Origin of the sequence: Blautia sp. NSJ-175, from assembly GCF_022867815.1 — a bacterium.
Lineage (GTDB): Bacteria > Bacillota > Clostridia > Lachnospirales > Lachnospiraceae > Blautia > Blautia celeris.
In genome coordinates this window covers 1-57,671 of record NZ_JALIFQ010000002.1, presented here as the reverse complement: position 1 = coordinate 57,671, position 57,671 = coordinate 1, and the positions used below count along the sequence as shown (strand labels likewise).

Below are 57,671 nucleotides of genomic sequence, written 5' to 3'. Positions count from 1 at the left end.
AAGAGTTCCCGGGAACCATGGTGTGGTCAGCAGAGACCATGCTGAAGCTGAGAGAGGCCACAGATCCCATCATCGGTATTAACCTGGATCCTTCCCATATGATGATCCTGGGTGCGGATCCTATTGCCGCGGCGCGTGCGCTGAAAGGCTGTATCTTCCATGTACACGGCAAAGATGCCCGTATAGAGCGCGGACTGGCAGATACAAACGGCATTCTGGAACCGAAACCCGTGACAGAGTCTGCGGACCGTGTCTGGAATTACGTTGCAGTGGGCTGCGGAAAAGACCTGCAGTGGTGGAAAGAATTCTTCTCCGTACTCAGCATGATGGGGTATCATGGAGATGTATCTCTGGAAATGGAAGACCTGACCATGTCTGTGGAAGCAGGAGTAAACACCTCCATAGATGCTCTCCGCCAGACGATCAGCCGGTAAGTAGGAGGAATAACCATGAAAATTGCATTTGACGTTGATGTCCTGGCAAAGCAGATGGACATCAACCGGATGGTGCATCAGGTGGCGGACTGGGGATATCAGTACATCGAACAGTCCCCCCACCCCCGCATCAATCCCTTCTATAAGCACCCTCTCTTTTCAAAAGAATGTGAGGCTGAATACCGGAAAGCCCTGAGAGAGACAGGTGTGGAGATATCTTCCTTCATTGTGGTATACCGCTGGTCAGGCCCCACAGAGGAGGAGCGCCAGTTTGCAGTGCGCAACTGGAAGCGTATGATCCAAATTGCAGGGGACATGGGCGTAAAAGTCATCAACACAGAGCTGTCCGGTGATCCGAACCGGCAGGAAATCTGCAATGGCATGTGGTTCAAATCCATGGAGGAGCTGCTTCCCATAATAGAAAAGGAAGACATCCGGGTGGAAATCCAGTCCCATCCCTATGATTTCTGTGAGCTGAACAATGAGACCTGTGATATGGTGAAATCCTTCCGCTCCAGACATTTGGGATATGTGTATTCTTCCCCTCATGGTTTCTTCTATGATGAGGGAAAGGGAGATGTGCGTTCCATGCTGCACTACGCAGGAGATGAGCTGACCCATGTACTCTTTGCGGATACCTTTAACCAGACCCTGGACTGCCGCTATATTGCCAATCCCCCGTGGCTGAACGGACGTGGGAAAGCGGATGTGACCATTCACCAGCACCTGGCTATGGGTGAGGGAGATGTGGACTTTAACGGCATCTTTGAAACCCTGCGGGAGATGGATTTTGCCAATAAGCAGTTTGGTCAGAGTGCGCCGAAGGCAGGCGGTGACAACATTGCCTGTGTATCCATGTTCGGATTCCCGGAAAAAATGGACCGCCAGGCGCCTGAGGCAAGGGAGAGAATCGAGAGAGAACTTCTCTGAGAAGAGAAAGGAATGGAGAAGCGGTATGAAAAATGAAAACACTACAGGAATACAGCAGTCAGGCGGGAAACTGGGCTGGGGAACACGTGTAGCCTACGGATGCGGCGATACGGCCTGCAATGTGGTTTTCGGTATGATCAGTACGCTGCTCACACTGTTTTATACGGATTATGTCGGAATCAGCGCTGCCACGGTAGGTCTGGTCATGCTTCTGTCACGTATGTTTGACGGCGTATCAGATGCGGTAATGGGCATTATTGTGGAGAAGACAAATTCCAGATGGGGAAAATCCAGGCCCTGGCTTTTGTGGATGTGCGTTCCCTACGCAGTCTCCGCGGTGCTTCTGTTCACGGTACCCCACACAAAAGCACTGCTGCAGTTTTTATATATGTTCGTCACTTATAATTTCTGTACCACGGTATGCTATACAGCCATCAACCTTCCGTACAGCAGCCTCTCTGCCATGATGACAAGAATCTCATCGGAGAGAGACATGCTGAGCATTGTCAGGATGGGCCTGTCGCCCTTCGGCCGTATTTTGGCAGTGACCTGCACCATGCCGGTAGTAAAATTATTCGGGGATGACCAGGCAGCGTGGGCCAAGACCATGGCCTTATGGGCAGCCATTGCCCTGGTGCTTCTGCTCATATGCTTTAAGAACTGTGAAGAGACGGTTGAGATCGAGGCTAAGAAAAGACAGGCAAAGGTGCCGGCAAAACAGGCATTTAAGGCGCTGGTATGCAACCAGTATTTCTGGGCGGTTGTGGTTTTGTGGACCATGCAGAACGCCATTTACTGCATCACCGGGACCATACTGCCCTATTACTGCAAGTATGTTTTTGAAAATGACACCTGGATGTACAGCACTCTTTACCTGACAGAGACACTTTTGATCGTGGCAGTGACCTTCTGCTGTCCTGTCCTGCTTAAGAAATTCGGGAAAAGAAATATGTCCCTGGCCGGTATCTGGCTGGCCCTGATCGGACAGCTGATCTTCTTCATTAATCCGACAAGCTTTCCCTGGATGGTTATGAGCTGTGTCATCCGGGCACTGGGGCTTGCACCGCTCAATGCTGTGGTATTCGGATTCCTGGGGGATGTGGTGGAGTTCGGACAGTGGAAGACGCATCTGCGGCAGGAAAGCCTGATCTTTGCGGGGAGTTCTGTGGGCATGAAGGTGGGAGCCGGCCTGTCCTCAGCGATCATCACCGGACTTTTATCAGCGGCCGGATATATCAGCTCCTCTGCAGGCGCTGCTGTACAGCCTCAGTCCGCGGTGGATATGATTATCAACATTTATAAATTCGGCCCTCTGGTGGTGTGGGTTACGGTACTGATCACACTGACACTCTATAAGCTGGATAAAAAATATCCTGCCATCATGCAGGAACTTATTGAACGAGAGTCCCGGGGTGAGTTATAATAATACTGTAAACATATGGGAACCATAGATAATGGAATAACTGGAAAACCATAGCATCCGGCAGGATTATATGTCTGATATGCCTATGGGATCATCAGTCAGGAGGGATTCATATGCAGGAAAAGACCATCATCACCATCAGCCGCCAGTTCGGCAGCGGCGGCAAGGAGATTGCGGAAATACTGGCAGAGAAAATGGGTGTGCGCTGTTACGACCGCCAGATCCTCTATCTGGCAGCGGAGAAGATGGGGGACACAGAAGTGGACATTGAGTCCATTCTGGAATCTGCCTACCGGACACCCGACAGCAGCATAGGAAGTATGGGGACCTATGGTTTTGAGGCAGTTCCCTACTATAATAAAATGTTCCGGGAGCAGGCTAAAGCGATTCTGAAGATCGCGGAGAAAGGCAGCGCCGTATTTTTGGGAAGATGCGCGGACGCGGTGCTGAGGGGGCATCCGGACTGCTTTTCCTTCTTCATCTACGCCGATGAGGAATTCCGCAGGGAAAGGGCCGGGACCCACTACGGCAGCCAGTCATTAAAAGAGCTGGAAAAGGAAAATAAAACAAGAGAGCGCTATTATAATTACTACACAGGGCAGAAATGGGGAGACCCGCAGAATTATGACCTGATGATCAATACCAGCAGATTTTCTCCGGATGCAGCCGCGGAGCTGATCTTGGATTATATTGAGAAGAGACAGGAAGCCTGAGAAAATCAGGGGGATTTAAACCGGAGGACCGTGCGATGAGAAATTGCCCGGTCCTCCGGCTTTTTTCTTGTACTTCCGGGTAAGCGTGCTCTAATGATGAAATACGGTAAACGATTCAGCAGGTCTTCGCATTTACTGCGCGGAACGGTTACAGTATACAAAAAACCAAAGGGGGCGCATTTCCATGGATATCAAATTGATCATGGCTATTATTACTATCACGCTTGCACTTGTTTTCTATACGATAGGTGTTTTTTCTGAGAGAAAGGCACATATCCTGAAGAAACAGCATGTTTTCATCTTCTGGCTCGGCCTTGTCTTTGACACCACAGGTACTACCATCATGAGTTTTATCACAAAAGAAGGAGCCGGAGGACAGACCGGCATGGGGCTTCATGGCATTACAGGTGCTCTGGCAATCGTTCTTATGCTGTTTCACGCGCTGTGGGCAACCCTGGTGCTGGTGAAAAAGGATGAGAAGAAACAGGAAAGCTTTCACAAGTTCAGCATTTTTGTCTGGCTGGTTTGGCTGGTGCCCTATATTCTGGGGATGATCATAGGTATGAGCCATTGATTGTTATTATCAGCATCTGATGTCTGTTTGTTAAGCTCATAGAATATTTCATTTATGGGCGTAACAAACGGACAGACATTCTGTACACTTCTTATTTAGCAAACAGTCCTTCCAGATCAGGGAAACGGTTATACATTTCCTGCATTTTCTCTACGTTCACAATATATTTTGTCATCAGGCGTTCCAGATATGGATTGCATCCTTTGACTTCAATCTCTGTTTTCCATGTACTATGGGGCTTAAGCGCATCCTTCATCTGCCTTACAAATTTCTGAACCATTTCGCGCTCTTTGGGGCCGGTATTCTCTGTGGTCACATAGAACACCATCTGTTCAATCTCTGAAACCATTCTCCATAGAGTATTCAACAGACTTCTGTAGCATTCCATCTCTGCTGACGGATTCTTTGTCAGATATTCCATTGCCTGCCCATATGTCAGATTGAACTGCGCCAGGGCATCACTCATGATCTCATAGTCAATGGGGCGGAGACTTCCTATGTTCAGGAAATCCAAATAGCTGTACTCCATATGTATCACTTCCCGCAGATTAAACCGGAATTGCCCATACAGGCTGGTGGGAAAACAAAATCGATTCGCAAGCAGGACAAACACAACCGCGGTTATGACATAAATGAGCCGTAATTCAACCGCAGTTGTACTGTTTAAAGAAAGAGTGGTAAGCGTCAGCGCAAAGCCGGTTGAAAAGAAAACCTGCAATATGCTTCCCGGCACAAAACTGTACATAAAGGAGACCATAACTGCGGCCAGGACGAAATGTGCCGTCATCCCATTTAGATTCATCAGCACAAAAAAGACAAATGTACTGCCAAGAAAAGTACCGATCACCCTGTTTTTCAGACGTCGGGTACTCTCCTCATACATTGGCTGAACAAGGAGAAACGCATTCAGAGGGAGCCAATAGGAATGGCTGATGTCTAACAGCCTGCAGATAAGAAAACTCAGGGAAAGTACAAGGGACAGCCTGAGTGCAAACCGCATCTCAAACTGTTCCGGTCTGAGCCGTGCCTTTTTTTCTTTCCAGAAGCGTTTCCAATTAGCAGTATAATGGACGGTTTTCTGCTCCTTTGATGTGATTAGAGTCAATGCCATGACGAGCAGATGCAAAAAATTCCCCATATACGTCTGCAGCCGTTCACTGACATCATCTGTCTCATTTGAGAGTTCTCCGGCCCTTTGGATGAGAGCTTCGTTATCTTTGCTGTTCAGGCTTATTTTTATTTCTTCCATATAATCGGCCATTTTGCCAAAGAGACGGACATCCGCATTGCTGAATTTTTCTTCAAGCTGGAGATAATCCAGGATAAAATAAGCGGTTCTCTGAAATAAAAGCGCAAATATATATGGAATGCTTCCGTTTGTATCAGGGTGCTGGCTGGCTGCCGCGCCTGCATGGAAGCTGTTCTGTACAGATGCCATTTGTAAAGAGATATCCTTTATCCGTTCTCCACTGGCAAGACTTCGGAATCGTTTTGCCGCAATCCCAAACCCCTCCCGCACAGCCAGGTATTCCCTGTGTTTTCCTTTCAGGACCGTGACAATTCCAAGCGCTGCTGCCAGAAATATAAGAAGAATGGCATATACCAGAATCTGCTTTCCAAAGCCTGCAAAGCTGACCGGTCTGAGCTGGAGGAATACAAATCCCATGGCGTTTACAAAATAACCTTTTTGATTAAAACGGGTCGTTCTGAGCACCACCAGAATAAAAGGGACCATAGCATTCAGTATGATACATAAGGGCAGGTTCCGTGTGGCCAGAAATGCCAGGACGCACATTAAAAGCTGTTCTGCTATAATGATCAGGATTCCTTTTAATGTAAATCGTTTCTGATAATTCACTTTGAAAATCGTTGTACAAACAGAAACCAATAACAGGTAGGATGTTCCGAACAAAAAAATAACACAATAGAACAACACCAGAAAGAACAAGATCACCGGAAGTGCATTCCACAGATCACTGCCGAATCTTTTTAAATACTTTTTTGATTTTACAAACATTTCATCATTTCACTATCCAATCTTTTTTCATAAACCGGTCTTTTCTTTGTTTTCTGTACCGGTAAAAGTATAACATATTTCTTAATGAATTAGATATATATTCCGTTTTTTTTATTTTTTGCTGCTGGCCGGTACGGAAGCTGCTTTCATATCGCGCCGCGTCCCATGAGGAAACACCTCCCGGAACAGTAACCTGCAGATACCATAGATTCAGAAAGACAAAATTTCCGGCTTTACAAAAAACAGGAAATGTGCTAGCATGAAATTTATAGTGGAAACACGAGGACGGAGAGAGTACGTGCAGATTTTTCTTTTACAGAGAAGTTCCGTATGCTGAGAGGAACGAAGAAAACTGTGCCGAAGATGGCTCCTGAGAGGCGCACCGAACGGAACCTGACATATTGTGCAGGGGAAGCCAGGCTGCGACAGGTTCCGCCTGTTACAGCGGAAAGGTATGCAGGTACCTGTTAAGGTCTGTGCTGTGAGGCACAGATGAAAAGAAGTGGTAACACGGGTTAACGCTCGTCTTCTCAGAATGAGGGGATGGGTGTTTTTTTATTCTTCCACAGAAAAGTAAAGGAGATAAAAAATGGACAGGAAAAAATATTATATTACTACAGCGATTGCCTACACCTCAGGCAAACCGCACATTGGCAACACCTATGAGGCTGTTCTGGCTGACAGCATTGCCAGATTCAAAAGACAGCAGGGCTATGACGTGTTCTTCCAGACAGGAACAGACGAGCACGGACAGAAAATCGAGATGAAGGCAGAGGAGGCAGGCGTGACCTGCAAGGAATTTGTAGACCAGGTATCCGGAGAGATTAAGAATATCTGGGATATGATGAATACCTCTTATGATAAATTTATCCGCACCACTGACGACTATCACGAGAAACAGGTACAGAAGATCTTCAAAAAACTGTATGACCAGGGCGATATCTATAAGGGACATTACGAGGGCATGTACTGCACCCCCTGTGAGTCTTTCTTCACAGAGTCCCAGCTTGTGGACGGCAAATGTCCGGACTGCGGACGCCCGGTGACACCGGCGAAAGAGGAGGCATATTTCTTTAAAATGAGCAAATATGCCCAGCGTCTGATCGACCACATCAATGAACACCCGGAATTTATCCAGCCGGTTTCCAGAAAAAATGAGATGATGAACAACTTCCTGCTTCCGGGTCTTCAGGATCTGTGCGTGTCCAGAACCTCTTTCAAATGGGGAATCCCGGTAGATTTTGACCCGAAACACGTGGTGTATGTGTGGCTGGATGCCCTCACAAACTATATCACCGGAATCGGATATGACTGTGACGGGGAGAGCACAGAGCAGTTTAAGAAAGACTGGCCTGCTGACCTGCATCTGATCGGCAAGGACATTATCCGTTTCCATACCATTTACTGGCCCATCTTCCTGATGGCTCTCGATCTGCCCCTTCCGAAACAGGTATTCGGACATCCCTGGCTCTTACAGGGCGACGGCAAGATGAGCAAATCCAAAGGAAACGTTATCTACGCAGACCAGCTTGTAGACTTCTTCGGTGTGGATGCTGTGCGCTACTTTGTGCTCCATGAAATGCCTTTTGAAAATGACGGAGTCATCACCTGGGAGCTGATGGTGGAGCGCCTGAATTCAGAGCTTGCAAACACCCTCGGAAACCTGGTAAACCGCACCATCTCCATGTCAAATAAATATTTCGGCGGAGAAGTATCCAGCACCGGAGTGACCGAACCGGTTGATGAGGATTTAAAGGCAGTTGTACTCGGAACAAAGAAAAAAGTGGCGGACAAGATGGAGGAACTCCGTGTGGCAGACGCTATCACAGAGATCTTCGCCCTGTTCAAACGCTGCAACAAATACATTGATGAAACCATGCCGTGGGCACTTGCCAAAGACGAGAGCAAAAAAGACCGTCTGGCAGAAGTGCTTTACAATCTGGTTGAAGGCATCTGCATCGGTGCTTCCCTGCTGGAATCCTTCATGCCTGAGACAACAGAGAAGATTCTGTCCCAGTTGAATGCATCTAAGAGAACTTATGAAGAGCTGGATACTTTCGGGTCCTATCCTTCAGGCAATAAAGTGACAGAGAAGCCGGAAATTCTCTTTGCCCGCCTTGATGTAAAAGAAGTCATGGAAAAAGTAGAGGCTATGCGCGCAGCCCAGGCAGCGGCAGACGCACCGAAAGAGGAGCAAAAAGAGGAAGAACCGGTTGTGGATATTGAAGCAAAACCGGAAGTGACGTTTGATGATTTTATGAAAATGCAGTTCCAGGTGGGCGAGATCATTGCCTGTGAGGAAGTAAAAAAATCCAAAAAACTGCTCTGTTCCCAGGTGAAGATCGGAAGCCAGGTAAAACAGATCGTCTCCGGAATCAAATCCAATTATAAGCCGGAGGACATGGTAGGAAAGAAAGTAATGGTACTGGTGAACTTAAAGCCTGCAAAACTGGCCGGAATCCTGTCAGAGGGTATGATCCTGTGCGCAGAGGGACTGGACGGCGAGCTGGCACTCATGACACCGGATAAGGATATGCCTGCCGGCGCTGAGATCTGCTAAGAGACAGAATAGAAATATATACCGCGGGGATGTGCTGTGAATGGCACATTTCTGCGGTGTTTTTTTTGTTACGGACACAGCCTGATTTTCAGTAGAATTTACAGAAAATCCAGACTTATTTTTGTGCAAAAGGTAAGAATTGGTGATAATACACAAAAAATAATTGACGTGGAACGATACACATGATAGGATTGTACATGAAAAGAGGAGATACAATATGGTGACAATATATGATGTGGCAAAAAGAGCAGGCGTATCAAAGACACTGGTATCCCGTGTCCTGAACAATCAGTCAGGTGTAAGCCCGGAGTCAAGGAGCCGCATTAAGGAAGCGATGAAGGAGCTTCACTACAAGCCCAACACGCTGGCCAGGTCTCTGGTCCTGCAGAGGACAAATGTGGTTGGTGTTATTTTGGATTCACTGACAGAGCAGTATTTTTTTGATGTGATCAGAGGTGTGGAGGATACCGTAAAGGAAAATCATTTCCGGGTTATTTTCTGCAGCGGAAGAAATGACAGAGGTGAAAAGGAGAACTACATAGATTTTTTCAGCAATGGTGCTACAGACGGAGCCATTATATACGGAAGTGATCTGGATGACGCAGATTTGATCCGCAAACGGGCGGAGATGGAATTCCCCTTCGTAGTTGTGGAGAATGAGGTGGAGGATGCCAGTGTAAATAATGTTCTGGTGGACAATACCTATGGTTCCAAGCTGGCCATCGACCATCTTGTGGAAAAAGGATGCAGGCGCATCATGCATGTCACAGGTGCAAAAGGGACAAAAGCAGCCCTGCGCAGGTGGCAGGGTTATCTGGCAGCCATGGAGCAGCAGGGTCTGTCACAGTACACGTCTGTTGTGGAGTGCGAGGAGTTTGGTGTCGATGAGGGGTATCACGCCGTCAGGACCTGGCTTAGCGGGCACAGCAGGGAGGAGCTGCCGGATGCCATATACTTCGGAGCAGACAACACAGCCTTTGGAGGCATGATAGCTCTTGAGGAGGCAGGTATCCGGATTCCTGAGGATATCAAGATTGTAGGGTTTGATGATGATAAGCCCTGGGGCGTGGAGAAAAAACTGAAAAAGCTGACAACCATCCGTCAGCCTTTGTACGAAGTGGGGGCAAAGGCAGTGCAGATACTTCTGCAGCAGATACAGAATCCGGAGACGCCAAGACAAAAAGTTGTAATAAAACCGGAACTGGTGATCCGTGAGACAACAGAATGAATGATTAGGACAACAAGGAAAAATCCTTGTTTGTTCTTTCAGATAAATGTGGAACGATACACAACGAAAAAGCACATATTAGGAATGTGTTTTTTCTATCGGCAAATGTGGAACGCTACACAAAAATAAAGGAGGTCATAGTAATGGAGGGAATGAAATTTACAATCGTGGGGGCGGGAAGTTCCTACACACCGGAGCTGCTGGACGAAATGGCGATGAGAAAGGAACAGCTCCCGGTAAAAGAGGTCATGCTCTATGATATTGACGAAAAACGTCTGAATATTATGGAGGGATTCTGCAAAAGATTTGCAGAGAAACTGGGACTGGACGTGGAGATCCGGGCAACCACAAGCCTTGATAAAGCGCTGTACGGCGCGGATTTTGTGGATACGCAGATAAGAGTCGGAGGAAACAGACAGAGAGTAAAAGACGAGAAAATCCCTCTGCAGTACGATCTGGTAGGCCAGGAAACTACAGGTGCAGGCGGAATGATGAAAGCATTCCGTACAATCCCGGTCATGCTGGACGTTGCCAGAAAGATGGAGGAGCTGTCCCCGGAGGGCTGGCTCATCAACTATACCAATCCCACCGGATTAGTAACAGAGGCTGTCACCCGTTATACTAAGGCCAATATTGCGGGATTCTGTTCCGGAGGTATTTTTCCTAAGATGTGGGCAAAGCGTGCTCTGGGAATCCCCTATGAGCAGGTACAGTACGATTACATGGGACTGAACCACATGAACTTCATCAGCAATATAACAATAAACGGACGTCCTGTTACAGAGGCGGAATTTGAAAAAATAGCAGCACAGAATGATGACGTGGACCTGGAACTGATCAAACTGCTGGGTGTCATTCCGAGCCCGTATCTCCAGTGGTACTATCATACCAACGAAAAAGTGGCAAAATTCAAAGCGGCACCAAAGACTCGCGGTGAGTATGTGCAGGATTTGGAAAAAGATGTATATGCAGCATACGCGGATGAGACAAACTGCGACAAGCCGGAAGCTCTGGCAAAACGCGGCGGCGGCGGTTATTCAGAGGTGGCTATGGGATTTGTGAATGCTGTCTACAATAACGTGGATACTAAGATGGTAGTGAATGTGCCCAACAACGGGGCAATTTCCTTCCTGCCGGACAGTGCAGTGGTGGAAGTCGGGTGTCTTGTGAACAAGACAGGTATGCAGGCGCTGCATGTGACGGAGGTGCCGTCCATGTGCTGGGGACTGGTCGCAGCAGTGAAAAACTACGAACAGCTTGCCGTGGAAGCAGCCGTGGAGGGTGATGTAAGAAAAATGAAGCTGGCACTGCTGGCACATCCCCTAGTACGTCAGTGGGAGTATGTGGAGAAGCTGGTACCTGAGCTTCTGGAAGCCAACAAAGAATACCTGCCCCAATTTCATTTATAAGCCAGGAGGCACAGTATGAGATATGTATTGGGTATCGATCAGGGCGGCAGTAAGACACATGCTGTCATAGCAGACCAGGAGGGCAGGCTTCTGGGAATGGGAAAAAGTTATGGTGCATGCCATTCCAGCACCAGCCTGGACTATGCAGTGCAGGCTGTTGTCCAGGCTGCTGACCAGGCCCTGTCAGAGTGCGGTCTGCAGAAAGAGGATGTGACGGCAGTTTTGGGCGGCCTTACTGGGATTGACTGGGATTATGAGGCTGAGCTTCTGGAAAATGAGATACGGAAATATTTTCCGAGGGCAGATGTAAAAATTGTGAATGACTGTATCATTGCCATGCGCGCAGCCACTAGAAAACAGCAGTGCGGAATACTCTGTGCGGGTTCAGGACTGAACTGTGCGGTGCAGAACGGCGAGGACTGTTTTGTTTATGGATTTTATATTCCGGATGAGTACCAGGGCGGTTGGAGTTTGGGGAAAAAAGCAGTGCAGGCTGTATTTGACGCTCATATGGGACTGCTGGAAAAGACGGAACTGACCCCCCGTCTTCTGGAACATTTTCAGGCACAGTCCGTGGATGAACTACTTTATATGCAGGTAATGGGAAAAATCAAGAGCAGTGATTATCTGAATTTGCCCATCATCCTTGAGGAAGCCGCCTGCCGGGGAGACAGGACTGCAGGTAATATCTGGATTCAGTACGGAAAAAGGATAGTCGTTTATCTGGAAGCCCGCATGAGGAAAATGGGTATTTTGGAATGCGATACAGACATTGTGCTTTCCGGAAGTATCTTCAAATGTAAGTTTCAGGGATTTCAGGATGCAGTGGAAAGGGAAATATTGAAGAAAATGCCCGGAGCCAATGTCATTGCTGCCGAGTATGAACCGGTGATCGGAGCGGTGCTCATGGGGCTGAAGCGGATGAATAGGGTTCTGGCAGGTGGGATATACAGAAACATAGAGGAAGGCGCAGCCAGATTTCCGGTCAGGAGGCTGGAAAATATCTAATGGGAAAAGGAGAAAAGAAATGAAAGCAAAAAAAGTATTGGGGTTTGTATTAGCGGGAACAATGATTGCAGCATTAGCTGGGTGCGGCAGTACCGGAGGCACTGCGAAAGAAAAGACAGATACAGACAAGAAAGAGAGCAGCAAGGAATCAGGGGAAGATATCAACCTCACATTCTGGCATATCTGGCCGGACGCTGAGATGGGAGAGATTGTAGACAGCTATGTGGAGAAATTTGAGGAAGAGCATCCAAATGTGCATATTGAAGCTGTTGCTACCCAGGAGGTGGAATATCAGAATAACAAACTGAAGGTTGCGGCAGCAACAGGTTCCCAGGGGGACGTATTTGTGTGTTGGGGCGGCGGATATGCAAAGAATTATGTGGAAGCCGGCAATGTGCTGCAGTTAGATGAGCTGATGGAGAAAAACAACACAAAGGACGATTTGCTGGAGGGTACCCTTACATACGGTACATACGATAATAAGGTGTACGGACTGCCGCTGAAACAGTGGGCTGGTGCACTGTTCTGCAACGAGGAACTCTTTGAAGAATATAACGTAAAGATACCGGAAACCTTTGACGAGCTGCTGGAGGCAGTGAAAGCGTTCCGCGCCGAGGAGGTGACCCCAATGGCACTGGGCGCAAAGGACGGATGGCATATCGGTATGATCCAGAATGCCCTTGCAGTGCGCACAGAGGGTGCGGATTACATGAACCGTGCGCTGCAGGGTGAGGAGACTTTAGATACAGAAGGTATTGTAAAGTCTGCGGAGCTGTTATGCGAACTAAATGAGGCAGGGGCTTTCCCTGAGGGAACCTTGGGCCTTGGGGCTGAGGAAGCACAGGAAGAATTTTATATGGGAATGGTACCCATGTACTACGGCGGAAGCTGGGTAGCATCAGGGTGCGACAGTGATGAAAACGATATCCAGGGGAAGATTAAAGCGGTACCGATGCCCACTGTAGACGGAGGCAAAGGCGGAGTCAACAGCTTCTCAGGCGGTGCTATTGATATGATCATGCTGAATGCCAATACAAAATATCCGGATATGGCTTATGAATTTGCTGTGGGCATTACGAAATATATGTCTGAGGAGGCATACAAGATTGGTGACAGCCTTCCAGCCTGGAAAGTGGATGTGGATGAGTCAGAGGTCAGCCCTACTTTAAAACAGATTGAAAATCTGATCAAGAATGCGGACGGATATGTGCTGGCCTGGGATACTTTCCTGGAAGGAACGGCTATAGAGAAACACTATGAACTGCTTCAGGGACTGATGGCAGGAACAACGACACCGGAGGAGTTCGCGGCAGGCATGCAGGAAGCACAGCTTCAGGTGAAAAAAGGAGATACCGAGTAAGTACGGAGAGGGAAAGTGAGGCAGTAGTATGGAACGAGCATTGAGGGATAAAAAAGCAATTTGTATTTTTGTACTGCCGGCACTCATATGGTTTTGTGCAATTGCATTGTTCCCGGTTTTCCAGTCAGCAGGCTACAGCCTGCTGGACTGGGACGGGGTGACAAAAGCAAAATTTATTGGTGCGGCAAATTATATCAAGATGTTCCAGGACCCATTATTTTTCAAATCCATCTGGAATTCTATTTTGCTGGCCGCAGCCTCTGTATTTATACAGCTCCCCGTTTCCATGATTTTGGCGCTGGTACTGGCAGGTGGTGTCCGCGGCGAGAATTTTTACAGGAACGCCTTTTTTGTTCCTGTCATAATCTCCGGCACGATCATTGCGCATTTGTGGCTGAAAATCTATCATCCGTCCTATGGCCTGTTAAATATGGGACTGGGAGCTGTGGGGCTGGACGCCCTCCAGAGGGAATGGCTGGGAGACCAGGGGACCGCGCTGCTTGCCTGCTTTGTACCTATGGTCTGGCAATATATAGGATATCACATGCTGCTGTTTTATTCCGCAGCGAAATCCATTTCACCGGAAATCATTGAGGCGGCCCAGGTGGACGGCGCGAGCCGGTTTCAGACAGCGGTCAGAGTCATTATCCCCATGATAGTGCCAATGATTAAAGCCTGCGTTATATTTGCCATCATCGGTTCGCTGAAATCCTTTGATTTAATATATATTCTGACAAACGGAGGGCCGGTCCACGCCTCAGAAGTACCGTCACTTCTCATGTATAAGAAGATATTTGTGACCAATGAATACGGGTATGCCAGTGCTATAGCTATTTTCATTATATTGGAGTGCCTTGTATTTACGTTTATCGTACAAAAAATATTTAATCATATCCAGAAAGATTAGGAGGGACCGGTATGAAAAGGAGAAGTTCAAAGCTAAAGAGAACCGGCACGGTGAAAACGATTGTCCTGTTATTTATTACCGTTGTCCAGCTGTTTCCACTCTACTGGATGTTTACTTTTTCCCTGAAGAGCAACCGCGAGATTTTCGGGGGAAATATAGTGGGGCTGCCGGAGAACTGGGAATGGGCCAACTACGCAAAGGTTTTTGAAAAAGCACATCTGGGCAGATATCTGTTCAACAGTACAGTTGTCACAGGACTTACCATAGCATTCACATTGATTTTATCAGCTATGGCAACCTATGCTATTGTGCGTTTAAAATGGAAGCTGAGTAAATTTGTGTATTTTATTTTCCTGACCGGTATGATGCTGTCCATACACGCAGTGCTGCTGCCGCTGTTCGTGAATATGAAGCCGGTGCTGGATACCTACTGGGCGCTGATCATTCCCTACGTGGCCTTTGCCATGCCTACAGCCATATTGCTAATGGTGGGGACCCTGGAGGCACTTCCAAAGGAATTGGAGGAGGCTGCCTTTATTGACGGAGCCAATATTTACAGGGTTTTCTGGCAGATCATCATGCCGCTGTTAAAGCCCATCCTGTCCACAGTTGCCATCCTTACCTTCCTTTCAGCATGGAATGAGATGATGTTGGCCATTGCATTTGTGAGCGGGGAAAAATACAAGACGATCACCGTAGGAGTCAACGACATGGTGGGAAAATATTCTACAAAATGGGGACTGATCGGCGCAGGTCTGACGATTGCCACCATACCCACGCTGTTTTTGTACGTTTTCCTGAGCAAGAACATTCAGAAGAGTCTGGCAATGGGGGCGGTCAAAGGATAGTAAGAGCAGAAAAGAGGAGAAAACATGAACAAAATGTGCAGATGCCCGTACGTACCCTGTAAATACAGGAATCACTGTACGGCTTGCATAATACATAACAAGGAGGAAAAAACATTGCCGAACTGTATGGAGGAAATTGCAGAAAGTTTGGGAGCATGTCTCCCAATCAGGATTCCAGCCACAGAAGTATGCCCGGATATGGAGGGTATGTCAAGGAGATGCGCGGAGCTGGTAAAAGAGTGCCTGGAGGAAAAGAAGGATGCACTGCTGTGCTTTCCTGCCGGCAGCACTGTGGTAAGGACCTGTGAGATACTGCGGGAGATGAAAGAAAAGGGTGAAATTGATTTTTCACAGGCCGAATTTGTTGCGTTGGATGAATGGCTGGATCTGGAGGATGAAAGGGAAAACTGTACAAATTTCCTGAAGAAGCATCTGTACGGCCCGCTGGGGATTCAGCCTGAGAAAATGCATTTGTTTGATATCCACGCAGCGAATTTTAAGGAGGAATGCAGCCGGATTGACCAGATCATATTCAGCCATGGCGGAATCGACCTTATGCTGCTGGGACTGGGCATGAACGGCCATCTGGGATTAAATGAGCCGGGAGGCAGTTTTGAGGATTATGCAAAAGTGGTAGAGCTTTCAGAGACAACCATGAATGTAGGGCAGAAATACTTTTCTTCCCCAATGAAGCTGACCAGAGGAATCACCCTTGGTGTACACCACATGTTTGAGGCAAAGAAAGTGATCCTTCAGGTCTCCGGAAAAGCGAAACAGGATATTGTGAAAAAAATGTATAATACACAGCCCACGGAGGAGCTGCCGGGGACTGTCATGAAACTTCTGCCGGGAGGGCTTGTTGTCCTGGATGAAGACGCCGCGGGAGGAATAGAGGACCTGCTGGCGGAATCAGGTTTTCCTGTACCCGGCAGGTGACACCCCTGTCTGTTTCTTAAAAATCCTGCTGAAATACAGCGGATTGTCATACCCAACCAATGCCCCGATCTCACTGACCGTATAATCTGTGGTCTCCAGAAGTTCCCTGGCTCTGCGGATGCGGACGGAGGTGAGATACTGCAGGGGCGGCACGTTGGTGTACTGTTTAAAACTTCTGATAAACCAGCAGGTGCTCATATGCTGCTGTCTGGCATAGTCTTCGATTTTTATATCCCGGTAATAATTTTCATTAAAATAGTGGATGGCCTTTTCCATCTCCTTCTGAATCCTGTGCCGCTCCCCGGGGCCTTCGATCCGGTGGCGGCGTACCAGGAGCAGAAGCTGTTCCAAAAGGAGGGGGAGCAGATCCTCATAGGCCGGACGGAACACCTGAAGTTCCCGTATCATCTGGAAAAACAGGTCCCTGTATTCGGAAAAAACACCGGCATACAGAATTTGATTTTGTGCAAATCCGGCGGCATCCAGTAAGGCTTCTGCCCGGTACCCTGTAAAGTGTACCCAGAAGGCCTCCGGTTTATCTTTTCCATAGTAGACATACTCCTGTCGGACGAAGGGGCGCAGAAGGACCATGTTTCCCTCGCCCACTTCAATCTTTTCCTGGCCGAAAGTGAACCAGGCCCGCCCGGAGGCAATGTAGATAAGCTGGTAGTCAGCCCGCCCTTTGGGCCTGAGCGTTGACATGGAAGGACGGGAGATGACCCTGTATATCCCGCTGCTGTTTATGCGCAGGGGGATCTGTGGGTTTTCCAGATCTGTTTCCGCATGGTTTAAATATCCGGTATTAACGTACATAGGCAGATGCTCCTTTGTTCCTTAAACTGCTTTTATTGATTGTATCATTTTGTGCATGTTTTGTCTAATACAGGATATGGATTTTGCTGTGACGTATTTTATAATAGGCAGTATGAGGTGACTTTTTGGCAGGCCTGCGCATTTCCTGCGCGGGCGCGGAACAGTTACAGTAAAAAATACATTTTCAGGAGGGCTATGACCAATGATTGTACCCAGATATTATGAGAACCTTCACATGCTGCACGAGAACACCATGCCGAACAGGGCTTACTATATCCCTGCAGGCACACAGAGAGACGATCTGTGTGAGAACAGAGAGAATTCCGACAGATTCCAGCTTTTAAACGGCAGCTGGAAATTCAAATATTTTGACAGCATCTATGACTTGAAAGAGGAATTTTTCAGAGAGGGATACCAGACGGGAAGCTTTGATGAGATTCCTGTGCCGGGATGCTGGCAGAATTTCGGATATGACAGACACCAGTATACCAACACACGTTATCCGTTCCCCATGGACCCGCCGTATGTGCCTCAGGAAAATCCCTGCGGAGCCTATGTGCATACATTCACCTATGCAGAGGATGAAAATGCGCCCAAAGCTTACCTGAATTTTGAAGGCGTGGATTCCTGCTTTTATGTATGGATAAACGGCAGTTATGTGGGATACAGCCAGGTGTCACACTCCACAAGTGAATTTGACGTGAGCAGCTTTTTAAGAGAGGGTGAGAATACCCTGGCCGTTCTGGTTCTGAAATGGTGCGACGGCAGTTATCTGGAGGACCAGGATAAATTCCGCATGAGTGGTATTTTCAGGGATGTATATCTGCTGAAACGTCCCGCACAGGGAATCTTTGATTATTTCCTCACAACAGACATTGCGCCGGATGGAAAGAGTGCGTCAGTCGATGTGGCAGTGACTTATTTTAACGAGGCAGTTCCTGTAAAAATCTCTGTTTACAATGCAGAGGGCAGTCTGGAAGCAGAGAGCAGCCGGGTATCAGAGGACGGCAGGATCCGCATGACCCTGGAAAATCCGGTTCTCTGGAACGCGGAGGAGCCGTATCTGTACAAAGTAGTGCTGGAAGCTGCCGGAGAGGTTATCACAGACCGTATGGGTATCCGTGAAATCTGTACCAGAGACGGAGTGGTTTACATAAATGGAGTAAAGGTGAAATTCCATGGCACCAACCGCCACGACAGCGATCCTGTTACAGGGTTTGCCATCAGCCTGGAACAGATGAAAAAAGACCTGCAGTTAATGAAAGAGCACAACATCAACTGCATCCGTACCAGCCACTATCCAAATGCGCCGCAGTTCTATCAGCTCTGTGACGAATACGGATTCTTTGTTATTGACGAGGCGGACAATGAGAGCCACGGAACCGCTGATATCTATATGGAAGATGATTCCTGGGAGGAGAGGGCTTCCAGATGGAATCAGGCCATTGCGGATAACCCTGCATTTACGGAGGCGACTGTGGACAGGACACAGCGCTGTGTGCACAGAGATAAGAACCGTCCGTGTGTAGTGATCTGGTCCATGGGAAATGAATGTGCATACGGCTGTACTTTTGAGGCGGCACTGGCCTGGACAAAGGAATTTGACCATACCAGACTGACCCACTTTGAGAGTGCCCGCTACACATCCAAGGATAAAAAATACGATTATTCCAATATAGATCTGCACAGCCGTATGTATCCGGCTATTGAGGAGATCCACGACTACTTTGCAAAAAACCCGGATAAGCCTTTCGTTATGTGCGAATACTGCCATGCAATGGGCAACGGCCCCGGAGATTTTGAGGATTATTTCCAGGTCTTCCAGCAGTACGACGGCGCCTGCGGCGGTTTTGTATGGGAGTGGTGTGATCATGCCATTTACATGGGCAAGACCATTGAAGGAAAGAAAAAATACGCGTACGGCGGCGACCACATGGAGTACCCGCAGGACGGCAACTTTTGTATGGATGGTCTGGTATATCCTGACCGCACACCGCATACAGGCCTGCGTGAATTCAAAAATGTACACCGTCCGGCCAGAGTAGTTTCTTTTGACCAAGAGAAGAAAGAGGCAGTTCTGCACAATTATATGGATTATGTAAACTTAAAGGACTACCTCTATATAACTTATACGGTAAACTGTGACGGAAGCATGATCGGGGAAGGATGCATCTGCCCGGATGACATGCCTGACATCAGCGCTCATGAAGAGGGTGTGATTGCCCTGGATTATGAGGTTCCGGAAGCAGGTAAATGTTACCTGAAGCTTGAATATCATCTGAAGAATGCCACAAGATTTCTGCCGGAAGGCTTTAAACTGGGCTTTGATGAGATTCAGCTCCAGACAAAGGATATGAGAAACCAGAAGGCAGTGAAGATTCTGGAAGTGACAGAGGAATCCGGAGAGGCGGGCAAAGAGGCAGGGCAGCCGCCTGTATTCAGCGTAGCCCAGGATGACAGGAATCTGTTCGTAAGCACAGACAAATTCTCCTATACTTATGACAAGCTGACTGGTCTCTTCTCTGAACTTAGTTATGTAAACTGCAAGGTTCTGGAGCGCCCGATGGAATACAACATCTGGAGAGCACCCACAGACAATGACAGAAATATTAAGAACATCTGGAGAAAAGCGAAGTACGACAAGATCGTGACAAGGGCCTACCGCACGGATTACACGGTTCTGGAAGAGGAAGTACAGATCCACACAGTTCTTTCCGTATCAGCAGTTATCATCCAGAGAATCCTGGATATTGATGCCACATGGACGATCCGTGCCAACGGAAGGATTGACGTGAAGCTGGATGTGAAGAAAGACCCGGAATTCCCGGAACTTCCGAGATTCGGCCTGCGCCTGTTCCTGCCCCGCGATATGGCGGACATCACATACTATGGACTTGGCCCTGTGGAGAGTTATCAGGATAAACGCAGAGCCAGCTATCATGATGAGTTCCATGCCGCCGTAAAAGAGCTGCATGAGGATTATATCCGTCCGCAGGAGAACGGCAGCCACGATGACTGTGATTATGTGAAGGCTGAGGGCAGCAGGATCAGCCTGGCAGCAGTGGGTGCAGATACCTTTGCCTTCAATGCGTCTGTATACACACAGGAGGAGCTGACGGAAAAGGCACATAATTATGAGCTGAAAGCCTCCCCCTACACAGTGTTCTGCCTGGACTACCGCCAGAACGGAATCGGCTCCAACAGCTGCGGACCGAGACTTCTGGAGAAGTACCGTTTTATTGAAAATGAATTTACCTTTGCAATCAGCCTGCTTCCGGTGGTAAAATAAACAGAATAATTGAAAATATAAAATGGGGATGCGGCCGGCTCTTTCTGCGAGACAGCAGACAGGGCGGGCGGCAGCCCCATTTTCGTACGCGGGATTTTCTGATGCGGGCTGTTTGCGCACAGGAAACACAGGACAAAATGTTTATTCATGGAGGAGGATACTATGTGCAGCAGAATTGAAATGGAAGGCCCTGTTTATAATACACGGGATCTGGGAGGGTATACAGTAAAGGACGGCAGGACGATCAGACACTGCCGCCTGTTAAGAAGCGGTGCCCTTGGAAAATGTACAGAGTCTGATATCAGACAACTGACAGAGGCGTATGGATTGAAAACAGTGGTGGACTTAAGGACAAACGGTGAGAAGACAGAACTGCCGGACCCGGAGATAAAAGGGGTGGAATTCATACATAATCCTCTTTTAAGTGATGCCATGCTGGGAATCACCAGAGAGGGACAGGAGCAGGCGGACAGTCTTTCAGCCATGATCCTGGAACTGCTGAAGGAGGCGGAAAACCATCCAAAGGAAAACATGGAAAAAATTTATCTGGCTCTTGTCTCTGACGATTTTTCCGTCACCGGACTGAAGCATTTCTTTGATATCCTTTTAGCTCAAAAAGAAGGGGCTGTCCTCTGGCACTGCTCTGCGGGAAAGGACCGGGTAGGCACAGCCACAGCCCTTCTGCTGACTGCGCTTGGCGTGGAACGGGAAGTGATCATCCGGGACTATCTTCTGACAAATGGATATCTGGAACCGGAGACAGAAGCCATGGTCGCAAAAGTAGCTGCAAAAGTGCAGAATGAACGCATTCTCAATGGAATCCGCATTCTAAACGGCGCGGAGAGAAGTTATATAGAATCCATGTTCGCGGAGACGGAGAGACAGTGCGGAAGTACCGAAGCATTTTTGAGGGAGAGGCTGGGGATTACAGATGAGAAAACAGATATATTGAAGGAGATGTATCTGGAATAGAGGGCAGAAGGCAGATGTGTGGTACTTCTCACGTTTACGCCTGCCGGGAGAGGGCCAGCTTAATTAATAGGTACGGGTATTTGTCCGTTAGAGGTCAATTTGCGATAGGACGAATACCCGCTGTCACAACTCTTATGCATGGCGAGTGCAGTAAATACATAAAGTTTACTGCATGGTTATAAAAATTGAATTATGGATTCAGCTATGATATCAGGTGCTTCCCGGTGAACATAATGACCGCATGTTAAATCAATGAAATGGGCATTATCATTAGCGGAAAAATATTCCCTGTGTATTCTGCCCCATGCAGGTACTGCTTTCAAATTTGCCTTGTCATTTGACAGAAAGCACAGCAAGGGAACTTGAGGGGATTTTCCATTTTCAACTTTAACAGCATTTTCTTTTACATAATCTATTTCATCCATCATATTCTTACTCAGCAATTGTCTGGAAGTAATAACTTCCATTGCCTCCCGTTCCGTTTTATCCAATAGATTATTTTTCACGGCAGGATGGTTTTTAACCATAGCTGCTGCAAGCGGCCTGCGCAGAAGATGTCCAAACCGGGCCAGGAGAGGAAAGTATTTTGGTATCTCCATAATCCGATATACCTGAGGAACAGCCATGTCCAGTCCAAGGATGGCATAGACTTCATCCGGATATTTTTGAGCCCAGTATATAGCTTCCAAGCCGGAAAGGGAATGGGGTGCCGGAATAAATGGACCGGCTATATCTGCCTGCTTTAAAGCTTCCCTTGTTTCTTCCAGAATGGTGTCAATATCCCGCGGATGACTGGTCTGCCCGCTCCATCCATACCCCGGGCGTTCAACTACCACGATGTGGAGCCGGTCCTTCAGCAAATGCCATAACGGTTTAAAATCATATGTAGGACATTCCGTGCCGGAACCGGACAAGAATACAATTGGGTGATGCATTGCCGTGGTTGAAGGGGGTATAGAGAAGACGTGCATATATGTATCGTTAACTTTTACCATTTTGCCCGGAGCATTCATATTTTCCTCCTAATTGATTTAACAGTTTTCCCGTATCACTCTGCAGGGACTTCCCACAGCGACACTGTTGTCAGGAATGGATTTTGTCACAACACTTCCCGCGCCGATGACCACATTGCTGCCGATGGTCACACCGGGCAGAATCACAGCGCCGCCGCCGATCCACACATTATCACCGATAATGACAGGTGCCGTCCTGGTCTTGCAGAAAGAGAAACTGCCGTCCTCCTTTAAGGGGCCGAACCGGTCTGCCGCGTTGGTGGGATGAAAGGCTGTGTAAATCTGCACATTTGGGGCAATCAGCGCGTTATCGCCGATCTCAATTCTGTTGTCATCCAGAAAGGTGCAGTTCATATTCACTTCACAGTTATTTCCGAAATAAATATTGTTCCCGTAATCCACATAAAAAGGCGCGGTGATCCACAGATTGTCACCCCGGCTGCCCAGAAGACGGTTTAAGATGCGGTCCTTTTCCTCCAGATTCTCAGACAGAAGTCCATTGTACTCCCGAATTAGATTTTTAGCCAGGTGCCATTGGGCTAAAAGCTCCGGGTCACCGCAGTCGTACAGCTCTCCGGCCAGCATTTTCTCTCGCTCTGTCATTTCTCATCCTCCATAACCATCCGCCGTGGTATTTCAGCAGGGCGGTGATATTTTCCAAGTTTGTTTAATTATAAGTGTTCCGGAAACTTTATTCAAGAAGAATGCGAAAGTTTCGGTACGCGGCGGCTGACAGGAATATTTTACAAATTTATCATTGACAGTTCAAAAGCAATCGGTTATAGTATCCATTAATAAGAGGGAGTAGCTGGCGCCGTCGGCGTTTGCGATATCGTCAATCTCGATGGGAGAATATCCCGTCCGTATCGTGATGAAACAGCGAGACTTTTATTGCATGCTTGTTGTGCAGTAAAAGCCTCGCTTTTTTGCGTTGCAGGCCATGAAAAACCAATGGTTATGGCAGGGCATACGAGCAAAATGGTATGAAAGAGGTTTTTACAAAGCACACTAGAGATAAGCAGTACGTATCCACACATGGAACCATGGCAGCACGGCATGGGTTCCGCAAAAAACGTTTGGAGGAGAGCGAATGAAAGAATTTTATCAAATGTCGAGGACAGAGGCGCAGAAAACCATCAATGGAAGCACGCAGCCTCTGACAAACGAACAGATTAAGGCCAATCAGGAAAAATACGGCCCCAATGCTCTGTTGGAAGAAAAGAAAAAATCCATCCCGCAGATTTTTCTGGAGCAGTACAAAGATTTTCTTGTGATCATCCTGATCGTGGCAGCCATTGTTTCCGGTGTTCTGGGCGAAATGGAGAGTGCCATTGTCATCCTGGTGGTCATCACCATGAATGCCATTCTCGGAACAGTCCAGACCGTGAAGGCAGAGCAGTCTCTTGACAGCCTCAAAGCCATGTCAGGGCCTGAGGCGAAGGTCCTGAGAAACGGCGATGTGGCGAAGATACCCTCTGACCAGGTGACTGTGGGCGACATTGTCATGCTGGAAGCGGGCGACTATGTCCCGGCTGACGGACGGATCCTTGAAAATGCCAGCCTTAAGGTAGATGAGAGTGCCCTGACAGGTGAGAGCCTGGGCGTGGATAAGACGGAAGACCCCATCGAAGGCGAGGTACCGCTGGGTGACAGAACCAACATGGTATTCTCAGGAAGCTTTGTCTCTTACGGCCGCGGCTCCTTCCTTGTAACCTCCATAGGCATGGAGACAGAAGTGGGAAAGATCGCTAAACTGCTGAAAACCACTTCCGAGAAAAAGACACCGCTGCAGATGAACCTGGACCAGTTCGGCCAGAAGCTGTCCATCATAATTCTGGTTTTCTGCGGTATCCTGTTTGGAGTTAGTGTTTTCAGGGGAGAATCCTGGGGAGAGGCATTCTTGTTTGCCGTAGCGCTGGCTGTTGCGGCCATACCGGAGGCACTCAGCTCCATTGTCACCATTGTGCTTTCCTTCGGAACGCAGAAAATGGCAAGAGAACATGCCATTATACGAAAACTTCAGGCAGTGGAAGGTCTGGGAAGTGTATCTATTATCTGTTCAGACAAGACAGGTACCCTGACCCAGAACAAGATGACAGTAGAATACTACTATGTAGAAGGCCGTGAGATTCCCGCGGAAAATATTGACCTGGATGATCCGGCACAGAAGCAGCTTCTCCGCCACAGTATTCTCTGCAATGACTCCACCAACAAAAACGGCGAGGAGATCGGAGATCCCACCGAGACAGCCCTTATCAACCAGGGAGATAAGCTGGGACGCCCTGCGGAGGTGGTCCGCGACAAGTATCCCAGATGCAGCGAGGTGCCTTTTGACAGTGACCGTAAGATGATGTCCACCCTTCATAATTTAAGAGAGGGTGCCACCATGATCACAAAAGGCGCGGTGGATGTTCTGTTGAACCGTGTCTGTTCCATACAGAAAGATAGCGGGATAGTCCCCATCACAGAGGAAGACCGCAGAGCCATCGAAGAGCAGAACCAGAAGTTTTCCGGAAACGGACTCCGTGTTCTGGCATTTGCCTATAAACGGATGGAGGCCGGCACACAGCTCTGTGTGAACGATGAAGATGATCTGGTATTTCTGGGACTGATCGCCATGATGGACCCGCCGCGTGAAGAGTCCAAGGCCGCGGTTGAAGAGTGTATCAGTGCAGGCATTAAGCCTATCATGATAACCGGTGACCACAAGGTGACAGCAGCAGCCATTGCAAAACGTATCGGCATTCTGAAGGATGAATCCGAAGCCTGCGAGGGCGCTGTGATTGAAAATATGACGGACGAGGAGCTGCAGAATTTTGTGGAAGGTATATCCGTCTATGCACGTGTTTCACCGGAACATAAGATACGCATTGTCAGGGCATGGCAGGAGAAGGGAAATATTGTCTCCATGACAGGTGACGGCGTCAATGACGCACCCGCTCTGAAGCAGGCCAATATCGGTGTGGCCATGGGCATAACGGGAACCGAGGTGTCCAAGGATGCCGCTTCCATGGTCCTGACGGATGATAACTTTGCAACCATTGTCAAGGCAGTGGAAAACGGAAGGAACGTATACAAGAACATAAAGAGTGCCATCCAGTTCCTGCTCTCAGGCAACTTTGCGGGAATCCTGGCGGTACTGTACGCGTCCCTGGCAAACCTGCCCGTGCCGTTTGCGCCGGTACACCTGCTGTTTATCAACCTGCTGACAGACAGCCTTCCGGCTATTGCGCTGGGGCTGGAGCCTCACACCAAAGATGTCATGAAGGAAAAACCGCGTCCTATGAATGAATCCATACTGACGAAGGATTTTCTCTCCTATATCGGGACAGAAGGTCTTGTTATCGGTATCATGACCATGATAGGTTTTTACATCGGCTATCAGGAGAGCCCGCTCCTGGCCATGACAATGGCATTCGGAACCCTGTGTACCTCCAGGCTGGTGCATGGATTTAACTGTAAATCCGTAAGACCTGTTTTATTTACTAAGAAATTCTTTAATAATATTTACCTCATCGGTGCATTTGTGTTAGGATTAGTATTAATCACCTCTGTGCTGATGATTCCGGGGCTGCACAAAATTTTCAGCGTGCAGACATTGGATATGGCACAGCTTTTCACAGTGTACGGCCTGTCCATTGCAAACCTGCCGGTTATCCAGGCGCTGAAATGGGTACGTGCGAAACTGAAAAAGTAATCAAAGAGGGGAGAAGGAGAGGAGAAGTATGAACCTGAATAAAAAAGATATGAAGAATCTGATGCTTCTGATTCTGTTTGCAGTGGTTGTCTATGTGGGAATACAAAGGGCAGATGTACTGCTGGTCTTTGCACGTTTCATGGTAGGGATAGCCTATCCTTTCCTTCTGGGAGCCGCATTTGCCTTTGTACTGAATGTTCCCATGAGCTTTCTGGAAAAGAGACTTTTCGGAAGTGCCGAGAGTAAAGGAAAGATGAAAAAGCTGGGACGCCCGCTGAGTCTGATCCTCTCCCTCATTCTGGTGGTGGGCGTAGTGCTTGTAGTCATCCTTGTGGTTGTACCGGAAATGGGTCAGACCTTTATGAGTGTGAGTGCCAGCATAGAAGCCGCCATACCGAGGCTTCAGACCTGGGCTGTGGAAACCTTCCACAACAACAAACAGATTGCTGAGTGGATCCAGAACCTGGAATTTGACTGGAATTCCATAATCGGCACAGCAGTTGACTTCCTGAAAAACGGTGCCGGAAATGTGCTCAACTCCACAGTGGCAATGGCACGCACAGTGGTCAATGTACTTATGAATTTTTTCATCGCTCTTGTATTTGCCGTATATATCCTTCTGCAGAAGGAAAAGCTGACGGTGCAGGTTCAGAAAGTTTTCTACGCTTTTCTGTCTGCAAAGATGGTGAAAAAGGTTCTGGAGGTGTGTTCCCTCAGTTACAGGACATTTGCCAGCTTTGTCACCGGTCAGTGTCTGGAGGCAGTGATCCTGGGAACCATGTTTTTCGTATCCATGACCCTGTTTCGTTTCCCGTACGCTATGCTGATCGGTATACTAATTGCATTTACAGCGCTGATTCCCATATTTGGAGCGTTTATCGGCTGTGTTGTGGGTACCTTTCTGATATTGGTGGTGGATCCCATGAAGGGGCTGGCATTTATCGTGCTGTTTCTGGTGCTGCAGCAGATTGAGGGGAATCTGATCTATCCTCACGTAGTCGGGAACTCGGTGGGGCTGCCCTCTATCTGGGTGCTGGTGGCAGTGACCGTGGGCGGCAGTCTGATGGGTGTTGTGGGTATGCTGATCTTCATACCGCTTACATCTGTTGTGTACGCGCTGTTCCGCCAGACCGTTTACAAGAAATTGAAGGAGCGGAATATTCATGATATTTGAGACACATGCACATTACGATGACGAGGCGTTTGACGGGGACAGGGACAGCCTGTTAACCTCCATGGCGCAGCACGGAATCGGAACGATCATCAATGTGGGCGCCAGCCTGCGGGGTGTGGAGGATACGGTCAGGCTGACAGAAAAGTATCCTTTTGTCTACGGAGCAGTGGGCGTTCATCCCGACGAGGTGGGCAGCCTTGATGAGGAGAAAATAAAATGGCTCAGAAGCCTGTGTGATCTGGAGAAGATCGTGGCAGTGGGTGAGATTGGCCTTGACTATTATTGGGATAAGGAACATCATGAGGTCCAGAAAAAATGGTTTGTCCGCCAGATGGATCTGGCAAAAGAGACCGGGCTTCCCATTGTTGTACACAGCCGTGATGCGGCAAAGGACACACTGGATCTTATGAAAGCAGAGAGGGCAGATAACCTGAAGGGCGTGATCCACTGCTATTCCTATTCTGTGGAACAGGCAAAGGAATACATGAACATGGGGTATTATCTGGGCGTAGGCGGAGTCGTCACCTTCAAAAACGGAAAGCGGCTGAAAGATGTGGTGGAATACGCACCGCTGGATTATCTTCTGCTGGAGACAGATGCCCCGTATCTGGCACCTGAACCCTACAGAAGACACAGAAACTGTTCTGTGTATCTGACTTATGTGGCGGAGGAGATTGCCAGGATCAAGGGCGTTTCCTATGAAACTGTGGTGGATGTGACCAGGGAAAACGCCAAAAAGCTGTTTGGTATATGATAGGGAGGAAGCGTCAGCCGTGAAGTCGGGCAGAGCGGCCTTAAACAAGAGGGTATTGTAAAAACGTATTTTACAACACCCTCTTGATTTTTTGTATACCGATTGGTATAATAATAGGCAGAACAAAGGATGAAAATAAAAAACAAAAGATAGATACAATGCAGAACAGCCGGGAGGCAGTTATGGATAATAAAGAATTGATATTAAAGTCGGCGCTTGATCTGTTTTATGCCAAGGGGTATGATGCGGTGGGCGTCCAGGAGATCGTGGATAAGGCCGGAATCTCCAAGCCAACTTTATATTACTATTTTGGAAGCAAGCTGGGACTTTTGCAGAATCTGCTGGAGACAGGATATCAGGAGTTTGAAAGCAGGCTGATCGATATAGCCAGGCCGGGGGAAAGCCTTCCGGGTGTGCTTTATCAGGCAGCGCGGACATTTTTTGACTATGCTGCGTCCAATCAGAAATTCTATTTATTCATGCTGTCTCTGTTTTATTCCGGAAGAGAGAACGAGGCCTATAAGACGGTTTCGCCCCTTATAGAGCGGTATTATAAGATCATTGTGAAGATATTTGAGGATGCATCCCCCCAATTGGGGAACATGCGGGGGCGGCAGGAATTATTTGCCGTGGGGTTTACAGGTGTGCTCAACCATCATATTATGACAGTGAGCTACGGGCTATCCGAAGAGGAAAGATTTGAAATTTCTGATGAGACCACATATGAGATTGTGCATCAGTTTATGTATGGGATATATTCGTAGTCAAGGAATGGCGTTCCTGCATGGTTTGTCTGGGCCTGCCGCATCGGGCAGAGCCGGAAAAGGAGGAAACGAAACATGGCAAAATGGTATGAAGAGGCAGTATTTTACCATATGTACCCTATCGGGATGACGGGCGCCCCCAGGGTGAATAGAGAAGAAGGTGTTGTACACCGCTTCGCGGAACTGGAGAAATGGCTGCCGCACCTTGCGGACATTAAGGCAACAGCAATCTATATCGGACCTCTGTTTGAGTCCACCACCCATGGGTATGACACCAAGGATTATAAGACTGTGGACCAGCGGCTTGGTGACAATAAAGACTTTACCAGATTTGTGAAAAAGGCGCACGAGCTGGGAATCAGGGTCGTGGTGGACGGTGTGTTCAACCACACGGGAAGAGAATTCTTTGCCTTCAGGGACATCCAGCAGAACCGGGAGGGTTCCAGGTACTGCGGATGGTATAAGGGCATCAATTTCGGATGGAACAATCCCTACAATGACGGATTTTCCTATGAAGCCTGGAGAAACTGCTTTGAGCTTGTGAACTTAAACCTGCAGAACCCGGAAGTAAAAGGTTATCTTCTGGATGTGATAGATGAGTGGATCGATACCTTTGATATTGACGGCATCCGCCTGGACTGCGCGGATTGTCTTGACTTTGGCTTCATGGAGGAAATGCGCAGGCGCACAGGTGAGAAGAAAGAGGACTTCTGGCTTATGGGGGAGGTCATCCACGGAGACTACAGCCGATACATCCAGGACGGACAGAAAATGCTGCACAGTGTTACGAATTATGAACTTCACAAGGGCATCTATTCCGGACACAATGACCACAATTACTTTGAGATCGCCCATACCATAAGACGGGAATTTGAGGAGAACGGCGGTATCTACAGGGGGATGAAGCTGTATTCCTTTGTTGACAATCACGATGTGGACCGCATTTACAGTAAGATCAATGTGAAGGAGCATATTTACCCCATCTATACACTGCTGTATACGCTTCCGGGGATACCATCCATCTATTACGGATCGGAATGGGGAATTGAGGGAAGCAAGAACAACGGCGGTGATGACGCTCTAAGGCCGGCCGTGGATATCAGGGAAGCCCTGGAAGAGCATAAGGATTCCGGGATCATGCTCTGGGTCAAGACACTGGGAGAAATGCACGAGAAGTATAAGACCTGCCTTGCAGAGGGAAGATACAGGGAATTGATGCTCACCAACAGACAGTTTGCGTTTGTCAGATTTACAGAGGAGGAAGGTCTTGTCACGGCTGTGAACAATGACGAGAATCCGGCACAGGTGAGTATTCCGGTGCCGGTGGAGAATAAACGTTATGTAAACCTTTTGACACAAGAGGAAGTGGAGCCGGAGAACGGCAGGCTGAATTTTACCATAGAAGCAGCGGGAAGTGTTCTGCTGGAAATCCTGCAGCAGGGTTAAAGTGCTGTAAAATCAGAGGAAGACAAAGGGGAAGGACTTATGGCTAAAGGAAAAACAATGAGATTCTCGGAGATGGACCGCTATTTATTCGGGGAAGGAACACATTATGAAATCTATAAGCTGATGGGTGCACATCCCACAACACAGCGGGGCAAAGACGGCGTCTATTTCGCCGTCTGGGCACCTCATGCGGAATCCGTGTCCGTTGTGGGGGATTTCAACAAATGGGACCCCGATAAAAATGTGATGAAGTGTGACAATGACATGGGCATTTACCAGCTCTTTGTGCCCAAGGTGCGGGAAGGTGATCTGTACAAATTCTGCATCACCACATACAAGGGCAAGCTGCTCTTCAAGGCAGACCCCTATGCAAACTACGCGGAGCACCGCCCGGGTACAGCTTCCTGTGTATATGACATCACCAAATTCAAATGGGGAGATTCCGTCTGGATGAAAAAGCGCCTGGAATACAATGCGAAGAAGGATGCCATGTCCATTTATGAACTGCACCCAGGTTCCTGGAAGAAACACCCTTTAAAAGACGGGGATGAGGACGGATTTTACAATTACAGAGAGCTGGCCCATTCACTGGCTGACTATATCAAAGAGATGGGGTATACCCATGTGGAGCTGATGGGTATTGCGGAACATCCCTTTGACGGCTCCTGGGGATACCAGGTAACAGGTTATTATGCCCCTACATCCAGGTACGGTACGCCCGAGGATTTTCAGTATTTCGTAAATTACATGCACAAGAATAAGATCGGTGTCATTTTGGACTGGGTACCGGCCCATTTCCCGAAGGACGCCCACGGACTGGCTGATTTTGACGGAACCCCCACATATGAATATGCGGACCCAAGAAAGGGTGAGCATCCGGACTGGGGGACCAAGGTATTTGATTACGGCAAGAATGAGGTGAAAAATTTCCTCATCGCAAACGCATTGTTCTGGATACAGGAATATCACATTGACGGACTCCGTGTGGATGCTGTTGCCTCCATGCTGTATCTGGACTACGGAAGAGAGGCCGGACAGTGGATACCAAACAAATACGGGGAAAATAAGAACCTGGAGGCGATTGAGTTCTTCAAGCACCTGAACTCCGTAGTTCTGGGCAAGAACAAGGGGGCTGTCATGATCGCGGAGGAATCCACAGCATGGCCCATGGTAACCGGCAAGCCTGAGGAGGGCGGCCTGGGATTCAGCTTAAAATGGAATATGGGATGGATGCACGACTTCCTGGAGTATATGAAGCTTGACCCATATTTCCGTAAATATAATCACCATAAGATGACGTTCTCCATGAGTTACGCCTACAGCGAGAACTACGTCCTTGTATTATCTCATGATGAAGTCGTGCATCTGAAATGCTCCATGATCAACAAAATGCCCGGTCTCGGACAGGATAAATTCGAGAACCTGAAGGCAGGGTACAGCTACATGTTCGGGCATCCCGGCAAGAAGCTGCTGTTCATGGGACAGGAGTTCGGTCAGTTCCAGGAATGGAGCGAGGCCAGGGAGCTTGACTGGTTCCTGCTGGCAGAACCGTGCCATCAGCAGCTTCAGGCTTATGTGAAGGAACTGCTTGCTTTATATAAGAAGTATCCGGCCCTCTACGCAAATGACGACAGCCAGGAAGGGTTTGAGTGGATCAATGCGGATGACGCCGCGAGAAGTATTTTCAGTTTTGTGAGAAAGTCGCCTACCGGAAGGAATAATCTGCTGTTTGTCATCAATTATACACCGGTTGCCAGAGAGGATTACCGGGTCGGGGTACCTAAGAGAAAACAGTATAAGCTGATCCTGAACAGTAAGGACCCTAAATTCGGCGGAGATACGCCGGTGGAGCAGACCGTTTACAAGGCTGTGAAGAAGGAATGTGACGGAAGGGATTACTCCTTTGGTTATCCGCTGCCGGCTTATGGGGTGGCTGTGTTCCTATATTAAAAATGATAATAAGTTAAGGGAAGGTGCGTTTCCGCTCAGTGGGAACGCGCTTTCTTAATATCTCATGAAATAAATCAATATACTGGTAGAAAGAAGTCCTCAATTTAAGAAGGCAGAAACGGAGTTTTATTATGCAGATTATAGATATGCACTGCGACACCATCAGCAAAATCCGCCAAATGGAAAAAGAGGGCAGTCCTGCTTCCCTCCGCCATAATTCCCTCAGTGTAGATTTGGAAAAGATGAAAAAGGGCGGCTATGCCCTGCAGACCTTTGCCATCTACGTTAACTGGGAGGAGGAACCGGACGCAGAGGCGGCTGCCGGAGATATCCTGAAAATCTTTCAGCGGGAAATGCAGCGAAATGCTGACCTGATCTCCCAGGTCAGAACCTACAGTGAGCTGGAAGCAAACGAAAAGGCGGGTAAGATGTCAGCCCTTCTCTCCCTGGAGGAGGGCGCCATATTCCAGAACTCTCTGGATTCCCTCAGATGGTTTCACCGACAGGGTGTCAGAATGGCAACCCTTACCTGGAACTATGAGAACGATTTTGGCTTTCCCAACTGTATGGGGGACCCTCTTACGCAGAAGACCTGGAGCTGGGGTGATGACCGGGGACTGAAGAAAAAGGGCCTGGAGTTTCTGGAGGAGCTGGAACACCTGCATATTCTGGTGGATGTATCCCATCTGTCTGACGGCGGCTTTTGGGATGTGGCGGAACATTCCACCCGCCCTTTCCTGGCCAGTCATTCCAATGCAAGAGGCCTGGTAAAAGGTTCCGCCAGAAATCTCACAGACGATATGATACGCACCCTGGCTGACCGGGGCGGTGTGATGGGCCTGAACTACGCAGTCTCCTTCATGCGTCCCAACTGGAAACCCGGAGAAGCCGGCACAACAGTGGAAGAGATCGTACAAATGGCGTCCTATATTCTGAACGTCGGCGGAAGTGACTGCCTGGGTCTGGGCAGCGATTACGACGGCATCCTGGAACTCCCCGAGATCTCTGACTGCAGCCAGGTACAGCTTCTGGCAGAGCAAATGGAAAAACACGGCTTTACATACAGCCAGACAGAAAAGATTCTGGGAGGAAATGTGAGAAGGTTCCTGAAAGAAAATTGTAACGATTCAGCCGGCTGAATCGTTACGGTATTCGCCCATTAAAAATCGCTTTGTGATGGGGCCAATACCTGCTCTTATCTATACGCCCCACACCGAATCCCGCATGATTCCTGACATAACACAAAAACCTGCCGCCCCTGCTCCCAGCACGTCATCCACATGATCCGGTGTAATACCGCCAATGGCATACACAGGAATCCCAACCGATTCACAGACGTTTTTCAGAAAAGGCAGCCCTCTGGCGGCAAGTCCCTTTTTGCAGTCCGTCAGGAAAATATGCCCTGCCGTTACATAACCGGCCCCCATCTTCTCAGCAAAAATGGCCTCCTCCACCGAATGAACAGAAACACCGATCAGATCAAAATCCATAAGCAGCCTGCTCCTCTCATCAGAACCTGATAGACGTTCACTTTCGCCGGACTTTACACAGATATTATCCCCGCAAAACCTTGAAAAAGGCAGGTGGATACGAGGACAGCCAAGCTCCCTTGCCGCCTCTGCCCGGGAATGCAGAATACAGTCAACATCATATCGCCTGCATATCTTAAGCACCTTCATAGCCAGTTCTCTATATTCCCCGGCTCCCAAATCTTTTTCCCTCAACACAATTCCTTTTGGCTTTTTAGCAGCCACCGTCTCGATCCGCTCCAGAAAATCCCCATCACAAAGCAGCCGATTGGTAATCACCAGCATCTTATCAAACCTTACCCCATTGCTCATTTTACCCATAATACCACCTCTGCCAATTTGTGTGGAATAAAGCCAGCTCCCATATGGCAGTTTTCCTCCGCTTTTATTTAGTTTCCGTGATGACAGCAAGCATACAAAGGGATATCCACCCTGCCCGCTATACTACACCTCGCTGTTATACGAATACATAATCATTCATGACCACCTGCATTCCCCCGTCTCTGACAGCCCTGCAGACCTCCTCAACACCTCTGTCATCTGAAATCTCAAACTGGTCATCCCCCTTATCCTCCAGCTCCTCCACATGACTGCCGACTCCGGTACTTACCCCTGCAGAAATCTTAGTCGCTGCGATCGTGACCACATGATCCCGGAACTCAGCCCGTTCCCTGGTAGAAATCGTGATTCCGGCAAACGGCATAAAGAGTCTGTAAGCCATGATCACCTGAAGAAGCTGCGGTTCATGCACATCCTTAGGATTGATCTTATCATTATTAATGATCGGCCTGAGACGCGGGCAGGAAAACGCAATCTCAGCCTGCGGATATTTCCGCTGCAGATACCAGGCGTGCATCCCTGTAGCAAATGCATCCTTTCTGAAATCATCCAGCCCCAGAAGCGCCCCAAAAGCAACTCCTCTCATTCCGCCTTTCAATGCCCGCTCCTGCGCGTGAAACCGATAAGGGAAGATTCTTTTATGCCCGGCCAGATGCAGCGTCTCATACTTATGGGAATTATAAGTCTCCTGAAATACTGTCACATAATCAGCTCCGCATTTATGGAGATAGGCATACTCCTCACTGTTCATAGGATAGACTTCCAGTCCCACCATTTTAAAGTATTTTCTGGCGATCCTGCACGCCTCCCCCAGATACCTGACATCACTTTTTGCACGGCTCTCGCCGACCAGTATAAGAATTTCTTCCAGTCCTGTTTTGGCGATCGCAGCCATTTCCAACTCGATTTCCTCCGCGGTAAGCCTTGCCCTGCGGATATGGTTATGGCAGTTGAAACCACAGTAAATGCAGTGGTTTTCACAGTAATTGGAGATATAAAGCGGCGTAAAGAGATTTACACAGTTTCCGAAGTGTTTCCTGGTTTCAGCCCGCGCAGCCTGTGCCATCTCTTCCAGGAAAGGTTCCGCGGCGGGAGACAGAAGCGCTGCGAAATCCTCCGGTGTCCGTGTGTCATGGGACAGTGCAGCCAGTACGTGTGCTTCTGTATAACGGTGATAGTCATAGCTGTCCATGGCACTTATCACTTTATCCATAACATCAGAATCCAGAGCTTCCATACCCTCCATATATTCCATATGATTTGTTCTTGATGCAGTCATTTTTCCACCTCCTTATTGTTCCAGAAATCCGGTGAGCGGAGAGGAGGCGCTGGCTCTGCCGTTTACAACGCGCCCAAGGCCCGACAGGTATGCGGTACGTCCTGCTTCAATGGCTTTTTTAAAGGCTTCCGCCATGGCGGGTATGTCGCCGGAAGTGGCAATGGCTGTATTTGCCATGACTGCGGCAGCGCCCATTTCCATGGCTTCACAAGCCTGGGAAGGGCGGCCGATTCCTGCGTCTACAATAATGGGAAGGTCAATTTCCTCGATAAGGATTTTGATGAATTCCCTTGTGCACAATCCCTTGTTGGTACCAATGGGGGCACCTAACGGCATGATACACGCAGCTCCGGCATGTTCCAGGTCTCTGGCGGCGTTTAGATCAGGGTACATGTAAGGCATGACAATAAAGCCCTCTTTTGCCAGCATCTCTGTGGCGCGGATGGTTTCCTGATTGTCCGGCAGCAGGTATTTGGAGTCTCGGATGACCTCAACTTTAACAAAATCCCCGCAGCCCAGTTCCCTGGCCAGGCGGGCGATCCTTACTGCTTCATCCGCAGTTCTGGCCCCGGAGGTGTTGGGAAGGAGTGTTATGCCGTCCGGTATATGTTCCAGTATACTGGCAGTGCCGCTGTTGGCTCTGCGTACAGCCAGAGTAATGATTTCAGCCCCGGCATTTTTAACGGCAGCGTGGATCAGTTCCGGATTGTATTTGCCGGAACCCAGAATAAAACGGGAGTGAAATTCGTGTCCTCCCAATATAAGTTTGTCATCTTTTATCATGTCTTTTTCCTCTTTTCTATACGTCTTTTTCTCCTAGAATGAGCCGCAGTATCATATTGGCCTGATGTGCTGCACAGAGAGTGACTCTGGGAGCTGTCAGGCTTATGCCGGAGGCAATGTCACTGGTGCCGTCCCCGCAGAGATACAGGTTTTTCATCCTCTTTTCTGTATGTATGGAGTTGCTGCTCCCATAGCCGGCCATGCCCGAACCGGATACAATGAAAGTATCCGGACGGTGTTCCAGAAGATAGTTGACCAGCATGGCCTTATTTTCTGCCCGGTCAAATGCTTCACAGATGATCTTGTCATCCCTAAACAGGCGGTCTATATTGTTATCTGTTACCTTAACTGTGTCGGTGCGGACTGAGATGTAAGGGTTGATCTCTGAGATCTCTTCTTTCAGCGCTTCTGTTTTATACCTGCCTAAATGCTTCATCCTGTAAATCTGCCGGTTCAAATTGCTGGGCTCCACCCGGTCAAAATCGATCAGGTGAAGGCTTCCGATGCCGGTACGCGCCAGCATTACAGCCACATGGGAGCCCAGACCGCCGAGGCCGGCAATGGCGGCACCGGCATTCCGGAGTTTCCGGTGTATGGGGAGGGTATGGCGTTCTATAAGAACTTCCTCGATTTCGTCTTTGGACAGGATCGTATGTCTTTCTTCCAAATCAGCCGCCTCCTACAAAGCTGACAATCTCATAGGTATCTCCATCCTGAACGATGGTGTCAGCGTAACGGTTTTTGGAAAGAATATCACCGTTTCTCTCCACAGCGATGCGCTGCAGGGAATAACCCCGTTCCACTAGGAGGGTTTCCACTGTACAGGGGGCAGTAAGCTGAATGGCATTTCCGTTGATTGTTATCATTTGATATACCTCTTTATGTATGTGCTGTGTGACTGCTTAACAGGTCTTCGTATTTGCAGTGCTGCTTTTATCATTCGTCATAGATGCTGACAATCTCACCTTCCAGGATACGGTTCATGTTCCTGACTGCGCAGAAATTACCGCACATGCTGCAGGTGTCCTCCTTTTCAGGCTTTGCCTCTGCCCGGTAGCGCCCGGCTTTTTCCGGGTCCAGACAGAGACGGAACATTTCTTCCCAGTCCAGTTTCTTGCGGGCTGTACTCATTTTATTGTCCCAGTCGGCAGCGCCTTTTACACCTTTAGCAATATCTGCGGCATGTGCTGCGATGCGGGAAGCTATAATACCTTCCTTTACGTCCTCCAGATTGGGCAGACGCAGGTGTTCCGCCGGGGTCACATAGCACAGGAAGGAAGCGCCGTAGGTGGCTGCAATGGCACCGCCGATGGCAGCGGTAATGTGGTCGTATCCGGGGGCAATGTCTGTCACCAGGGGACCCAGCACATAGAAGGGGGCACCCTGACAGAGTGTCTGCTGAATCTTCATATTGGCCTCAATCTGGTCAAGGGGCATGTGTCCGGGGCCTTCCACCATAACCTGTACATCCTTTTCCCAGGCGCGTTTTGTCAGCTCACCCAGAGTGATCAGCTCCTCGATCTGGGAAATATCAGAGGCATCCTGAATGCATCCGGGGCGGCAGGCGTCTCCAAGGCTCATGGTAATGTCGTATTCCCGGCAGATATCCAGAATCTCATCATAATGTTCGTAGAAGGGGTTTTCCTGGCCTGTCATTTCCATCCAGGCAAAGATGATGGAGCCCCCGCGGGAAACGATATTGGTCAGACGTTTGTTTCGTTTGAATTTTCCGGCAGTCTCTTTGTTGATGCCGCAGTGGATGGTCATGAAGTCCACCCCGTCCTCGGCGTGCATGCGGACAATGTCAAGCCACTGGCGGGAAGTGATCTCTTTCAGGGGTTTGTGATAGTAGACTACAGCGTCATAGATGGGGACGGTTCCGATGATGGCAGGACATTCTTTTGTCAAGCGTCTGCGGAAGGTGCGGGTATCCCCGTAGGAGCTCAGATCCATAATAGATTCAGCACCCATTTTTACCGCGTTGTTGACTTTTTCAATTTCCATGTCCATGTCTTTGCAGTCCCTGGAAATGCCCAGATTTACATTGATCTTCGTTCTGAGCATGGAACCAATGGCGTTTGGCTCCAGAGAGGTGTGTTTTTTGTTGCAGGGAATGATGACCTGGCCTTTGGCCATAAGAGTCATGAGTTCTCTGACATCCATCTGTTCTTTTTTGGCTGCCGATTCCATCTCTTTTGTGATAATGCCTTTTCTGGCAGCGTCCATCTGTGTTGTGTACTGCATGTAAATCTCCTTTCTGTGTGACACGGAAATGCCCGGAAGGAGATAGAAGAGGTGAAAAAAATGCACCCCTGATGGGGTGCACCAAATATTACATAAACTTCTGGTTCGCTTCCTACGCCGGCATTATCCGTATCAGGTTCTCAGGGTCGAAATCCGTTCGTATTTCCTCTCAGCCGACGCGTCAGCTCCCCTTGCGTATTCAATTGTTTTCAGGTATTTTTCCTGCCATAATCATATAGCGGCTGGAGAAAATTGTCAACACTGAATTTTATATTATATATTTTTGATCAGATATTCCTGTCTGCCATCCCGCAGAAATACAGGAAGGGTATCCATGGAAGCTTCCGCTTCGATCCACTGTCCGCCTTCCAGAATTTCACCCGTATGGGCATTGGTCCAGGTGCTGCCCTCAGGCAGATAGACCTTCCGCCTGAAGGCGTGGGGTTCCACAATAGGAGCTGCCAGAATGTCCGGGCCGTACATGTACTGGGTATCCAGTTCCCAGGTGTTTAAATCCTCCGGGAATTCATAGAACATGGTACGCATAACCGGAGCGCCTGTCTCGTGTGCCTCAGCCATAAGGCTTCTGGTATAATCCCGCATCATTTCACGGATCTCAATGAATTTCTTCATGATCTGGTAATTTTCTTCCCCATAACTCCAGATCTCATTGTCTGCGCCGGTTCCCTCAGTCTCCTCTCCGTCTGCTTTGTAGAGCGGTGTGCGCGGGAGGCGGTTGCCGTGAAGGCGCATAACAGGGCAGAAGGCGCCGAACTGGAACCAGCGGATCAGCAGTTCCTGGAAGTCTTTGTCATAAATGTTGCCGCCGTGGAAGCCGCCGATATCTGTGGTCCACCAGGGGATTCCGGAGAGCCCCATCTGCAGGCCGGCCACGATCTGGTTGCGGAAATCCTGATAGGTGGAGTGGATATCACCGGACCAGATCAGGGCACCGTACTGCTGGCTTCCTGCCCAGGCACAGCGCACCAGGTTCAGAACGTCCTCCTGGCCGGCTGCTTTCTGGCCTTCATAGAAGCCGCGGGCGTATTCTCTGGGGTAAATGTTTCCCTGCTGCATGACGCTTCCGGCATAGTAACGGTAGTTTTCGTAATCATAGGTGGTATATTCCGGTTCCGCTTCATCCAGCCAGAAGAGTTTGACTCCGTTTTCCCTGTAATTCTTTCTGCATTTCTCCCAGACATATTCTCTGGCCTCAGGGTTGGTGGCATCATAGAATACATTGTTGCCCTGGAAATCCATCTGGACGTTCAGGCCGTGTTCTGTCTGGACGAGAAGACCCTTCTGGCGCATCTCCTTGAAGTTCTCACTGCGCCAGTCGATCTGGGGCCACACGGATACCATAAGTTCCATTCCGTAAGAGCGCAGTTCTTCCGCCATGGCCTTGGGGTCCGGGAAGAAATGCTCATCAAAACGGTAGTCTCCGCACCGCGGCCAGTGATAATAGTCAACCACAAACACATCCACAGGAATGCCCCGGCGGTGATATTCTCTGGCAACAGACAATACCTGTTCCTGGTTATGGTAGCGCAGTTTGCACTGCCAGAAGCCCAGTCCGCATTCCGGCATCATGGGAGCGCGCCCCGTCACCTGGCTGTACTGAGATTCGATCTGAGCGGGAGTGTCGCCTGCTGTGATCCAGTAGTCCATTTTTTTGGTGCTGTCAGCCCGCCACTCTGTTACATTTTTGCCGAAGGAGACGCTGCCGATGGCGGGATTGTGCCAGAAGAAGCCGTAGCCTTTGCTGGATACATAGAAGGGGATGGATGCCTGGGAGTTTCTGTGGGCCAGTTCAATATTGCAGCCTTTCAGATCCAGGATGTCCTGCTGATACTGGCCCATGCCGTATATTTTTTCGTCCTTGTTGGCCTCAAAGCTGACCTTCAGACGGTAATCGCCGCCGATATAAGGGGAAAATTTACGGGCCCTGCGGATCAGGGCGCCGCCGCCGTCCATCTCTTTGAGAAGTATTTCCTTTTTGTCGTTAAAGAAGGTGACAACCGCCGCGCTGTTCCAGCCTCTTGTGTCAATGAGAGCGGAGATTTTGCCGTTTGTGATCGTGGCAGTTTCCTCGTCTGCCTGAATCTGTGTGTGTGACGGTTCCTGTTCTTTCAGGGCACTGCTTGAAAGGTCCAGGGGACCGGAGGGTACGGAAACAACTCTCAGGCTGTTTGCGCCCCATGCCATAATGCGGAGGGTTTCGCCGGCATTGTGGTATTCAATATAATTTTCGCTTTGGGTAAAGAATGACATAATTTTCCTCCTGTAGATAAATAAGTTGTGTAGCGCTCTGGCCGGACAATCACGGCTGACGTTCATTTTCCAGTATTATAAGATTATCCCGGGGAAAAAACATCTATTATGATGTCAGGGTATATTAAAATCATGTCATATTTCTAAACTGACTGGGCGTCATTCCCGTTGCCTTTCGGAAAGATACGGCAAAGTAGTTGCTGCTGTCAAATCCTACAGCAAGAGCAATATCTATGACGGGAAGACCGGTCTCCCTTAACAGCGACATGGAACGGTTAATGCGGTAGCGGTTCAGGTAAGAGACAGGGGTGGAGCGGAAAGATTTTTTGAAAAAGCGGCAGAACTGTTCCCTGCTCAGGGAGACGGATTTGGCAAGGGAATCAAGGTTTAAGGGGTTCTGGTAATTTTCATCAATGTATCTTAGAATCTTCTTTTTCCGCTCCTCATTTATATAGTCGGATGTGGATTTTATATTGTGCTTTTCTTCTTTTATCAGAAGATGAAATAAAATCTGGTAAAGGTATCCCTTGATCAGCAGTTCCCGATAGGGATGGGAGGCGTGATAGGCTGCTGTGAGTTCCCCGAGGAGATGCTGAACAGCCTCACATTTCAAATCCGTGCCGTATATAACATAGGAGGACACAAAGCTGTTCTCAAAGAACGGATTTAACTGTCCGGCCTGGATGGCATCCTGATTTTTACTGGAAATAAAGTCAGGGTGGAACACAATGGAGGTAAAACGGCAGGTTTGATCCCTGTATTGATAGGCACCATGAAGCTGGTTTGGGGGAATCAGTACAATGGTGTCTTTTCCGGCAATGATGGAAATGCCGTCTACCACCAGCTCCATCATGCCTTCTGTCACAAAGAGGATCTCTGCCTCCTCATGCCAGTGGTTGTAAAGGATCAGCCCGTTTTCGCAGTATTCCATGTCCTGATATACCTGAAGGGGAAATTCATGACTTCCGTGGGCTGCTTGTTCTTTTAAATTATCATTGACGGCTGGATCGATATTCATATAAGGAGTCTCCTATAATAAAAAAAGGCATTCAGGATTAAGAAGCTTCCGGAATGCCTTTACATTAAGTTTAAGTTCAGGTGTTATCTGTTGAATTTGGCTGCCAGATCCTCAAACTCTGAGGCGAAATCCCTGACTGCATCCTCACTGGTTGCCCAGGAAGTACAGAATCTGAGGCAGGTGTGTTCCGGATCGGGTTTGCACTGGAAGGTGGTCAGAAATCTTTCGTTTACCGCTTCCGCCAGAGCATCCGGGAAAATAGGGAATACCTGGTTGGTAGGTGCCGGTGCCAGAAGCGGGATGCCTGCTTTTTCAAACACATCCTTAAGAATCTGTGCCATGGCAACACCTTTGCGTCCAAGCTCCAGATACAGCCCTTCTTTAAAAAGTTCCTCGAACTGAACGCCCATCATCCAGCCCTTTGCAAGGATTGCTCCGTGCTGTTTCATATTGAAGCGGAAATGGTCTTTAAATTCTTCTTTTACAATAACAAGAGCCTCGCCGAACATGGCGCCCACTTTCGTTCCGCCGATGTAGAAGGCGTCACATAAATCCGGCAGGTCCGGGAAGGTCAGGTGTGTCTCCTCCACAGCCAGGGCCATAGCCAGGCGCGCGCCGTCCATGTACAGATACAGGTCGTGGCGTTTGCAGAAGGCATACAGAGTTTCCAGCTCTTCTTTGGTGTAAACAGTTCCCACCTCTGTGGGATTGGATATATAAACCAGGCGTGGTTCCACCCAGTGTTCATTTTCATGTAATTTTAAGACAGGACGAATCAGGTCCGGTGTCAGTTTTCCGTCATCCGCGGGAATGGAAAATACCTTATGCCCCGTGGATTCAATAGCCCCGGTCTCGTGAGTGTTGATGTGACCGGTATCGGCACTTAAAACAGCTTCATATGGACGCAGAATATGGGAGATAAAAGTCAGGTTGGTGAGAGTACCTCCGGCGATAAAATGAATGTCCACGCTGTAATCCTCAAGTGCTTCCTGAATCAATTCCCTTGCGTTGTCACTGTGCTCGTCCAGTCCGTATGAATTGTTCTGGTGATAATTGATGGTTTCCAGCGCCCTGAGTATGTTAGGGTGCGCTCCTTCACTGTAATCATTCTGAAAACTATACATGGCAAAAATCCCCTTTTCCTGTATTTCTATCCGCATCCGAAGTCCGTTTTTCAGGCTCCGAATGACATGCTGCTGTTTCAAGCTACATTCTATCACACTTTGCAGGAAAAACAAATCATTTCGTTGAAAATGTCCGTTTTTGTTGATATAATGGGCGCAACGAGCCAAGTGGGAGCTTGCTCACATTTGGCGACTGCAGAAGATTGGGAACGCAGTTCGCAATATAATGGGCGCAACGAGGCAAGTTTTGGATGAACTGTTGGATTGATATAACACATTATGATGTTCATGAGGAGAGGTGTATATGGAAGAGACCGTAAATAAATTATTTCAAGATATAAATCATCTCATACAGGAGTCAAAAACAAAAGTAGCGGCCGTTGCTAATGCGGAAATCACAATATTATTTTGGAATATTGGAAATCGAATTAATGAAGATGTATTGGGAAACGCCAGAGCTCAATACGGAAAGCAGATAGTCGTGACGTTGTCACGACAATTAACAGCATATTATGGTAACAGTTATGATGAGAAAAAATTACGAAGGATGATGCAGTTTGCAAAAAGTTTTCCTTCGTTGGAGAATGTCGTTACACTGTCACGACAATTATCCTGGTCACATTTCGTTGCATTGATTCCTGTAAAAGATGATGTTGCACGAGATTTTTATGCGGAATTATGCAGATATGAAAAATGGAATGTCAGAACATTGCGGAAAAAAATAAGTGGCATGTTGTATGAAAGAACCGCAATCAGTTCAAAGCCAGAAGAATTGATCAGACAGGAGATTGCGGAACTAAAGAATAAAGATAAAGTGTCTCCGGATATTGTTTTTCACAATCCATATTTTCTTGATTTTACCGGATTAAGAGGTAATTTTAAAGAAAAAAACCTTGAAGAAATGCTGTTGACCGAACTGGAGAAATTTATAATGGAGTTAGGAACAGGATTTACATTTGTTGAACGGCAGAAGCATATGGTAATAGACGGTGAGGATTTTTTTCTGGACATGTTGTTTTTCAACAGGGCATTACATAGATTGGTAGCGGTAGAACTAAAACTCGGAAAGTTTAAGGCGTCGTATAAAGGACAGATGGAATTGTATCTGCGCTGGTTGGAAAAGTATGAAATGCAGGACGGCGAGGAAACTCCTTTAGGGCTGATTTTATGTACAGAAGGAGGAAACGAGCAAATTGAACTTTTACAGTTAGATAAGGCAGGCATTCGTGTTTCACAGTATTTGACTGTTTTGCCGGAAAAGCATTTGTTAACAGAGCAGATTAACAGAGCATTAGAGGAAGCCAGAGAACGTCAGGCAATGGAATATGATGATGAGTATGATGATTAACAAGCACTAAGAAATAAAGTTAAGTGTGAAATATAAAAGTGAAATTGAACCGCAGTGTGCATCTGCTGGCGCAGCGATCCGGGTGAGAAGAGAGGTGAGGTTGTATCAAAATAGGTGAGGTTTCAAAATTACTGCATATATCCCAGGATACAATCCGCTACTACATGGAGCTGGGCCTTCTGGTTCCCGGGAGGCATGGGAATCTGTATGATTTCAGTGAGGACAGTATTGAGGACATCCGCTGGATTCATAAGCTGAAGGAAATGGGATTCCTGTTGAAAGAGATCCAGAAAGTTTTGTCTCTGCGGCGCACTTCCAACTGGGTAGAACCCCAGGAAATAGCTGAGTACCTGATTCTTCTGGACAAAAAGAGAAAATCTCTGCGTAAGGATATTGAAAATATCGAAGATGAGATTGCACGCATAGAAGAGGAAGAGAAATCCTTCACCATCGAGACCGCAGGGGATAAAGTGCTGGTGGGCGCTCCCCTAAAGGCGTTGGAATACCTGCGCTGTCCTTTCTGCGGAGAAGCATTTGCCGTTGAGCAGGTGCAGATGAACAGCAGATATATTTATAATGGAAAATTGGCCTGTTCCTGCGGATATGCCCTTGAGATCAGGGACGGAATCCTTTTGTCACCCGGCGCGGCAGATGAAGCGGACGGGGGTGCGGATCTGGAGCGGGAAAAATATAAAGACCTTCCCGCATCTGTGGTGACGATGCTGCAGAGAAGCTATAACTTTCTCCTTCATCGTATTTCAGGAATGCAGCTCTATGACAGGGTGGTTATGGAGACGGATATCAATGAATTTTTCTATCTGTATACGCATTTCAGAAAAATAGAGAATCGTGTACTGTTTATTATTACAGACCGCTACCCACAGGTGCTCAGAATGTACAAAGAGAGGATCGAGTACCTGAAGCTTGACCTTGATATTCTGTATGTTGCCGATGGCAGCGGTAATTATCCTCTGAAAAAGGGAAGCGTGGATCTGCTGATCGACTATTTCAGCTCGAATTACAGAGAAACATGCCATGGGGAATCTATATCCGGCCGGATGCCGGAATATCTGAAGGAAAACGGCGAGATCATAGGCTGCTATTTCTCCGGAAAAAATGAAGGAAGAATATTTGATAAAAAACAGTTCCTTGAGGAAATGAAAGGGAATGGATATGCCCTTATAAAGGAGCGTACCATCGAATGTCCGGTGGAAGTGGGAAAAGGGAACCAGCTTTTACTGTATGAGAGCAAAACAGAGGAAAGTACAGCAGTACAAAAGACAGGCACACAAAAAACAGGCCGATGACCGGAAGAGGATTCTTCCGGTCATCGGCCTGTTTTTTTCCATCCTGCAAAAAGTTTATAGGATTTCAAGTCTTTTCAGGATTTCAGCCGTATGGCTGCAGCATTGGCATGTCCCGGGAAACCTTCCCCTTCCGCCAGGTGGGAGGCAAGTGCTGCAACCTGATGAGCAGCCTCCTTTGTCAGCCGCTGGGTCGTGCAGACCCTGGAAAAGGTACCGATCCAGACACCGCCGCTGTACCGGGCGGCCTTTCCTGTGGGCAGGGTATGGTTAATGCCGTTTACATAGTCACTGTATACAACAGCAGAATATTTTCCCATAAACAGGGAACCGTAATTCTTAAATTTATCCGTATAGGCCTCTGCACCGGCAAACTGCAGCACCAGATGTTCCGGGGCAAAGGCATTGGCAAGACGGCATGCGTCATCCAGGGAGTCTGCCAGTATAACTTCACCGCAGGTGTTCCAGGAGGCGGATGCAATGTCCTCTGTCTCAAGCTCGGGAAGCTGCTTTTCCACCTGACGGATCACCTCAAGCCCAAGTGTCTTATCTGTGGTGATCAGCCGGGCAATCGCCTGGGAGTCATGTTCAGATTCTGAGAGAAGGTCCGCCGCGATGCAGGCAGGGTCTGCCTCCCGGTCAGCGATAACCAGAATTTCACTGGGGCCGGCCAGAAAGTCAATACCGATACGCCCGTAACACTGGCGCTTGGCCTCTGTCACATACTGATTGCCCGGGCCTACGATCATGTCCACAGGTTCTATCTGCTCTGTTCCGCAGGCAAAGGCGGCAACCGCATGGGCACCGCTCAGCGCGTATATTTCACGGATTCCGGCAATATCCATGGCTACCAGGGTGGAAGGGTGGACACTGTCTGTCCCGTTGACGGCAGGCGTGCACATGGCAATTCTTCTCACATCTGCTGTCCGGGCAGTAATGCCCATCATCAGGGCAGTGGAGTACAGCGGATACCCGCCGCCCGGAACATAACAGCAGCAGGAGTCCACCGGAATGATCTTCTGTCCGAGAAAAATGCCGGGAGATATTTCATAATCGGAAAAACCGTGCAGGGAAGCCTTCTGCTTCAGGGCGAAATCCTCCAGACGCTGTGCCGTGGTTTTCAGGTCCTCGATCAATGCAGGGGAAGTAAGATCATAGGCCCGTCGGATTTCCTCCGGGGAAATGCGCAGGCTTGTGCGTGTATTTCCGTCAAATTGTGTATTGTATTCAATCAAAGCTCTGTCTCCCCTTGCGGAGACATCCCTGATAATGGCATGGACTTCGGCTTCCAGATTCTGTTGTTTCTGACGGTCCACAGGCTTTGCTTTTTTCAAATATTCCAAAAAAATCCCTCCCTTGCAGCTGGTTGTTACATCCAGTATACAAGAGAGGGAAATGCTTTGGCAAGCAGATTATTTCTTCCGGTATCCGTATGCCTCCAGATATTTTAAGGGGATGGACATACGCACCGTTTTGTTCGGATTTACAGTCTGGCAGATGGACAGGTCTGCAGCTATGGACTGGAGCATGATCGCCTCATCAGAGGTCAGTTCTGTTTCGGTTACCATGTAATCATGCAGGTACTCCACAGCTTTTGCCCAGGCCTCATCCACTGTTTTGCAGGAGGCAACAGCCATAACCTCTTTGTCAGTGACAACAACAGGGTAAGGTTTCTGATGATTGGGGATCACGGTCAGTTTTAAGGTGACCTCACCTGCGGTTTCCACACCGCAGCCTCCGATTTCCCCGTCGCCCATGCAGGCATGAAGATCACCCAGGGATAAAAGCGCACCTTCTGCAGCAACAGGGAAATAAATACTGGAACCTGTTTTAATCTGGGTACAGTCCATATTTCCGCCGTGGGAATCAGGTGTATCTGTGGGGATAGCCTGTCCTGCCGGGGCTACGCCGATGACACCGACCATGGGTTTTAAGTCAAGGGAAAGCCTGGGGCTGAAGCCGATCTTTCCGTTTCTTACCGGCAGACGTTTGACGGCAGGGGTTTTCACCAAATGAGCAAGGCAGCCAAATTCAGAATCAATTTCCGTTACGCCTGTGGGGGCGAGGGAGATATCCAGGATCTCTGCTTTCAGGGTATCCCCCGGTTTGGCGCCTTCAACAAAAATGGGGCCTGTGGCGGGGTTTAACTCATCAAAGAGCAGAGAGTCAAAGGAGCTGTCATCTGGGATCAGCCTGTCTTTAAAACAGTCATAGGTATGTACTGTGACGGTTTCACCGTTTTTAACTGTGAGAACAGGAGCGTGCTCTCTGCTCATGGTATAGATCACTTGGTCCCGGTTAAGATTTTTCATAAAGTTCCTCCAGAAAACAAACATTTTTATTCTTTAACAAGGCGTTTTCCCTTCTTTTCCACATACTGGTCAGAAGAAGGGTCATCCTCCAGCTTCATGATGGTCAGCCCTGTAAAGCCAAAGATGGCTGAGACGATAGGGCAGAGGATATTAAAGAAGCAGTAAGGCAGATAGGTCAGTGTGGGCACACCCAGGAAGCCGGACATGGTGGCACCGCAGGTATTCCAGGGGATGAGCGGGGAAGTGACAGTGCCGGCATCCTCCAGTACACGGGAGAGGTTCCTCGGGGCAAGTCCGCGCTTTCGGTATTCATCCTTGAACATTCTGCCCGGAATGGCAATGGCAATGCAATGGTCTCCAAGGAGTACATTGCAGAACAGGGCAGAGATAATGGTGACAAGCACCAGTGAACCTGTATTTTTGGCAAATTCCAGCAGTTTGTTGGCGATTACGCTCATCATGCCGGTACATTCCAGTATACCGCCGAAGGACAGGGCGCAGATGATAAGGGAAACCGTCCACATCATGCTCATCAGTCCGCCTCTTGTGAGAAGTTCATCTACCATGGCATGGCCTGTCTCAACTACAACACCGTTCTGTACTGCATTGAACACAATGGATAAATCCTGATGCTGGAAGACAACCCCGCAGATCATACCGAGCACTGTTCCGGCGAAGAGACCGGGGATAGCCGGGACTTTTAGGGCAATCAGGACAATTACAATGACAGGTACCAGGAGCAGCCAGGGGGTAATGTTATAGTTGGCAGCCAGAGCGTCCAGGATTCCGTTGATCTGTCCGTGGTCTAACTCCTGTCCGGCAAAACGGAAACCGATGATGCCGAAGCCCACAATGGAAATACCATAGGCAATGACAGTAGTGTACATCATATGTTTGATATGGTCTGTGAGTTTTGCGCCCGCAATGGCAGCAGCCAGGTTCGTGGTATCGGACAGGGGAGACATTTTATCACCGAAATAGGCACCGGATATAATGGCACCGCCTGCCAGACCGACAGGAATATCCAGTCCCTTTGCGATTCCCACAAGGGCAATGCCGATGGTGCCCACAGTAGCCCAGGAACCGCCTGCAGCAAGGGAGACAATACTGCACAGGATCATACAGGCCACCAGGAAGAAGGCAGGCGTGAGAATCTGCAGCCCGTAGTAAACGAGTGCAGGAACTACACCGCCCACGATCCAGGTTCCAATGGTAGCGCCGATGATGATCAGCAGCAGCACAGCCTGCATGATACTTTTCAGCGATTCAATGGCTCCATCCTCCAGATCCTGCCAGGTGTAACCCAGAAAGACAATGGCAATAAATGCCGTAATGCAGGTACCCAGTATAAGCGGAACCTGAACATCCACCTTCAGCACAGACACAGAAAAAATCAGGATGATGACAGTCAGCACTACCGGTGTCAGAGCCAGGAGCAGGGTAGGCTCTTTCTTCACTTTTTCTTTTGCATTCATAAATCTTTTCCTCCATTCTTACTGAAAAACGCTTCAGCTTTTGATGAATTAAGACTATCATAGCCTGTAAAACCAATGTCAACAAGGAAAAAGAAGGATTTCATGGAGTATACTCCATATTTTGTATCAGAGTGTGTCGTAACGGTTCAGCTTGTCTGTACTGTTACAGCGTGTCAGAAAATTGCTCTTTTTCTGGACGAAAAAATCTTGCTAATTTCTATCAACATATGATAATATGATAAGAACGCAAAAGCGTTTTGGACAAATTCATGCACAGCAGGGGCGGAAGTGGTACTTTCGTCCCCTTTTACCGTGTTATGGCCGGGTAGAGAGATACCGGCCGTGGACGGATATGAAATTGGCTGGATTTACAGGCAGATAATAAGTTTCAGACATACTCAGATACAATATAAATAAAATTAATTTTGAAAGGATGAGACAGAGATGACAAAGATTGACATTTTTTCGGGTTTTTTGGGAGCAGGTAAGACAACTTTGATTAAAAAGCTTCTGAAAGAGGCATACAAAGGCGAGCAGGTAGTGCTCATTGAAAATGAGTTCGGAGAGATTGGTATCGACGGCGGTTTTCTGAAGGAGGCCGGAATTGAGATTCGTGAAATGAATTCCGGTTGTATCTGCTGTTCCCTGGTCGGAGATTTTGGGGAGGCTTTAAAAGAGGTGATTCAGAAGTATGAGCCGGACCGTATTATCATTGAGCCCTCAGGTGTAGGAAAACTATCCGATGTGATCAAAGCAGTTAAAAAAGTGGAAGGAGAGGTTGACATAAAACTCAACAGCTTCACAACACTTGTGGATGTTATGAAATGCAAAATGTATATGAAGAATTTTGGTGAATTTTTCAGCAATCAGATAGAGTATGCAGGGACTATTATCCTGAGCAGAACGGACAAAGCGGCAGAGGAGAAGGTAATCGCAGCCCTTCAGATAATCCGCGGATTGAATAAGTCGGCTGCAGTTATCACAACACCGATTGAAAAATTATCCGGGGCAAAAATTCTGGATACCATGGAAAATAACCGTTCTCTGGAAAAAGAGCTTCTGGAAGAGGAAGTATGCCCGGTATGCGGCGGACACCATGAGCATCATCATGAAGAGGAATGCGGTCATGAGCACCACCATGGAGAGGAATGCGGTCATGAGCATCACCATGGAAAGGAATGCGGTCATGAGCATCACCATGGAGAGGAATGTGATCATGACCATCACCATGGAGAGGAATGCAGTCATGACCATCACCACGGAGAGGAATGCGGCCATGAGCATCACCATGAAGAGGAATGCGGCCACGACCATCACCATGAAGAGGAATGTGATCACGACCACCACCACACCGAATCCTGCGGCTGCGGTCACACCCATGACCATGACCATCATCACCATCACGCAGACGAAGTTTTCACCAGCTGGGGACGCGAGACAGCCAAAACTTACACAGAAGAAGAAATCCATGCTATCCTGGAAGCACTGTCAGACGATGAGGAATACGGCATGATCCTTCGTGCAAAAGGAATGGTAGAAGGCAAAAACGGAAGCTGGATTTATTTTGACATGGTACCGGGCGAGGCAGATGTGCGCGAAGGTTCACCGGAATATACGGGCAGGATCTGTGTGATCGGCTCCAAGCTCAAAGAAAGCAGTCTGGAAAAACTTTTTAAACTGGCATAAGAACAAGCTCTAGGGAAAGGACGTGGAAAAATGGATGAAATTACAGTACCTATTTATCTCATGGCAGGATTTTTGGAGAGCGGCAAGACCTCTTTCCTGAATTTTACCATTGAGCAGGATTATTTTCAGATAGACGGCCCCACACTTTTGATCCTCTGTGAGGAAGGTGAGGAGGAGTTTGACAAACAGGCATTAAAAAAGAGCAGGACTTCTGTGGAAATCCTGGACAACCCCGAGGAACTGACGCCGGAGCGTCTTGTGGCATACGATGCATTTTACAATCCGGCCCGCATTATTATTGAATACAACGGCATGTGGCAGCTCAGTAAACTGGAAGAGATGGATATGCCGAAAGGCTGGGGAATCGTCCAGCACATTGTGACGGTGGATGCCAGCACCTTCCAGGTGTATATGAACAACATGAAATCCCTTTTTGTGGAAAGGATAAGAAATGCGGACATGGTTCTTTTTAACCGCTGCGAGCAGGGTATGCCGCTGGCAACCTTCCGCAGAAGTGTGAAAGTAGTGAATCAAGCAGCAGAGATCATCTTCGAGGATGAGGAAGGCGAGATTGAAAATATTTTTGAAGATGAAATGCCTTTTGACGTAAACGCAGATATTATTGAGATCATGGACGAGGATTACGGCATCTGGTTCATTGACGCCATGGACCATCCGGAAACCTACAAAGGGAAAAAAGTTTCTTTCACAGGCATGGTTTTAAAATCCAGAGAATTTGCGAAAGATATGTTTGTGCCCGGCCGTATGGCTATGACCTGCTGTGCGGATGATACCACATTTATCGGCTATGTCTGCAAAAGCCCGGAAGCACGTTCTTTAAGAACAGGAAAATGGGTGAAGGTTGTGGCAGAAGTGGATTATGAGTATATGGACTTCTACAATAAAGAGGGTCCTGTGCTCACCGCAGTATCCGTGGAACAGACAGAGCCGCTGAAAGAAGAACTGGTATATTTCAACTAAAAAAGCGAGGAAATAACTAAGGAGAATCAACCACATGTATTTAATTGCAGGACTTGGAAACCCGGGAAAACAGTATGAGAGAACCCGCCACAATATGGGGTTTGATACCGTGGACGAGCTGGTTGACCGGCATAGGATTCCCGGATCAGGCATCCAGCACAAGGCAATGTACGGCAAAGGGATGATCGCTGGTGAAAAAGTGATACTGGCAAAGCCCCTTACCTATATGAACCTGAGCGGTGATTCTGTACGGGAGTTTATCAATTACTATAAAATAGACCCGGAGACAGAGCTGATCGTCATTTACGATGACATAGATTTGGAGCCGGGACAGATACGCATCCGGAAAAAAGGCAGCGCCGGAGGGCATAATGGAATGAAAAGCATTATCGCACAGCTCGGCACCCAGAATTTTTACCGTATCAAGGTGGGTGTGGGTGCAAAACCGGCAGGCTGGGATCTGGCTGATTATGTGCTGGGCCGCTTTTCCACCCAGGAGAGGGAGGAAGTGGATAAAGCCATCGGGGAGGCTGCGGATGCAGTGGAAGTGATACTCAGCGAAGGCATAGATGCTGCCATGAACAAATATAATGCAAAAAAGAAGTAATGATTCAGTCAATGGAATTGCAGCGGGTATCCGCCTATGAAAACCACTTTGCCATAGGGCGGATATCTGCATATAAATGCCGGGTAACAGGAGAGGGATATGCAAGCAGTCATACAGCCACTTTTAAATTTAAATGAATATCAGGAAATCAGAAGCCGCCTTCCAAAGAACAGGGGTGTTCTGCAGCTGTCCGGCTGCATTGAATCCCAGAAAGCCCATGTGATGTACGGCCTGTTTGAGGGCATGAGGCAGGACGGGAAGCGGGACAATACCAATTGTCTCATCATTGCCGAAAATGACCTGAAGGCAAAAGAACTCTATGAGGATTACCGTTTTTACGACAGGGAGGTGCTTCTCTACCCTGCAAAGGATCTGATTTTCTTCCAGGCAGATATCCACGGAAATCTGCTGACGAAACAGAGGATGCAGGTGATCGCAGCCCTTCTGCAGAAGAAAGGCGTGACCGTCATCACCAGTATGGGCGGCTGCATGGACTATCTGCTGCCGCTGTCCGTCATTGAGCAGCACGTGCTGCATTTTAAAAATGACAGTGTGCTGGACCTTCAAAAGCTGAAAAAAGATCTGATCAACATGGGATTTGAGTACAGCGCCCAGGTGGAAGCGCCGGGACAGTTTGCCATCCGCGGCGGTATTGTGGACCTGTTTCTTCTCACGGAGGAAAACCCTATTCGAATAGAATTGTGGGGCGATGAGATTGATTCTATCCGAAGCTTTGAGACAGAGAGCCAGCGCTCCATAGAAAATCTCGAGGAGATCACCATCTATCCCGCGGCGGAAATGGTGCTGACCCAGGAGGTACTGGAAAAGGGCTTAAAGGCCATTGAGAAGGAAAAGAATACATCTGTGAAAAAGCTCCGGGAGGCATTTCTCACAGAGGAGGCAGGCAGACTTAAAAACACGGTGGAGGAAGCGGTAAATGCCATGAAGGAGTTCGAGGACTTTGCGGCAGCAGAACACTTTATCCGTTATTTTTATAAGGAGCCTGTGACATTTCTGGACTATTTTGATGAGGATAATACCCTTGTATTCCTGGATGAGACAAACCGTCTTCTGGAAAAAGGGGAGGCTGTGGAGACAGAATTTCGGGAGAGCATGAAGAACCGCCTGGAAAAAGGCTACCTCCTTGCCGGTCAGACAGACCTGCTGTGCGGATGGAAAAAGGTGGTCTACCGTCTGAACCGGAAAAACTGTGTATCCGTCTGTACCATGGAGCAGCAGAAAGCAGACTGGGAAATAAACGGACAGTACCGCACAGTCACAAAATCTGTGAATTCCTATAACAACAGCTTTGAGCTGCTGGTTAAAGATTTGAAATACTGGAAGAAGAACGGCTACCAGGTGCTTCTCCTCTCCGGTTCCAGGACAAGGGCCCAGAGGCTTGCCCAGGACCTTCAGGAACAGGAACTCAACAGTTTTTACACGGAGGACATGGACAGAACCATATCCCCGGGCGAGATCATGACTGCCTACGGCCACGCAAAGCGCGGATTTGAATACCCGCTGATCAAATTTGTCCTGATCACCGAAACCGATATTTTCGGGCAGGAGAAGAAAAAGCGCAGGAAGAAGACTGAGTACAGCGGAAAGAAGATCCAGAGCTTTTCCGAACTGAATGTGGGCGACTATGTAGTCCATGAAAACCATGGCCTTGGTATTTACCGCGGCATTGAGAAGGTCACGGTAGACAAAATCGTCAAGGATTATATTAAGATCGAATACTCCGGCAGGAGCAATCTTTACATTCTGGCAACCCAGCTTGATATGCTGCAGAAATACGCCGGAGCGGATGCGAAAGCGCCGAAACTCAACAAACTGGGCGGTCAGGAGTGGAAGAAGACAAAGACAAGGGTAAGAGGCGCTGTAAAGAACATTGCCAAGGATCTGGTGGCGCTCTACGCTGCCAGACAGTCCCAGAACGGCTATCAGTACGGGCCTGACACAGTGTGGCAGAAGGAATTTGAGGAGATGTTTCCCTTTGAGGAGACGGAAGACCAGCTAAATGCCATTGATGCTGCAAAACACGATATGGAGAGCAGGAAGATCATGGACCGCCTGGTCTGCGGCGACGTGGGATACGGCAAGACAGAGATCGCCATCCGGGCAGCTTTCAAAGCCGTGCAGGAGAGCAAACAGGTAGTGTATCTTGTCCCCACAACCATTCTGGCACAGCAGCACTACAACACTTTTATCCAGAGAATGAAGGATTTTCCGGTCCGTGTGGACCTGCTCTGCCGTTTTAAAACACCGGCGGAGCAGAAGAAGACCATAACAGATCTGCAGAAGGGATTGGTGGACATTGTTATCGGCACCCACCGTCTTCTCTCAAAAGACGTAAAATACAAAGACCTGGGCCTTCTCATCGTGGATGAGGAGCAGCGATTTGGCGTGACCCATAAGGAGAAGATCAAAAGTCTGAAGGAAAATGTGGATGTTCTCACACTGACAGCTACTCCTATTCCGAGAACCCTGCACATGAGCCTGATCGGTATCCGTGACATGAGCGTATTGGAGGAGGCCCCCATGGACAGAACTCCCATACAGACCTATGTCATGGAGTACAATGAGGAGATGGTCCGGGAAGCTGTCAGCCGGGAGATTGCCCGGGGCGGCCAGGTCTATTACGTTTATAACCGGGTCAATGACATAGATGAGATCACCAACCGGGTAGCAAAGCTGGTCCCGGAGGCAAATGTGGCATTTGCCCATGGACAGATGCACGAGCATCAATTGGAGAAGATCATGTATGGTTTTATCAACGGTGAGATTGATGTGCTTGTCTCCACCACCATCATTGAGACGGGTCTGGACATCTCCAATGCCAATACCATGATCATCCACGATGCGGACCAGATGGGCCTGTCCCAGCTCTATCAGCTCAGGGGCCGCGTGGGCCGTTCCAACCGCACCGCCTACGCATTCCTCATGTATAAGAGGAACAAAATGCTCAAGGAAGTGGCGGAAAAACGCCTTCATGCTATCCGTGAGTTCACGGACCTGGGAAGCGGCTTCAAGATCGCCATGCGTGATCTGGAGATCCGCGGTGCCGGAAACTTACTGGGTGCGGAGCAGCACGGCCATATGGAGGCAGTGGGATATGACCTTTACTGCAAGATGCTGAGTGAGGCGGTAAAGGAGGCAAAAGGAATCAAACAGCAGGAGGACTTCGAGACAACCATCGACCTGGATATGGATGCCTTCATCCCTCCCCGCTACATTCCAAACGAATACCAAAAGCTGGACATATACAAACGCATTGCCGGCATAGAGAACCAGGAGGAGTACGAGGATATGCTGGAGGAGCTCATGGACCGTTTCGGGGAGCCGCCGAAATCCGTACAGAACCTGCTGGCGATCGCCAATCTGAAGGCCCTTGCCCACAAAGTCTATGTGCGTGAGATCAAACAGAACGGCACAGAGGTGAAAATTTCCATGTTTGAGCGTGCAGAACTGGACGCTTCAGGATTCCCGGCTATTCTGGAAAAATACAAGAACAACATGACCATGCGTATGGAAGGCCAGCCATATTTCCTGGTATCTTTAAAGGGCCGCAGGCCAAAAGAGATTCTGGACGCTATGGATATATTGTCCGGTATTCTCCGCGAATTTGAGGGGATTTTACAGGAAAAAGAGGAAAATCCCTTGCCCTGAACGGAAAAAAAGCTTATACTATAAAGCGTCGGCGCACCCTATGGCCGATGCTTTATCTCATACCCCTTGGGGAAACAGGAAAACACAGGAGGACTTTATGAATAAATTTACAAAAACTCTCGCCTGCGCGGGACTTGTAGTGGTTCTGGGAACCACAAGCCTTGCTGGCTGCGGGAAATCACTGGACGGAACGAAAATAGCTGCTACCTGCGGTGATGATAAAATAACTCTGGGAACGGCCAATATGATGCTTCGCATGACACAGGCACAGATGGCCTCATACTATTCCATGTTCGGCGGCTCCACAGCCGGAATCTGGGATCAGGAAGGCGAGGACGGCAAAACTTACGGTGAAAACACAAAAGACGACATGATGGACCAGATACATAACATGGTACTCTTAAAACAGCATGCCAAGGACTATGACGTGACCATCACAGAGGACGAGCAGAAAAAAATCGAAGAGGCAGCCAAGAAATTCATGGATGACAACGATGCAGAAACCATTGCCAAACTGGCTGTCAGCCAGTCTGATATTGAAACCATCCTGGAGTTCTACACCTACCAGGAAAAAATGTACGACCCCATGACTGCTGATGTGGACACCAATGTGGAGGATTCCGAAGCTGCACAGAGCAAAATAACCGTCTGCCAGATATCCACAGCCGGAACCCAGGATGAGGAAGGCAAAACCGTGGAACTGACCGACGAAGAAAAACAGGCCAAAAAAGACCAGGCTCAGGCCGTCCTTGACAAAATCAATGCCCAGGAAGACCCGGCAGCCGCAGATATGGATGCCCTTGCCAAAGAGGTGGACGAGAACCTGACTGCATCCACCAAAACCTTCGGCAGCGACGACACTGCCCTGGACGATAAACTCAAGGAAGCCGTTAAGTCCCTGACCGACGGACAGGTAGCCCCTGAAGTCATTGAAGGCGAGGACGCCTACTATGTTGCCCGCATGGATGCCACCTTCGACGAGGACGCCACTCAGTCCAAAAAAGAAAGCATCATCACCGAGCGCAAACAGGAAGCTTACAATGACCTCCTGAAAGAGTGGGGCAAAGACACCAAAATAGACGTAGACAAAAAAGTCTGGAAAAAAGTAACCTTAACTGATTCCGACTCCTACACCTTTAAACAGCCCGAGACCACCGACACAGGTGACACCGGAGCCGCTGACACCGGCGACACCAACACAGGCGATACCGGAGCTGCTGACACCGGCGACACCAATACAGGCGATACCGGAGCCGCTGACACAGGCGACACCAATACAGGCGATACCGGAGCCACTGACACTGACAACACCGACGCAGCAAACGCCGAGTAACACTATCTTTAAATACCGGGTAATCACTATCCACCGAATAACTAAAACTGCAGGGTCCAGCCAACCAACTGAACCCCTGCAGTTTTTTTACTCCAGCCGCATCCAAAGTCAGGTAAAAGAGGCGCGGGGCCGGGGGCGGGAAAGCATTCC

General features: G+C 48.5%; 45 protein-coding genes and 1 riboswitch (1 of these 46 running past the window's edge). Of the genes, 29 read left to right on the top strand and 16 right to left on the bottom strand.

Annotated elements, in window-relative coordinates:
* The 5 genes from MUB35_RS03925 to MUB35_RS03905 all read left to right on the top strand — a co-directional run.
* Nucleotides 1-434, top strand: the 3' portion of a protein-coding gene (locus MUB35_RS03925; protein ID WP_186971008.1) for a sugar phosphate isomerase/epimerase family protein. 505 nt of this gene lie to the left of the window's left edge; 434 of the gene's 939 nt are visible here — the last part of the coding sequence; its start codon lies off the left edge, out of view; its stop codon occupies nt 432-434.
* Nucleotides 435-449: 15 nt separating this feature from the next.
* Nucleotides 450-1,364: a sugar phosphate isomerase/epimerase family protein gene (locus MUB35_RS03920; RefSeq protein ID WP_186971007.1), complete on the top strand. Its 915-nt coding sequence runs from the start codon at nt 450-452 to the stop codon at nt 1,362-1,364.
* A 25-nt stretch (nt 1,365-1,389) separates the two neighbouring features.
* Entirely contained in the window at nt 1,390-2,787 is a 1,398-nt protein-coding gene (locus MUB35_RS03915) for an MFS transporter (protein WP_033142929.1), read from the top strand.
* A gap of 113 nt (nt 2,788-2,900) precedes the next feature.
* Complete coding sequence (locus MUB35_RS03910; protein ID WP_118593840.1) at nt 2,901-3,500, top strand: cytidylate kinase-like family protein; 600 nt, start codon at nt 2,901-2,903, stop codon at nt 3,498-3,500.
* Between the two features lie 184 nt (nt 3,501-3,684).
* On the top strand, nt 3,685-4,074 hold the full coding sequence (locus tag MUB35_RS03905) for an HsmA family protein (protein ID WP_054350387.1): 390 nt from the start codon (nt 3,685-3,687) through the stop codon (nt 4,072-4,074).
* A 91-nt stretch (nt 4,075-4,165) separates the two neighbouring features.
* Here the strand turns inward: MUB35_RS03905 and MUB35_RS03900 are convergent, their stop codons facing one another.
* Nucleotides 4,166-6,091: an FUSC family protein gene (locus MUB35_RS03900; protein WP_186971006.1), complete on the bottom strand. Its 1,926-nt coding sequence runs from the start codon at nt 6,089-6,091 to the stop codon at nt 4,166-4,168.
* A 589-nt stretch (nt 6,092-6,680) separates the two neighbouring features.
* Between MUB35_RS03900 and metG the strand changes: the two genes are divergently transcribed.
* The 8 genes from metG to MUB35_RS03860 all read left to right on the top strand — a co-directional run bounded on the left by metG (nt 6,681) and on the right by MUB35_RS03860 (nt 16,347).
* On the top strand, nt 6,681-8,651 hold the full coding sequence (metG, locus tag MUB35_RS03895) for a methionine--tRNA ligase (protein ID WP_103732756.1): 1,971 nt from the start codon (nt 6,681-6,683) through the stop codon (nt 8,649-8,651).
* A 217-nt stretch (nt 8,652-8,868) separates the two neighbouring features.
* Nucleotides 8,869-9,879 carry a LacI family DNA-binding transcriptional regulator gene (locus MUB35_RS03890; protein ID WP_033142924.1) on the top strand — a complete coding sequence of 337 codons (1,011 nt, stop codon included), beginning with the start codon at nt 8,869-8,871 and terminating at the stop codon, nt 9,877-9,879.
* A gap of 143 nt (nt 9,880-10,022) precedes the next feature.
* The gene (locus MUB35_RS03885; protein ID WP_033142923.1) at nt 10,023-11,288 is read left to right on the top strand and encodes a 6-phospho-beta-glucosidase; all 1,266 of its coding nucleotides are present in this window, start codon (nt 10,023-10,025) and stop codon (nt 11,286-11,288) included.
* 15 nt (nt 11,289-11,303) lie between these two features.
* A complete protein-coding gene (locus tag MUB35_RS03880) occupies nt 11,304-12,296 on the top strand; it encodes an N-acetylglucosamine kinase (protein ID WP_033142922.1) in 993 nt (330 codons plus the stop codon).
* Between the two features lie 19 nt (nt 12,297-12,315).
* Nucleotides 12,316-13,656, top strand: a complete 1,341-nt coding sequence (locus MUB35_RS03875) for an extracellular solute-binding protein (RefSeq protein ID WP_186971005.1) — start codon at nt 12,316-12,318, stop codon at nt 13,654-13,656.
* A 28-nt stretch (nt 13,657-13,684) separates the two neighbouring features.
* A complete protein-coding gene (locus MUB35_RS03870) occupies nt 13,685-14,563 on the top strand; it encodes a carbohydrate ABC transporter permease (protein WP_033142920.1) in 879 nt (292 codons plus the stop codon).
* Nucleotides 14,564-14,574: 11 nt separating this feature from the next.
* A complete protein-coding gene (locus MUB35_RS03865; RefSeq protein WP_033142919.1) occupies nt 14,575-15,411 on the top strand; it encodes a carbohydrate ABC transporter permease in 837 nt (278 codons plus the stop codon).
* A 114-nt stretch (nt 15,412-15,525) separates the two neighbouring features.
* Nucleotides 15,526-16,347, top strand: coding sequence for a glucosamine-6-phosphate deaminase (locus MUB35_RS03860; protein WP_054350395.1), 822 nt, complete (start codon nt 15,526-15,528; stop codon nt 16,345-16,347).
* On the opposite strand, the gene MUB35_RS03855 is transcribed toward MUB35_RS03860, so the two are convergent.
* Nucleotides 16,321-17,160, bottom strand: a complete 840-nt coding sequence (locus tag MUB35_RS03855) for an AraC family transcriptional regulator (protein ID WP_033142918.1) — start codon at nt 17,158-17,160, stop codon at nt 16,321-16,323. The genes MUB35_RS03860 and MUB35_RS03855 overlap by 27 nt on opposite strands.
* 202 nt (nt 17,161-17,362) lie before the next feature.
* On the opposite strand from MUB35_RS03855, the gene MUB35_RS03850 reads away from it, so the two are divergent.
* Both MUB35_RS03850 and MUB35_RS03845 read left to right on the top strand, forming a co-directional pair.
* Nucleotides 17,363-20,449, top strand: coding sequence for a glycoside hydrolase family 2 TIM barrel-domain containing protein (locus MUB35_RS03850; RefSeq protein WP_033142917.1), 3,087 nt, complete (start codon nt 17,363-17,365; stop codon nt 20,447-20,449).
* Between the two features lie 162 nt (nt 20,450-20,611).
* On the top strand, nt 20,612-21,421 hold the full coding sequence (locus MUB35_RS03845; RefSeq protein ID WP_052099645.1) for a tyrosine-protein phosphatase: 810 nt from the start codon (nt 20,612-20,614) through the stop codon (nt 21,419-21,421).
* Nucleotides 21,422-21,597: 176 nt separating this feature from the next.
* Here the strand turns inward: MUB35_RS03845 and MUB35_RS03840 are convergent, their stop codons facing one another.
* Together MUB35_RS03840 and MUB35_RS03835 are read right to left on the bottom strand one after the other, a co-directional pair.
* Nucleotides 21,598-22,356 carry an alpha/beta fold hydrolase gene (locus tag MUB35_RS03840; protein ID WP_242850004.1) on the bottom strand — a complete coding sequence of 253 codons (759 nt, stop codon included), beginning with the start codon at nt 22,354-22,356 and terminating at the stop codon, nt 21,598-21,600.
* A gap of 96 nt (nt 22,357-22,452) precedes the next feature.
* Nucleotides 22,453-23,037 (bottom strand): sugar O-acetyltransferase, encoded by a 585-nt coding sequence (locus MUB35_RS03835; RefSeq protein WP_054350398.1) that lies wholly within the window; start codon nt 23,035-23,037, stop codon nt 22,453-22,455.
* A 487-nt stretch (nt 23,038-23,524) separates the two neighbouring features.
* On the opposite strand from MUB35_RS03835, the gene MUB35_RS03830 reads away from it, so the two are divergent.
* The 7 genes from MUB35_RS03830 to MUB35_RS03800 all read left to right on the top strand — a co-directional run bounded on the left by MUB35_RS03830 (nt 23,525) and on the right by MUB35_RS03800 (nt 33,358).
* A complete protein-coding gene (locus tag MUB35_RS03830) occupies nt 23,525-26,131 on the top strand; it encodes a cation-translocating P-type ATPase (protein ID WP_148391947.1) in 2,607 nt (868 codons plus the stop codon).
* A 28-nt stretch (nt 26,132-26,159) separates the two neighbouring features.
* Complete coding sequence (locus MUB35_RS03825) at nt 26,160-27,305, top strand: AI-2E family transporter (protein ID WP_033142913.1); 1,146 nt, start codon at nt 26,160-26,162, stop codon at nt 27,303-27,305.
* A complete protein-coding gene (locus MUB35_RS03820; RefSeq protein ID WP_054350399.1) occupies nt 27,295-28,059 on the top strand; it encodes a TatD family hydrolase in 765 nt (254 codons plus the stop codon). The genes MUB35_RS03825 and MUB35_RS03820 overlap by 11 nt, the downstream gene beginning before the upstream one ends.
* A gap of 182 nt (nt 28,060-28,241) precedes the next feature.
* A complete protein-coding gene (locus tag MUB35_RS03815; RefSeq protein WP_033142938.1) occupies nt 28,242-28,823 on the top strand; it encodes a TetR/AcrR family transcriptional regulator in 582 nt (193 codons plus the stop codon).
* A gap of 75 nt (nt 28,824-28,898) precedes the next feature.
* The gene (locus MUB35_RS03810; RefSeq protein WP_186971003.1) at nt 28,899-30,269 is read left to right on the top strand and encodes an alpha-amylase family glycosyl hydrolase; all 1,371 of its coding nucleotides are present in this window, start codon (nt 28,899-28,901) and stop codon (nt 30,267-30,269) included.
* A 39-nt stretch (nt 30,270-30,308) separates the two neighbouring features.
* The gene (gene glgB / locus MUB35_RS03805) at nt 30,309-32,219 is read left to right on the top strand and encodes a 1,4-alpha-glucan branching protein GlgB (RefSeq protein ID WP_033142910.1); all 1,911 of its coding nucleotides are present in this window, start codon (nt 30,309-30,311) and stop codon (nt 32,217-32,219) included.
* A 131-nt stretch (nt 32,220-32,350) separates the two neighbouring features.
* Nucleotides 32,351-33,358: a dipeptidase gene (locus MUB35_RS03800; protein WP_186971002.1), complete on the top strand. Its 1,008-nt coding sequence runs from the start codon at nt 32,351-32,353 to the stop codon at nt 33,356-33,358.
* 60 nt (nt 33,359-33,418) lie between these two features.
* Here MUB35_RS03800 and MUB35_RS03795 read toward each other — a convergent pair whose 3' ends face one another.
* From MUB35_RS03795 to MUB35_RS03755, 9 genes are all read right to left on the bottom strand, one after another.
* Complete coding sequence (locus MUB35_RS03795) at nt 33,419-34,069, bottom strand: thiamine phosphate synthase (protein ID WP_330608074.1); 651 nt, start codon at nt 34,067-34,069, stop codon at nt 33,419-33,421.
* A gap of 136 nt (nt 34,070-34,205) precedes the next feature.
* Nucleotides 34,206-35,366, bottom strand: a complete 1,161-nt coding sequence (gene thiH, locus MUB35_RS03790; RefSeq protein WP_033142907.1) for a 2-iminoacetate synthase ThiH — start codon at nt 35,364-35,366, stop codon at nt 34,206-34,208.
* Nucleotides 35,367-35,378: 12 nt separating this feature from the next.
* Nucleotides 35,379-36,149, bottom strand: a complete 771-nt coding sequence (locus MUB35_RS03785) for a thiazole synthase (protein WP_103731083.1) — start codon at nt 36,147-36,149, stop codon at nt 35,379-35,381.
* 16 nt (nt 36,150-36,165) lie between these two features.
* Entirely contained in the window at nt 36,166-36,816 is a 651-nt protein-coding gene (gene thiF / locus MUB35_RS03780) for a sulfur carrier protein ThiS adenylyltransferase ThiF (RefSeq protein ID WP_054350400.1), read from the bottom strand.
* A gap of 1 nt (nt 36,817) precedes the next feature.
* A complete protein-coding gene (thiS, locus tag MUB35_RS03775; protein ID WP_148391943.1) occupies nt 36,818-37,015 on the bottom strand; it encodes a sulfur carrier protein ThiS in 198 nt (65 codons plus the stop codon).
* Between the two features lie 70 nt (nt 37,016-37,085).
* Nucleotides 37,086-38,393: a phosphomethylpyrimidine synthase ThiC gene (gene thiC / locus MUB35_RS03770; RefSeq protein WP_033142903.1), complete on the bottom strand. Its 1,308-nt coding sequence runs from the start codon at nt 38,391-38,393 to the stop codon at nt 37,086-37,088.
* A 93-nt stretch (nt 38,394-38,486) separates the two neighbouring features.
* Nucleotides 38,487-38,595: riboswitch (TPP riboswitch) on the bottom strand.
* Nucleotides 38,596-38,666: 71 nt separating this feature from the next.
* A complete protein-coding gene (locus MUB35_RS03765) occupies nt 38,667-40,664 on the bottom strand; it encodes a glycoside hydrolase family 31 protein (RefSeq protein ID WP_033142902.1) in 1,998 nt (665 codons plus the stop codon).
* Nucleotides 40,665-40,794: 130 nt separating this feature from the next.
* Entirely contained in the window at nt 40,795-41,682 is an 888-nt protein-coding gene (locus MUB35_RS03760) for an AraC family transcriptional regulator (protein WP_052099643.1), read from the bottom strand.
* 83 nt (nt 41,683-41,765) lie between these two features.
* On the bottom strand, nt 41,766-42,806 hold the full coding sequence (locus tag MUB35_RS03755; protein ID WP_033142901.1) for a threonine aldolase family protein: 1,041 nt from the start codon (nt 42,804-42,806) through the stop codon (nt 41,766-41,768).
* Nucleotides 42,807-43,110: 304 nt separating this feature from the next.
* Here MUB35_RS03755 and MUB35_RS03750 point away from each other — a divergent pair, with 304 nt between their 5' ends.
* Nucleotides 43,111-44,154, top strand: a complete 1,044-nt coding sequence (locus MUB35_RS03750; protein ID WP_033142900.1) for a PDDEXK nuclease domain-containing protein — start codon at nt 43,111-43,113, stop codon at nt 44,152-44,154.
* A 104-nt stretch (nt 44,155-44,258) separates the two neighbouring features.
* Nucleotides 44,259-45,461 carry a MerR family transcriptional regulator gene (locus MUB35_RS03745; RefSeq protein ID WP_186971038.1) on the top strand — a complete coding sequence of 401 codons (1,203 nt, stop codon included), beginning with the start codon at nt 44,259-44,261 and terminating at the stop codon, nt 45,459-45,461.
* A 74-nt stretch (nt 45,462-45,535) separates the two neighbouring features.
* On the opposite strand, the gene hisD is transcribed toward MUB35_RS03745, so the two are convergent.
* From hisD to nhaC, 3 genes are all read right to left on the bottom strand, one after another.
* Nucleotides 45,536-46,801: a histidinol dehydrogenase gene (hisD, locus tag MUB35_RS03740; RefSeq protein WP_033142898.1), complete on the bottom strand. Its 1,266-nt coding sequence runs from the start codon at nt 46,799-46,801 to the stop codon at nt 45,536-45,538.
* A gap of 69 nt (nt 46,802-46,870) precedes the next feature.
* The gene (locus tag MUB35_RS03735) at nt 46,871-47,770 is read right to left on the bottom strand and encodes an acetamidase/formamidase family protein (protein WP_186971001.1); all 900 of its coding nucleotides are present in this window, start codon (nt 47,768-47,770) and stop codon (nt 46,871-46,873) included.
* A 26-nt stretch (nt 47,771-47,796) separates the two neighbouring features.
* Complete coding sequence (gene nhaC / locus MUB35_RS03730) at nt 47,797-49,245, bottom strand: Na+/H+ antiporter NhaC (protein WP_054350404.1); 1,449 nt, start codon at nt 49,243-49,245, stop codon at nt 47,797-47,799.
* 444 nt (nt 49,246-49,689) lie between these two features.
* On the opposite strand from nhaC, the gene MUB35_RS03725 reads away from it, so the two are divergent.
* The 5 genes from MUB35_RS03725 (at nt 49,690) to MUB35_RS03705 (ending at nt 57,521) form a co-directional block, all read left to right on the top strand.
* Nucleotides 49,690-50,931 (top strand): GTP-binding protein, encoded by a 1,242-nt coding sequence (locus tag MUB35_RS03725; RefSeq protein ID WP_244805813.1) that lies wholly within the window; start codon nt 49,690-49,692, stop codon nt 50,929-50,931.
* Nucleotides 50,932-50,961: 30 nt separating this feature from the next.
* On the top strand, nt 50,962-51,912 hold the full coding sequence (locus MUB35_RS03720; protein ID WP_244805812.1) for a TIGR03943 family putative permease subunit: 951 nt from the start codon (nt 50,962-50,964) through the stop codon (nt 51,910-51,912).
* A 34-nt stretch (nt 51,913-51,946) separates the two neighbouring features.
* Nucleotides 51,947-52,519, top strand: coding sequence for an aminoacyl-tRNA hydrolase (pth, locus tag MUB35_RS03715; RefSeq protein WP_033144205.1), 573 nt, complete (start codon nt 51,947-51,949; stop codon nt 52,517-52,519).
* A 99-nt stretch (nt 52,520-52,618) separates the two neighbouring features.
* Nucleotides 52,619-56,188, top strand: coding sequence for a transcription-repair coupling factor (mfd, locus tag MUB35_RS03710; protein ID WP_186970999.1), 3,570 nt, complete (start codon nt 52,619-52,621; stop codon nt 56,186-56,188).
* 97 nt (nt 56,189-56,285) lie between these two features.
* Complete coding sequence (locus MUB35_RS03705) at nt 56,286-57,521, top strand: peptidyl-prolyl cis-trans isomerase (protein ID WP_243184273.1); 1,236 nt, start codon at nt 56,286-56,288, stop codon at nt 57,519-57,521.
* Nucleotides 57,522-57,671 lie beyond the last annotated feature (150 nt).

Coding starts and splice junctions, on each gene's coding strand:
- MUB35_RS03810 (WP_186971003.1), top strand. CDS start 28,899: ATGGCAAAATGGTATGAAGAGGCAGTATTTTACCATATGTACCCTATC.
- MUB35_RS03825 (WP_033142913.1), top strand. CDS start 26,160: ATGAACCTGAATAAAAAAGATATGAAGAATCTGATGCTTCTGATTCTG.
- thiH (WP_033142907.1), bottom strand. CDS start 35,366: ATGACTGCATCAAGAACAAATCATATGGAATATATGGAGGGTATGGAA.
- MUB35_RS03890 (WP_033142924.1), top strand. CDS start 8,869: ATGGTGACAATATATGATGTGGCAAAAAGAGCAGGCGTATCAAAGACA.
- MUB35_RS03845 (WP_052099645.1), top strand. CDS start 20,612: ATGTGCAGCAGAATTGAAATGGAAGGCCCTGTTTATAATACACGGGAT.
- MUB35_RS03725 (WP_244805813.1), top strand. CDS start 49,690: ATGACAAAGATTGACATTTTTTCGGGTTTTTTGGGAGCAGGTAAGACA.
- MUB35_RS03870 (WP_033142920.1), top strand. CDS start 13,685: ATGGAACGAGCATTGAGGGATAAAAAAGCAATTTGTATTTTTGTACTG.
- MUB35_RS03920 (WP_186971007.1), top strand. CDS start 450: ATGAAAATTGCATTTGACGTTGATGTCCTGGCAAAGCAGATGGACATC.
- MUB35_RS03750 (WP_033142900.1), top strand. CDS start 43,111: ATGGAAGAGACCGTAAATAAATTATTTCAAGATATAAATCATCTCATA.
- MUB35_RS03720 (WP_244805812.1), top strand. CDS start 50,962: ATGGATGAAATTACAGTACCTATTTATCTCATGGCAGGATTTTTGGAG.
- MUB35_RS03885 (WP_033142923.1), top strand. CDS start 10,023: ATGGAGGGAATGAAATTTACAATCGTGGGGGCGGGAAGTTCCTACACA.
- MUB35_RS03865 (WP_033142919.1), top strand. CDS start 14,575: ATGAAAAGGAGAAGTTCAAAGCTAAAGAGAACCGGCACGGTGAAAACG.
- pth (WP_033144205.1), top strand. CDS start 51,947: ATGTATTTAATTGCAGGACTTGGAAACCCGGGAAAACAGTATGAGAGA.
- MUB35_RS03915 (WP_033142929.1), top strand. CDS start 1,390: ATGAAAAATGAAAACACTACAGGAATACAGCAGTCAGGCGGGAAACTG.
- MUB35_RS03705 (WP_243184273.1), top strand. CDS start 56,286: ATGAATAAATTTACAAAAACTCTCGCCTGCGCGGGACTTGTAGTGGTT.
- nhaC (WP_054350404.1), bottom strand. CDS start 49,245: ATGAATGCAAAAGAAAAAGTGAAGAAAGAGCCTACCCTGCTCCTGGCT.
- MUB35_RS03855 (WP_033142918.1), bottom strand. CDS start 17,160: ATGTACGTTAATACCGGATATTTAAACCATGCGGAAACAGATCTGGAA.
- MUB35_RS03835 (WP_054350398.1), bottom strand. CDS start 23,037: ATGACAGAGCGAGAGAAAATGCTGGCCGGAGAGCTGTACGACTGCGGT.
- MUB35_RS03765 (WP_033142902.1), bottom strand. CDS start 40,664: ATGTCATTCTTTACCCAAAGCGAAAATTATATTGAATACCACAATGCC.
- thiS (WP_148391943.1), bottom strand. CDS start 37,015: ATGATAACAATCAACGGAAATGCCATTCAGCTTACTGCCCCCTGTACA.
- MUB35_RS03815 (WP_033142938.1), top strand. CDS start 28,242: ATGGATAATAAAGAATTGATATTAAAGTCGGCGCTTGATCTGTTTTAT.
- MUB35_RS03795 (WP_330608074.1), bottom strand. CDS start 34,069: ATGGGTAAAATGAGCAATGGGGTAAGGTTTGATAAGATGCTGGTGATT.
- MUB35_RS03880 (WP_033142922.1), top strand. CDS start 11,304: ATGAGATATGTATTGGGTATCGATCAGGGCGGCAGTAAGACACATGCT.
- MUB35_RS03850 (WP_033142917.1), top strand. CDS start 17,363: ATGATTGTACCCAGATATTATGAGAACCTTCACATGCTGCACGAGAAC.
- MUB35_RS03875 (WP_186971005.1), top strand. CDS start 12,316: ATGAAAGCAAAAAAAGTATTGGGGTTTGTATTAGCGGGAACAATGATT.
- thiC (WP_033142903.1), bottom strand. CDS start 38,393: ATGCAGTACACAACACAGATGGACGCTGCCAGAAAAGGCATTATCACA.
- MUB35_RS03760 (WP_052099643.1), bottom strand. CDS start 41,682: ATGAATATCGATCCAGCCGTCAATGATAATTTAAAAGAACAAGCAGCC.
- MUB35_RS03820 (WP_054350399.1), top strand. CDS start 27,295: ATGATATTTGAGACACATGCACATTACGATGACGAGGCGTTTGACGGG.
- MUB35_RS03910 (WP_118593840.1), top strand. CDS start 2,901: ATGCAGGAAAAGACCATCATCACCATCAGCCGCCAGTTCGGCAGCGGC.
- MUB35_RS03735 (WP_186971001.1), bottom strand. CDS start 47,770: ATGAAAAATCTTAACCGGGACCAAGTGATCTATACCATGAGCAGAGAG.
- glgB (WP_033142910.1), top strand. CDS start 30,309: ATGGCTAAAGGAAAAACAATGAGATTCTCGGAGATGGACCGCTATTTA.
- MUB35_RS03800 (WP_186971002.1), top strand. CDS start 32,351: ATGCAGATTATAGATATGCACTGCGACACCATCAGCAAAATCCGCCAA.
- metG (WP_103732756.1), top strand. CDS start 6,681: ATGGACAGGAAAAAATATTATATTACTACAGCGATTGCCTACACCTCA.
- MUB35_RS03905 (WP_054350387.1), top strand. CDS start 3,685: ATGGATATCAAATTGATCATGGCTATTATTACTATCACGCTTGCACTT.
- MUB35_RS03830 (WP_148391947.1), top strand. CDS start 23,525: ATGAAAGAATTTTATCAAATGTCGAGGACAGAGGCGCAGAAAACCATC.
- MUB35_RS03755 (WP_033142901.1), bottom strand. CDS start 42,806: ATGTATAGTTTTCAGAATGATTACAGTGAAGGAGCGCACCCTAACATA.
- MUB35_RS03785 (WP_103731083.1), bottom strand. CDS start 36,149: ATGATAAAAGATGACAAACTTATATTGGGAGGACACGAATTTCACTCC.
- MUB35_RS03900 (WP_186971006.1), bottom strand. CDS start 6,091: ATGTTTGTAAAATCAAAAAAGTATTTAAAAAGATTCGGCAGTGATCTG.
- mfd (WP_186970999.1), top strand. CDS start 52,619: ATGCAAGCAGTCATACAGCCACTTTTAAATTTAAATGAATATCAGGAA.
- MUB35_RS03840 (WP_242850004.1), bottom strand. CDS start 22,356: ATGCATCACCCAATTGTATTCTTGTCCGGTTCCGGCACGGAATGTCCT.